Genomic DNA, 57,671 nt, shown 5'->3' with positions numbered 1-57,671 from the left:
ATGACGTTGATGCTGGTGATCGCCGCGTACGCGACCGGGCTGTACAGACTCGGCAGCGCCAGCACCGCGGCGCACACCACGGACAGCAGCACCGCCTTGCGCGGGGTGCCGGTACGACGATCCACCTGCCGCCACAGTTGAGATCCTGGGAGCGCTCCGTCCCGAGAGAAAGCGAACACCATCCGGCTGGCGGCCGCGGTCTCCGCGTTGCCGCAGAACAGCTGGGCGACGATCACGACCAGGAGCAGCGCCTTCGCCCCCGCCATGCCCAGGGCGTCGAGGAAGATCTGTGCCGGCGGCACCCCGGTTGCCGTGCCCACGGTGCCCGCGTAGTCCTGGATCGCGAAGGTGAGTCCGGCCAGCAGCACGAACCCGGCCAGCCATGACCAGCCGATCGAGTGGATGATCCCCCGGGAGGCGGACACCTGGGCGTCCGTGGTCTCCTCTGACAGGTGCGCGGAGGCGTCGTAGCCGCAGAAGGTGTACTGGGCCAGCAGCAGGCCGAGCACCGCCACGTACAAGGGGCTGGACCAGCCGGTGTTGTTGACGAACTCGCCGAACACGAAATCCGTCGACTGGTGGTGGGAGGGCACAATCGCCAGCGCGCCGACGATCACTGTGACGCCGGCCAGGTGCCACCAGACGCTAATGCTGTTGAGGATGCTGACCAGCCGGACTCCGAACAGGTTCAGCGTGAGGTGCAGGGCGAGGATGCACAGGAAGATCACCATGATCTTGCCGGGGGTCGGCGCGAAGCCCCACTGCAGGTTGAGGAAGGCGCCCGTGAACAGCGCGGCCCCGTAGTCGATGCCGGCGATCGCACCGAGCAGGCCCAGCAAGTTGAGCCAGCCCGTGTACCAGCCCCACTTCCGGCCGCCGAGCTGCTCCGCCTGGTAATACAAGGCCCCGGAGGTCGGATAGGCGGAAGTCACTTCGGCCAGTCCGGCACCGATGAACATCACCATGGCACCTACGACGACCCAGCCCCACAGCATCACGGACGGGCCGCCGGTGTTCAGGCCGAACCCGTACAGGGTCATGCAGCCGGACAGGACGCTGATGACGGAGAAGCTGATCGCGAAGTTTCCGAACGGCCCCATGCGCCGGGTCAGCACTGGCTCGTAGCCGAGCTCCCGCAAGTACGCGTCGTCGGGCTTCCGGGCTGTTGCGCGATGGCCAGGACTCAAGTGAGACATGGGGATCCTCCAAGGTTCGAGATGCAAGTGGGCAGGATCATGCCAACCGGTTATGGATGGGGTCGGGTACGGGGGCGATGTGTGCGGGCGAAGGACAGGGACTCTGCACGCGCTCTCAGGAGCAGAGCGGAACCGGGGTCTGGCCCCGGGGCCCCGTCATGCACCGAGGCCCATGGCTCGCGAGCCGCGTATGGGCCCATTGCCTCGAAGACCTCGGCGGCTTCCATATATTGGTGGCCCGCCCACAGCGCGTAGGCGAGAAGATTCAGATCGGCCACCGACCGCTCCCGAGCGGGTGCCTTGCGGAACCAGTCGTAAAAGGCATTGAGCGTGTAGTCGAGCGTCGACTCTTGCGCCCACTGCCGCCGCCACAAAGGATCAGCGTGCGACCGTCGCCGCTGCTCGACCTGGGCGTACGCCGGCAGCAACAACAACGGCGACCCAACGGGCCGCTGTGACGCCACCCATCGCCCGAAGTCGAAGATGCTGGCCAGAGACGCGCCTTGCGGTCCGTCCAGGGCGAGCATGAACTGCAGCACGCGGTGATAAGCCTCGCGGTTGTACGGATCACGCTGGTTGACCTCGTACAGCAACCCCCACGGACCGCTCGGCAGCATCGGCTCGGAGGGCACCGCACGGTGCTCATGACGCAGCTGCCGGGTGTCAATCTGTGCCAACGCCACGAGGCACACCCACGGCACCGGATCCTGCGGCACGCGACGAGCCGCGAGCAACGCCTCCCGCCGGGCCCTGAACTCCAACTCCAAGGTGCCAGAATGTTGTTGACGGTGCGCACGCAGGGCCCGCTCGACGGCTACGCGAACCCCCATCACCTGTGCGTCGTAACTGCCGGGCTCCTCGTCGAGCCACACACCGACCACATCCGACCGAGCTGCCGCCACGGCCAACACCTGAGTGCGCGACGTCCGCAGCGCCCAGTGCGTGCCGGTGTCCCAAAGCAGCTTCGCGGCCGTTCTCCATCGCCCCGCCGCCAACTCGACGAGAGCCACGCGCAACTCTTCGTCGTGGCCGGCTGGGTGGTACACAAGTCGCATTACGCATCCTCGAACCGGCGCGAAAGATGTTCCGAAGGGGGAAGCGAGCTGCTTGCCTGAGGAACACGAACAGTTCGACACGGCGTGTCTTCCCGGTGGGCGGTGAGTGTCATCGAGAGCCTCAGGGGGATTTGGGTTTGGGCCGCAGAGTGGAAGTCGTGAATCGCTCCATGCGGCGCGAAGCGGTTCGCCAAGGTGAGCAGGTCGCCCTAAAAGCGAATCTGGCCAATCATGTCCGCAACGCCGGTAACAAACCGACTGATGCTCGGGGCCATTGACGTACTCGCCAGGAAGAATCCGAAGAGACTGCATACGATTGCGTGCATGGCATTCAGCCCGCTCTTCTTGACGAAGACGAAAACGAGAATGCCCAGGAGCACGACGGCGGAGATGCTAATGGCCACCGAACACCACCCAGTGGCTGTGTGCTCCTGCCGGGTGAGGCGACTGTGATGGACCGCTGGGGGACAGGAGCGGGCTGCAGGCCAACCTTGTTCGTCTGGGGGGTGACAACGTGGACTCCGGACAGAGGGAATCATCGGCAGGTTCGTGTTTCCGTGGCGCGACGAGCGACAGGAGGGACCGATTGATGACGCTCTCGGTCGGTTCATCACGGCGCCGTGCTGTGGGAGCTCCAACACTGGCGGCAAAGCGCCCCGTGCACACATTCCGGGGGTGATATCACTTGTGTGATTCCCGCCCTGCCAGGAGTAAGTGAGGTGGCGTAGGCTCACTCACGGGGAGGTATGACCTATCCAGCAGCCGCTGCGACGCTCGACCGGTAGGCGGCCAACTGAGCAGCTACAACACGGCCATCCTATGCTTCGCCTGCGCTCGCTCCCGCGGCCTGGATCAGCTAGTGCCGGAACACGTTTGGTCCGACCCAGACGTTGGCGGCCGGATGGGCCCGGTCGGAGCCTGGGTATCAGTTCGTGTTGGCGAGGGTGCTGCGGGCTGCGAGGCGGAAGTCCTTGACTGCTTGGTAGAGGATCCGTTCTCTTTCGGCGGCCAGGGCAATGTCTTCGGCACTACGGGTGGCGTCTCCCGCATGGGCGTTCTCGGCCATCCGCCGCATGACGAGTGAGAGATCGTTGGAGGCGTGGGTGACTCGTGAGGCGACTTCCACGAGGGGAGCCGGCCCTTCGAGGATGACAACTTCGACTGCGCGGTGGACCTCGCGGGCCAGGGTGGTGAAGTGGCGTATCTTTTCGTCGACGTCGGGTAGATCGGGGTCGTCTGAACGCAGTGCGTCGAGGATGGCGTCCATGGCGATGTCGCGGTCATGGAGGGCGCTGAGGTAGTTGGCGTATGCGTCACGGCGGTGCTGACGGCGCCACTGGTCGTGTTGTGATCGTGCCTGTGCCCGGCCGTTCACGATCGCGGCACCGAGGGTGGCAAGGGAGCCGACGGCGGCACCAAGCAGAGCGGCGAGTCCTGCGTCCATGGGCCCAGTCTGCTGGTCTCGTTGCTCATCCAGTACGTCGGGGCTTTCCCTTCCTGTGGTGGGTGGGGCGGGCGTATGACTCGCCGGGGGCGAGGACGCCTCAACCTGGTTGCCCACAACACGTACGCTCAAGACGTACTGGAGCGATGCAGAAAAAAGGTGGCAACAAGGAGCCGAACTTGACCGAGGCGCGGCAGATCCTCGTGCTGTGGGACATCGACCGCACGCTGCTGTACGTCGGCGACATCGACCGACAGGTCTACCGCGAAACCTTCGCCGAGATCGTTGGACGCCCCGCGGAGCACCTGCCGGTACCGGGAACCGGCGTCACCATGCCCCTCGCCATCCGGTCACTGCTTCTGGACAATGGCGTCCCGGAATCTGATGTTCCCCACCTGGTGGCACGCATGGTGGAACTCCTACCACACCACCTCGCCGCACACTCGAAGGACCTGCGCGAGCAGGGCATCCTTATGCCGGGTGTCCTCGCGACCCTGAAGGCGGTCCACTCGCAACTGCACCTCCTGCCCACCGTCGTCACGGGGAACCTCCGGCCCAACGCGCTGCTGAAGCTCGAAGCCTTCGACCTCCACGGATTCCTCGATACAGAGATCGGCGGGTACTCCTCGGACGACGAACACCGCCCCGCCCTCGTCGCCGTCGCGCAGAAGCGCGCCCAGGCCAAGTACGGGACAGCCTTCACCCGCTCCAGCACCGTCATCGTCGGAGACTCCCTGGAAGACGTCCGTACTGGACTTGAAGGCGGCGCTCCTGTGATTGGAGTCGCAACCGGCAAGACGACCGCCGGCGAACTTGCCGCGGCCGGAGCCGACGTCGTTCTCGACAGCCTGGAAGACGTGCCACGACTCCTGAACGCGATCACCACAACAACCCAGGGTCGCTGCTGATGGCGACTGCCCAGAGAGCGCCTCAACTGCGCGTATTACATAAGTGATACCGGCACGGCGTACCCACACCTACGCTGTCTGACGCAGACGAGGAACGGGGGTGCGATGCCCAGGCACGCTCGCGTATGCGCTGGCTGCGGATGCCGATTGAGCCAGTACAACGCTGAAGACTGGTGTGCCGCGTGCACACGCGACAGGCGCCTCGACATCCACCTCCAACGCCGCGTCCCGGACCAGGTCTGGCGCGATGTGGAAGTCCAAACTGCCATCGCTACATGGGACTTTGGCCATGCAAGCCGCCTCATCCGCGAGCGGGCGAACCTCCGCCAGGGCGACATGGCTTACATGACCGGACTGAGTCAAGGCTTCCTGTCCATGCTCGAAGCAGGAACCCGCCGCTTAACGAACCTCGACAAGGTCGCCAAGTTCCTCAGGGGCATCGAAACACCCGATATGTTGCTCCCCCCACCGTTCCGTGAGCACCATCTGGGTCCGACGCCCTTTCCCCTCCCAGGACCATCCTCCGTCGACCTCCAGGCTGCAGCCAGGCAGCAGGCAGCGGATCTGCTCGAACTCGCGGCACAAGCTGCGGCTCAGTCGCTCCAGTTCACGGAAGAGATCACGAGGAGCAACGTAAGCGACGTCGAACTTGAGGGGCTAGAGACTAAGATCGTCAGGATTGCGACGGACTACGTTCACACTCCTCTGCACCCGATCTTCCGAGATCTCCTCACGACGAGAGACCGACTCTTCGCGCTGTTGCGCGGTCACCAGCCCCCCGGCCAAACCCGGGAGCTGTTTCTCCTCGCCGGCACGAGTTGCCTCCTCCTCGCACACGCGTCACAGAACCTGGGCGACCAAGACTCGGCGCTCGCCCAACTCCAAACAGCCTGGACCTTCGCCGGACAGGCCGACCACGACGACCTTCGGGCATGGGTCAAGGGCACAGCTGCACTGATCGCAGAGTGGTCAACTCACCGGCATACAGCTCTTGAGTATGCACAACAAGCGATCCAGCTTGCCCCTGGCGGCGAGACTCGGATCAGGACCGCAGCAATCCAGGCCAGGGCCGCGGCACGCATCGGAAACCGGAGCACGGCCGAGGCCGCGCTCAAGGAACTCGAGCGTGCCCGCGAGCAGCGCACGGACCCCGACGGGCTCACCCGATTTGGAGGGCTGCTCACTTTCCCTGAAGCCAAGCAGGAGTACTACATCGGTGGGACGTACGCTCTTCTTGGTGAATACCAGCGGGCCGAACAGCACGCCGCCGCAGCGATCGATCTGTACGAGATGGGCCCACAGGAGCAGCGATCGTACGGCGACGAGGCGCTGGCGCGCCTCGACATCGCCACAGCACGCATCGCAGCTGGGGAAATCGAGGGGGCCGGCGAGCAGCTCCAACCTATCCTCGAACTACCAGTGGACCGTCGTATCCGACAGCTCGGGGACGCCGTGCAAGGAGTAACCAGGCTTCTCGAAGACCGGCGGTTCGCCGGGAGCCGGGTTGCTCGCGAGCTGGCAGATGTCACCCGCGGATACCAGGCGATGGACACCAGAGCGAAGGCCCTCACCCCATGAAAATGACGGTCTCTCCCGAGTCCGCTGCACGCATGGCCTGCCGGGCATCAGGCCTGGCAGACCGCTCCCTCGCCTCGCTTCACCACCATGCCACTTCTGTGTTCCTTCTTGCCGCAGAAGGCGTTGTGGTGCGTGTCAGCCCCATCTCGCAGCAGCGCCGACTCGCAACGGCCGTCTCCGTCACGCGCTGGCTCGTCGCTAACAACTTTCCGGCGACTGAGCCCGCGGATGTTCCCCAGCCGCTGGCGTGCGAGCCATACGTTGTCACTTTCTGGCGGCACTACCCACAGTCCGGACACGGGGCCCCACCGTCCGGACGACTGGGTGATTTGCTCAGAAATCTGCACTCCCTTCCGTCTCCGCCGATGACACTGCCGCGGTACCAACCGCTTGCCTCGCTCAAGGCTGCTGTGGAATCTAGCAGCTACCTGGCACCGAACCAGCGTGCGTGGCTCCAGGAGCGCAGGCAGGAACTCCTGAATTCCTACGGAGAGCTGGATTTTCCCTTGGAGCATGGGCATATCCACGGAGACGCCTACCCAGGCAACACACTCTGGGACGCCCAGGGCATCAGGCTTGGAGACTGGGACGAAGCCGCTTTCGGTCCGCGAGAGATCGACTTGGCCAACACCTTCCAAGGAGTGCGATTCGGACGTACTTCTGCGGAACTGGATGACTTCAGTCTCCGCTACGGATACGACATCAGGCAGTGGCCAGGGCTCTCCGTCCTGGTCGGAATCCGAGAACTACATACCCTCGGCTCCTTCATCCGACGAGCGGATTACGGTGACATGAATGCCGCCAAGCAGCTTTCGTATCGCATCGAAACTCTGAAAAACGGGGAAAAGCAAGCCCAATGGGGTGCGGCCTGAAGGCAACCGGGACGATGCTGCCGCTACGACAAGAGAGCCTACACTTTCCAAGATACCGTCACCACGGCGGCGATTACGTTTGGCTCGTCCGCGATCCGCTGGATCTACCTAGAAGTCGTACACCGCGAAGTCCGTCACCGGGCGATAACCAATGCGCTGGTACAGGCCGTTGCTGGTGGGATTGGCCAGGTCCGTGAACAGCAGCACCTCCGCCGCGCCCGCCGCCAGCGCCGCCCGGCTGACCTCGACCGTGGCCGCGCCCGCGTAGCCGCAGCCGCGCAGGTGGGCCGGGGTGTAGACGGGGGCAATCCGGATTTGGCCGGCAACCATCGGGGTCACGCCCGCCATGGAGACAGGGGTGCCATCCGGGGTCTCCCAGAACGTGACGCGTCCGTTGGCGATGCGCGTGTCGGCCCAGGAGCCGGCGTCCGCGGAGGGGGCTGCTCCGAGGGATGCGGCGAATTCGCGGTACCACAGCATGAGTTGATCGCGGTCCTGCTCGCCCGCGACCCGGCCCCGGCCCTCCGGACGCGGCTCCGGCGCGGTGAGCGTGCCGAGGCGGTATAGCCGCTGACGCTCGTGGAGCGTCGGCGTCGCGCCGGTGAGCCGTTGCCAGGCATCAGCGAAGGCGGCGGCAGTGTCGCGGTCCGCGCTGACGCCGGGGAGGGGGCGGCCGAGGCCGGCCAGGTGGGCGGCGAGGGCGTCAGACTCGTCGGGGGTGAGGGGGGTGAGGTTCAGGCGGCGGGGCGGGGTACGGAAGTAGGTCGCGCGGACTTCGCCTACCCTCTCCAGGACGCCGAAGACGGGGTCTTCGGCACCGTATGAGTGCGGTCCGCGCGTACGCAGCGCCTCGGTCACCGTCAGGGGGATGGTGTGCAGGGCGGGGCGCGAGTGCAGGAAGTCTGCTGCGCGGGCTAGGAAGCTGTCGACGTCATCGGTGAGGTACCAGTCGTCCGGGCGCATGCCTAATGATCCCGCGCGTTCACGGACTGCGCCCGTGGTTTTCCGACGGGGCGAGGCACCAGGACGCTGTCAGGCGCCGCCTCCTTCCGCCTACTCCGACTGTGGGTCCGAGGCCAGGCCCGGCCGTGCAGGTGCATGCCCCGGAACGCGTCGTCCCGACCGGTCCGAACATCGCACCCGCAAGGCCCCGAAGAAACCGGTCGAGGAAGATGCACTGGTACTGGCACCCTGGCGTGGTGCTGTTCAAACTCACCGGGTCCAGCTGCTCGGGGAAGACGACACTCGCCTATGCCGCGGCCGACAGGCTCCGGAAGATCGCCGTGCACGACTTCGATGAAATGAGCGTGCCGGAGGATGCCGACAGGCGCTGGCGCCAACGCATGACCGAGATGTGGTTGCATCGCGCGCTGGAGTACCAGGAGCGGGGCATCGATCTGCTCTTCACCGGACAGTCCCCGTTGGGTGAGGTACTGGCCGCGCCCTCCGCCCCATTGTTGGACGGCATCGCTGTGTGCCTGGTCGACGTCGCAGACGAGATCCGGCGCACTCGTCTCGCCAATCGTGACCCCGGGCGGTGGGACACCCAGGCCGTAGACGCCTTCCTTGGCTGGGCAGAGTGGCACCGCAAGCACGCTCTCGACCCCCGTCACCGGCCTCACGTCATCGTCGATGATGGCTGGCCCGAGATGGCCTGGCACCGCTGGACCGGATGGAATGCCGACGACCCCCGATGGTGCACTCAGTTGCTCGACACCACGCACCGGCCAGTCCCGGATTCCGTGGATCAGGTCGAGCAGTGGATCACTGAGCAGCGCCGAGTACACCGGGCTGGCCGACTCGCCTTGAGCCAGGGCTGGGCTTCGTGATTTTTCCTAACCACGCCAGCTGTCGGGATCGTGCATCCAATTCGGCATTCTGAGCATGGGGCCGGTGAGTTCCACCGGAATATTGAGCCCGTCAAGTAGCTCGACAATCTTGTCGATGTTTGTCAGTCTTCGTGCTCCTGACTCCAGCATGGATAAGAAGGCCTGACTGAGCCCGGTGAGGTCAGCCATGTCGCTCTGGCGTAAATCGCTTGCTATTCGCACGAGATGACATAGCCTGCCGAAGTCGCGGGTGAACAGGGCTCGCTGAACGTCGGCGCGTGCCCATACCTCGGTTGGCACGCAGGGCGCCGGCTGGGGCCTACTACGCGCACTGCGGGAGCAGCCACTGCAATATGGCTCCTCATTATATCGGCTAAGAACACAGTGGCAGAGTTGACACCGTCGGTCGCGTCGCCCTGACTCTGCTTCTGTACTGCGATCAGGTACAGGTGTGTGGCTCCAAGGCCCGGAGGTGCTTGTCGCAGTTCCTCCGGTCCTGTGTGTCCCACTGGCTGGCGTGTTAATAGAGAGGGCGGTCAAGTGGCCACCTCCAGCGTCAGATTGCATCGCAGGCACCAATCCGAGAGGGCACGTCTAACCGGATCTCGCCGTAGGCGCACTCCAATCAGGTGGTCACGACATAGGGTCCATGAGGGCGCGTCAGACAGCGGATGCCGCGGCCTGCCGGAAGGGCCTGCACTCGCGTTTTCACGGCCCATGCGTCGATTAGCGCAGCCGTCCGTGTGCTGCCGATCGATCCGGTCGGCAGGACCCCAGAGGGCCGGATATCCCGCAGCCCGCATGCTTGACAAGAGGCTGCTCCCAGTGAAGGCAGGATGCACAGGCTCTGGCGAAAGGCGGGACGGGCTCGAGGCACGGGGCATCAGGCGGAGGCTTCCTCTGCCGGTCCTCGCCGCTCCCTACGCGCCTTGCTCAGCGCGTGGAGAAGCGCATCGGCTGGAGTCAGCGATCGTGGCCCGCTGGGGAAGACGTGCCAGTGCAGTCCTGGAGGATGCGTGTTGTCGGCGGGCGGTACAACGACGTGACACGTCTGCCCAAGAGCGACGGTTCCCGGCTCCTTCCAGTGGGCCGCAGTGCCCGCGGGGACCAGGAAGTACAGCCGAGGCTCTGGCCCCTCGTGGTCCAGGATCACGGGGCCGACCGGCGTTTCACCCTGGTTGAGGATCTCGATGGCCCGTCGGCCTACGGCTTCCATGGCGCGGACGGCATCCCACCACACGCCTGCTGAGCACAGCTCGGTCTCTTCGCCGGTGGGCATCCAGCGAGGCGGTAGCGCGCGAGCTGCTGGATTGGCGTCGGACATGGAAATGGCCTCCTCACAACAACGTGTGAGGAGACCATTCCACTCAGCAAGCGGCCTGCGCGGACAGATTGTGCGGGGAAGTCTCTGTGCAGACGCTTGACAGCCTGTCAGATTGCGGCTAGACCTGCCCAACTGCCAAAGGCGGACAGCTCATTGGAAGGGTGAGCGTCCATCCGCAACAACGCAGCGGTCGTCTCTCGAACCGAGGGGTGGAACCGCGTGTGGTTCGGCGCGATCTTGCGCGCCCTGCGTAGGTCGCCAAAAGCCCCGGCCCGGTCGCCCATCGCGAGCTTCGCCGAAGCCACGTCAATGAAATGGTGACTCGACCGCTCGCCCACCGTGGTCGCGGGCGGCGCCCACTCCCCTCCAGGGGCGGGCGCCCATTCGGAGATCCGTGCAAGGGCTTGCTCCGTGTCACCCATGTCGATCATTGCGTGCACGTCATGGATCCGGATGTTCGTCGGGCCGAACGAAGTCTCGTAGGCCAGGGAGTCACGGTTCCCAGCCAGGCGAGCTACATCCTCGGCCTCTCGGAGGTACCCGTTCGCACGGTCCGGGTTGTTCTCTCGAGCCTCCAGCACCGCGAGCTTCAGCAGCAGCGCTCCGTCCACTGCGAGCGCGTCATCGGTGAAGGATCGTTCTGGCTGGAGCCGCTCCAGTTCTTCCCGCAAACCCAGGAGCTTGCGACGTGCCGATGTGTAGGCTCCCTGGCGCAGCATGGCGCCGGCCACGAGGTACCCGGATGTGACCTGCATCAGTGGATCGCCGGACTTCCTTGCGGCCCAAGCTACGCGGTCCAGCGCGGTGTTCGACAAGTCGTGGTGGCCCATTTTGTGGGCGAGCGAATTCACGGCCCTGTAGGCCCGAGCCAGGTGCCAGAAGGCCTTGCTCTGTTCCTCATTGCGCCCCCCGAGCGCCACGTGGGTCAGCTCTGTGATGATCGCGGGGAGCAAGGGGCCCATGGGGGCGTAGCGGGCATCCCTCCGAAGGGCCGAGATCTGATCGACTTCGGAGGCGAGCACAGGCAGGGGGCGCGGGGCGATCTCCAACTCGTCGGGAGTGTCAAAGCAGAGCAAGATGCGGCGCAGCTCGGGGACCACCGCGTGGACGCCGTCTTCAGCCTCCGGCTCCCCGTAGTAGGGCTGGCCGGTCAGCACCTCCGGCCCGAAGTGCAATGCCTTGGCGAGCGCCAAGAGCAGCGAAGGTGATGCTTTCCGCTTGCCGGACTCGAGCTTCTGAACGTAGCTAGGAGAGATTGCGACCTTTTGTGCCAGCTGGGCAGCGGACAGCTTCCGCGTTCGGCGGGCTATGCGGAGCCTGTCTCCCAGCATCAGGTTGTCACTCATGGGCGGATCGGTCCCTTCGCGATGCGGCACTCGGTTCAGCGTACGGATAATGCACAGTCCTGTGGAGTTGGCCACTAAGAGTTAACAGGGCCGACAGTGGCTGGCCGTCTGCCGTGAGTCGCCTGGTCTGCCCGACACCTTTAGCGGCGCCTCGCCAGCGACTCCACGACGGGCATCGCCAGGTGGACCAATCCGACATAATGTAAGAATCGGTCAGCGTTCAAGAGTGTCGTCCGCTGCCGCGTCAAGAGCCAGCTGTGATTTGCCTGCGGACAGTTTGTCCGCGTCCTTCACCCGCCGGCATCCCAACTCCAGCATGCCTGGGACCGGATGGGCCTTGCCTGTGCCCGCCCGAACCGGCGGTCAAGGAGGGCCATATCACTGGAGTGATGTCCTTGCGGTGGAACTCGCCCGTACGCTTGCGTGCCGGACGATGGGGGGATCGCTGTTTGTTCGTGTCTGCGCGGCGTCGACCGTGGGTTGCCCAGGTCTTGGTGCGACGACGATGGCAGTTCCACTGTCTGATTCGCAGGTCCTTCGGCCGGTGGATGCGCGTCCCTCTGGTCGGCTGAGAGATCATTGATGGGAGTCGCAGTTGTTGGATGCACGCCGCGCCGGGGCGGCGACGTTGGCGGTCGGCGGACTCGGCGCCGACAGCCACTCCGTCGGACTCGTCGTACTCAAACGCGCTCTGCTCGCAGCGAAGTTCGAGATCCATGACATGGGGATCCAGAACGACTTCGAGCGCTTCGCTGCCGCCGCAGCGCATTGTGACGCAGTGCTGGTGTCGAACATGGACGGTCACGCAGGGCACTACTTGCGTGATGTCGAGGGGCTGCCCGGATCCTGCCTCTGGTACCTGGGCGGTCACCCCACGATCGACGGGAACACCGAAGCCTTGGAAAGGCTCGGGTTCACCCGTGTGTATGCGGACTTCGTCGAGGCGGAGGAAGTCGTGGCCGCGCTGCGGCAGGACCTGGCCGGCCGGCCACTGAAGCGCCGAGGGGTCGTCTCCTTACCGAGCCGCCGTGCCGAACCGTTGATCCAAGGACGGGACGCGGTACTCGGCCAGTGGCCCACGGGCGAGGCGGCGCGGGACATCCAGGAGAACGCCGCTGTACTCGCGGACCGGCCATCACTTGCGGAGCTGCACGGTGCTGCTCCGCGCCCGCTGCTGCACCCGCGATCGGGGGTGGTCGGCCGCGGGAACCAGCAGCGCCTCTTCTCCGAACTGCACGCGGCTGGCGCCGATGTGCTGTCGTTCCAGGTCGATTCGCTGACCAGGGACGGGCGGTACGCGGCGGCGGAGCGCGCGATGACCGACCGGGGGGACCTCAACGGATTCCCCGTGGTGAACCATGGTGTCGAGACCCTGAGGCGGATCAGCGCCGAGTGCCCTGTGCCCCTGCAGACCCGCCACAGCGCGCGTGACCCCCGTCTGCTGGCCGAGTTGAGCTACGCCGGAGGAGTGACCGCCTTCGAGGGCGGGGCGATCTGCTACAACATCCCGTATTACGCGGAGCTTCCGCTCTCCGTGTCCATCGACCGGTGGAGGTACGTGGACCGGCTCACGGGTCGGTACGCCGAGCTCGGCGTGGTCCTCGACCGAGAATTCTTCGGCACGTTGACCGCGACCCTCCTACCCCCGTGCGTGGCCATCACCACCAATCTGCTGGAGGGCATGCTGGCGGTCGAAGCAGGCGTCCGTTCCGTGTCACTCGCCTATGCCGAACAAGGCTGCCGCGCCCAGGACATCGCTGCCGTACGTGTCATGGGAGTGCTGGGCCGGGAATTGCTCGGAGGCGGGGGGCAGGTCCGTGTCGCCACGGTGTTCCACCAGTACATGGGTGCCTTTCCTCGGCATCCAGACGATGCCGAGGAACTCATCCGGATGTCCGCCCAGACCGCTGCTCTGGCCAATGCGGACCGCATCGTCGTCAAGACGGCCTGCGAAGCAACACGGATCCCAGCCGTCGGCGACAACGCGCAGGCCCTGGCGCTAGCGGCCTGGGGCGTGGACCACGCTGATCGCTCCGCCTATGTCCCGGACGCGGCCGAGGCCGCCCGAATCGAGGCGTCGGTCCGCGCGTTGCTGCAAGCAGTGCTCTCCCTCTGCCCCGGAGACTTGGCGGCATGCGTCGAGCAGGCGTTCGCGCGAGGCTACCTGGACGTGCCCTTCTCCCCGAGCAGCTTCAACGCCGGCCGGATGGTCTCGGCGAGGGACCTCACCGGTGCTGTTCGCATCCTCGACCCGGGCGACATGCCCCTTCCGCCCGACGTCACGGCGTTCGAGACCGAAAGGTTGAACGAGCGCCTCGCCGTCGCTGGAGTGCGCCGGTCCGAGGCGTGGCGACTGGTCGCGGACGACGTGCTCCGCACCAACCGTCAGCGCACGGCATGGCCTCTCGACCTTCCCTCGTACGGACGGGCGGCAGGATGAACCCCGACATATGGCTGCCGGCCGCTCCGCCAACCGGCGCCGCGGCCACGAGGAGGCTGTTGATCCTCCCTCATGCGGGAAGCGGTACGGCGGCATGGTTCGGCTGGCGCTCTCTCCTGCCCGACGACGTGGACCTGCGGGTCGGGCGCCTGCCCGGGCGTGAGACTAGGCTGGCCGAGCAGCCGCTGACGTCCGCGGCGGATGCGATGCACGCTTTGTGCGCCGCGTACCGCGCCCTGCCGCCGCTGCCGACCGTGGTGTTCGGCCACAGCCTCGGAGCGCTGCTCGCCCGTGGGCTGTGCGCTGCCGCCCCGCACACGGTCCGCGCCCTGGTGGTCTCGGGGGAGGTTGCGCCGGGGTCCGGCTCGAGGTCGCACGGCGACGTTCTGGGGCTGCCGGACCACGAGTTCGCGATTGAGGTGCATAAGCGCTGGGGCGCGGTGCCGCCGCAGATCCTAGACGCTCCGGAATTTCTTTCCATTTTCCTGCCCCCACTTCGCGGAGATCTGGCGCTGGTCGACAGTTTTCCCGAAGAAATCGGTGAGTCGATCGACATGCCGCTCTTCGTTTTTGCCGGTGTCGAGGACGACCTCGACGAAGTCGGAATTCAGCGTTGGAAAAGTCACACCAATGGTGCGGTGAAGTTGTTTCGCCATCCCGGAGCGCACATGGCGGTCCTGGAAGATCCAGCCGTCACCGAACTGGTCATCAATGCATGCCTTGGGGGGCTTTTGTGACGTTTTTGAACAATGCTCTGGTGCACTTGGAAAGCTGTCCGGAGGCGCCTGCCGTAACGTTTGTCACTGCTGATTCTGAACCGCGCACCCTTACAAGGGCCGAGTTGTTCCGTCGCGCGGGCAGTGTGGCGGCTCAGGTCCGACGGAAGACGGCTCCCGGCGACCGGGTTCTCGTGGCACTTCCCACGAGTCCGGATCTGGTCGCGGCCCTGGTGGGCGTGCTCATGGCCGGCCGTGTCGCGGTTCCCGCCCCGGCGAACCCGGGTCCGCGGAACGAGGCCCGCCTGGCACAGATCGCGAAGAACGCTGGCTGCACGCTCACTTTCAGCCGAAATTCGGTTGCCTCAGCGGTACTTCCCGATCTGGAGAGTGAGCCGGACCTGCGGATCGAAGTCGGTGACCTCGCTGTACTGCAGTACACGTCCGGTTCCACTTCCGAACCGAAGGGTGTACGGGTTCGGACGGCGAATATCGACGCAAACCTCGCGGCCATGGAGCGGGCGTTCGACCAGCATGAGACCGATGTGGTCGGCGGTTGGTTGCCGCTATTCCACGACATGGGCCTGGTGGGCAACCTCTTCCACCCCTTGCGCATGGGGCTGCATGTCGTCCTGATGTCCCCCGAGCACTTCGTCCGTGATCCGAGTGCGTGGCTGCGCGCGATCTCTGACTTCGGCGTTACCACAAGCGGGGGGCCCGACTTCGGGTACGCCTGGTGTGCGGACCGGATCGACCCGGCGCGCCTTGGGAACGTCGACCTCAGCCGTTGGCGTGTCGCATTCACGGGTTCGGAGCCGATCTCTGCTCGAACTCTAGAGCGATTCTCCAAGGCTTTCGCGCGTCATGGCTTCCGGCCGAGTGCGTTGACGCCCTGCTACGGCCTGGCCGAGTCGACGCTGCTTGTCTCCTGCCATGCCGTCGGCAAGGCCCCCCGTGTGACGGAGCATGGCGTGAGCTGCGGTCAGCCGGTCGAGGAAGTGGCCATCGTCGACGAGACGGGCACTCCGGCCGAAGGGACCGGAGAGATCTGGGTCCGCGGACCGAGCGTCGCCGACGGCTACCACGGTCCGTCGGGAAGCGACAACTGCGGTCTGCGGACGAGCGACGGCCGGGAGGGGTGGCTGCGCACCGGTGATCTCGGCATCCTCCGTGACGGAGAGCTCTACGTACGTGGCCGGTCCAAGGACTTGGTCATCCTGCGGGGCGAGAACCACCACCCGCACGACCTCGAAATGATCGCAAAAGAGGTCCAGGGCGTCCTGACTGCATGCGCCTTCTCGGTCCCCGGAGAGCCGGAGCGCCTCGTACTGGCCCTCGAAGCACGCGGCGCCGCCAACGAAGTGGTGGACCAGGTCCGTCGAGCCTTCCGGGCCGCGATCGCCTTCGAACCGGACGAAGTGGTGGTACTACGGGGCCGTGCGCTGCCGCGCACGACGAGTGGAAAGCTCCAGCGCGGTGCGTGCCGGTCGGCGTGGGAGGCCGGAGAGCTCCCCTCGGTCCACCGGTGGACCGAGGGCCGGGCCGGGAGGGCACCCTCGGGCCCGGAGGAGCAACTGCTCGCCGACCTGTGGCAGGAACTGCTCGGTGTGCGGGTCGAATCCGCGGAGGCGAGCTTCTTCGCTACGGGCGGCGCCAGCGTTTTGGCCGTCGAGCTCTCCGCTCGTGTCGCAGAGCGTCACGGTGTTCATGTGTCGCCCGTCGAACTGCTCGCTGCAGGCACGCTCGAGGCCCAGGCAGAACTCGTTGCCCGGGCACCCAAGGCCGGGGAGGCGTTTCCGGAGCCGGACGAGGCACCCCTCTCCCTTCAGCAGGAAGGACTGTGGCTGCTGTCGCAGTTGTCCCCCTCAGGGTTGCCTCCGGTCTCGGTGACCATTGGTGTGCCCCCAAGGGCCGATGTCGCGTCGGCAGTCGCCACGCTGGTCCACCGGCATCCCGCACTCGCCACGAGCGGCCCCAACACGCAGGGGCGCCAGCGGCGGGTGGCCTGGACACCCGTGGGGGGACGGCCCGACTTCACCTCGGGACGGCCCTTCACCATGCGCCGCGACGGGGACCGGCTGGAGCTCTCCTGGGACCATCGGGTGATCGACGGCTGGTCGGTGCGGATCCTCATCGAGGAGCTGGAGGCCCTTCTCGCGGGTCGGCCGCTTCCCCCTGCTCCGCCCTCGGGACTGGCCTGGGCAGCCGAGCAGCGCAAGGCGCTGGCCGCCGGCGACGATGCCGACGACCTGGCGTTCTGGCGTGCTCGTCCGTACCGTGGCAGCGTCGAACTGCCCTGGACCCGGCCCGGAGCCGAAGGCGCGGGGCTCACCTCGCGACGTATCGCTGACGCCGACGCGCTAAAGCAGCGGGCACGGGATCTCGACACCACGGTGGCCACGCTGGTGCTGGCGGCCCTGTCGGTCGTGCTGTGCCGCGTCAGTGGGCAAGGTGAGGTCGCCGTAGGGGTGCCCTTCGCCAACCGCACTCCGCCGTGGACGCGCACCGTCGGCTGCCTCGTCTCCGTACAGCGTGCCTTCGCACGCGTCTCGGACGAGACCACGGGCACCGAACTGGTGCGGCAGCTCACGCAGGAGCTCCAGCAACTGCGTGGGCACGCCTCGTTGCCGCTGGAGTCCCTGCAGTCCCGCCTCGGACTGCCGCGCGAGTCCGTTCACGTGGACGTGGTGCTCGACCACTTGGCCGTGCCGGCCAGGGTGGGCGCAATCACCATCGAGGGAACCTCCTTGGACGAGTGCCCACCCGAGGCCAAGATCCCCCTCACCATCACGGCCGTCGAAGACGAAGGTCTGCGCCTCGTCCTGCTCCGCCAGTGTTCGTTCATGGACGACGAGGCCGCGGAGGAGTTCGTCGACCAGGTCGAACTCGCCCTCGGCGAGCTTGTGCGTGCCCCAGGCAGCCAATGTCTGGGCTGGCCACTGCGCACCGCGCGGGCCGAGCTCCGATTCCCCATTCAGGCAGGTCCGCTGCCGACCCCGGAGATGGTGCTGATTCCCAGCGCCGTCATGGCCGTCGCAGCGGAGCGGGTCGCTCTGCAACGCGAGGGCACCACGTGGACCTACGGTGACCTTCAGAGGCGCGCCCTTCAGGTCGCGGGCACCCTCCAGGCCGCCGGGGCCCGTCCCGGCGATATCGTCGGAGTACTGGGCAGTGCCGGCTTCGACACGGTCGCGGCCGCTCTGGGCACGATGCTCGCTGGCGGAGCCGTGCTCCACCTGGACCGCCGGCTTCCGCCGGGTCGGCTCACGACCATGGTCCGAGAGGCGTCGGCCGCCGTCGTCGTACGAGCGGACGGTCATCACGAGCGGGACGCCGAGCTCGGCACGGTTGTGGAGATCGCCGAGGCTGTGGGTGAGATCGTCCCCGCCGACCCGGCCGGGCCTGCCTATGTCGTGTTCAGCACCGGTTCGACGAGCACGCCCAAGGCGATCGTCGGTACCCACCGCGGCATCGCGCACTTCCTCGGCTGGCAGCGGCAGGAATTCGAAGTGGGTGACGAGGACCGCTTTGTCCTGCTGACCAATCTGGCCTTCGACATGTCGCTGCGCGACGTGTGGCTCCCACTCACCTCGGGCGGGGTCCTGCACCTCCTGCCCGATCCCGCCGAGGTGAGCGGTGAACACGTCATGCCCCTCCTGACAGGCCGGGAAGTGACCCGGCTCCACCTCGTCCCCACCCTCGCGAAGAGCTGGCTGGCAACCACGGAACCGACTCCTCTGCCCGCCCTGCGCAGTGTCTTCTTCGCCGGTGAGCCCCTGAGTGACACCCTCGTCGCCCGGTTCCGTGAGCACTTTCCCGGCGACTACGAAGTGCTGAACTTCTACGGTCCCTCGGAGACCACCCAGACCAAGATCTTCTTCCGGGTGCCGGAGCAGCCGGAGCCGGGCGTCCAGCCGATCGGCCGTCCGCTTCCGCAGACGGCCGTCATGCTCCTCAACGCCGCCGGAACCTCGTGCGGTGTCGGCGAGCCGGGCGAAATCCTCATCAGAACGCCCTTCGCCACTAACGGCTACGCCAACGAGCCCGTCGCACAGGCGCAGCGCTTCATCCCTGATCCCCTGGGCAGCGGCCAGATTTCCTATCGGTCCGGTGACCTCGGTCGCGTGCGCCCCGACGGTGTGATCGAGATCCTCGGCCGAGGCGACCGCCAGGTGAAGGTGCACGGCGTGGCCGTGGACCCCGCCGAGGTGGCCGACATGCTCTCCGGGCTCATCGGGGTGCGCCAGGCGGCAGTGCGTGCCGAGCCGTCCCCCGACGGTGATCACCGTCTCATCGCCTGGTTCGTCGCCGACCGTCCGTGGAGCTCGCTGCGGGACGAGCTCGCCGACCAGCTTCCCGCCGCACTCGTGCCCGAACGCGCCATGGCCTGTGACACGCTTCCCGTACACGCGAACGGCAAGGTCGACCTGCGGGCGCTGCCCGTCGTGGTGAACGACGTCCCCGTCGCCGCGGAACTCCCCGCCGACGCGCTGGAAGCAGCCGTCCTCGAGGCGTGGCGGACCACGCTCGGCGAACCCGAGCTGGACATGCACGCCGACTTCTTCGCCCACGGCGGTCACTCGCTGAAGGCGCTGGAGCTTGCGGCCGCGATCAGGCGGGCGCTGGGCCGGGACATTCCCCTCGCGGAGATTCTCCAGGCCAGGACGCCGCGCGAGCTGGTCCGGCGCGGGCTGTCCTCGTCGGGACAGGCCGCACGCAAGCTGCCGGATGTCGTTCATGCTCCGGACGATGCCTATGAACCGTTCCCCATGACCCCGGTGCAGGAGGCCTACTGGGTCGGCCGGCGCGACTTCCTGGAGCTCGGCGGTGCCGCTGCCCAGACCTATCGTGAACTGAGCTGTGATCCCGCATTGGATCTGCCGCGTCTGGAAAGGGCGTTCAGGAGTCTTGTCGACAGGCATCCCTCCCTTCGGACCGTGGCCACCGAGGACGGCCGCCAGCAGGTGCTGCGTGAGACCCCGCCGTTCCGGATCGTCGTCCAAGACCTGCGGGAGGCGTCCGACCCCGAAGCCGGCGTGCGTGCCTGGCGGCGGGAGATGGGCCACCGGGTCCGCCCGCTCGAACAGTGGCCGCTCATCGAGGTCCGGGCGAGCCTTCTGCGGGACGAAGTCCGTCTGCACGTCGGTCTCGACGCCTGGGTCTGCGACGCGTGGTCGCGCGTCCTTCTGCTCGATGAGCTCCGGGAGTTCTACGACGAGCCCTCGCGGGATGCCCCGCCGCTCGAGCTGACCTTCCGTGACTACGTCATGAGTACGGAGGGCGCGCCCGACGAGGCGGACATGGATTGGTGGCGCGCGGAACTCGACGAGCTTCCTGCTGCCCCTCGGCTTCCTCTCGCACGCCGTACCGGCACCGGGTTCACCCGGCGTCACGGGCTGCTCGAACCGGAAGCCTGGGCGGAGTTCCAGCGGCGGGCCGGCCGGAGTGGCGTCACCCCTTCCGCGTCACTGCTCGCCGCGTTCGGATGGGTGCTGGCCCGCTGGAGTACCGAGGACAAGCTGGCTCTGAATGTGACCGTCTTCCGGCGGCTTCCCGTTCACTCGGATGTGAACCAACTGCTGGGCGATTTCACCTCGGTGTTGCCGCACGCGATGCATGCCCAGTGGGAGACCTTCCAGCGACATGCGCGTGATGTGCAGGCGCGGCTGTGGCAGGAACTGGCACACGGTTCCGTTTCCGGTGTCCACCTGGCGCGCGAGTTGGCACGGCGGACGGGACGACTCGACGCGACCGGATTGCCCGTGGTTTTCACCAGCGCTCTCACCACGCCCGAACTCGGCCGCGAATTCGACTGGTCCTGGCTGGGCGAGCTGGTGCACGGCATCTCCCAGACTCCGCAGGTGTGGCTCGACCTCCAGGTCTACGAGCACCGCGGTGCCCTGCACTACAACTGGGACAGTGTCGAGGAGATGTTCGAGCCGGGTGTGCTCGACGCGCTCTTCGAGGCCTGGTCCGCTCTCTTGCGCACCTTGGTGGACAAGCCCTGGGACGGACCGGTGCCGGAGCTGCTTCCGGAGACGCAGAGGCTCCTCCAGGCCCGGACCAATGCCACCGAAGCACCGGTGGTGCGTGAGACGCTCGTCGACGGGGTTCTGGCGACGGCCGCGCGCACACCCGACGCACCCGCGGTGATCGACGGGGGACGCACGCTCACCTTCGCCGAGCTCGTCACGGAGGCTGAGAAGGTGGCGGCCGCGCTGCTCGGTGAGGGGGTCTCGCGCGGCGGTCTGGTGGCGATCGTCGCGCCCCACGGGTGGCGGCAGTCCGTCGCCGCGCTGGGCGTCCTGTTCGCGGGGGCCGCGTACGTGCCCGTCGACCCGTCCCAGCCGGCGGAGCGCGTCCGGCAGATCCTCGACGAGGCGGGGCCGGAGTGCGTGCTTCGGACCGGCGACTCGTGGGGTGAGGGCATCGCCCTCGAGGACTGCGGGCCTGCTCGGGCCCGCCGTCTGCCGGAGCCCGGAGACCTCGCGTACGTCATCTACACGTCCGGGTCCACGGGACGACCGAAGGGTGTCATGATCCGGCACGAGGCGGCGGTGAACACCCTCGTCGACATCTCCCGGCGGATGTCGTTCGGCGCGGATGACCGCGTGCTTGCCCTCTCGGCCCTCGCGTTCGACCTGTCGGTGTGGGACCTCTTCGGAAGCTGGAGGCTGGGAGCGGCGGTGGTCTATCCCGCCGATCGCAGCGATCCAGCGTCCTGGGCACGTGCCGCGAACGCCCACGGGGTCCGCGTGTGGAACTCCGTGCCAGCACTCGCCCAGATGCTCACCGACGCGCTGGAGGCGGATCCGGAGCTCGCGGTGCCCGATCTGCGGACCTTCATGCTCTCGGGTGACTGGATCCCGTTGAGGCTTCCGTCGCGTCTGCGTGCCATCGCCCCGGAAGCGGCCGTCTGGTCCCTCGGAGGCGCGACCGAGGCATCGATCTGGTCCATCGCCTACCGCGTCGACGAGGTCGACGAGGGCTGGGCGAGCATCCCTTACGGACGTCCGCTCGCCAATCAGACGGTGCAGGCGCTCGACGACCGGCTGCAGCCCTGTCCGGTGCATGTGGCGGGCCGGCTGTTCATCGGGGGGCGGGGTCTCGCTTCCGGGTACTGGCGGGACGAGGCACGTACCGAAGAGCGGTTCCTGAACCACAACGGCGTGCGGCTCTACGACACCGGTGACCTCGGGCGCTGGCTGCCCGACGGCACGATCGAGATCCTCGGACGCGTCGACAACCAGGTGAAGATCCGCGGCTACCGTGTCGAGTTGGGTGAGATCGAGCACGCGCTGGAGGCCCTGTCCGGCGTCGACCGTGCGGCGGTGCTCCTCACCGGCGACCCGCGCGGCGACCGACGGCTCGTGGGATTCGTCGTACCGCGCCCGGGCGCCGAGGCCTCGAAGGCGGAACTGTGCCGCGAACTCGCGCGGAAGCTGCCCGACCACATGGTTCCGCACGCGGTCGTGTTCCTGGACGCACTGCCCCTTTCCGCCAACGGGAAGGTGGACCGTGCCGCTCTGGCGGCCCAGGTGCCCGCGGCACCCGAGCTCACGTCCGTGCCGACCGACTCGGACGTCCTCGCCCAGGCATGGGGAGAGGTACTCGGCGCCCCGCCGGCCGGACCGGACACGAACTTCTTCGCCGCCGGCGGGGACTCCGTGAGCTGGCTCCGTGTCTGCGCCCTCGTGTCACGGACCGGGTGGCGTCTGCCCGCGGCCGCGATAGCGGAGGATGCGACGTTCCGGGCCCTCTCCACCCACCTGAGGCGACCGGAGGCGCCCGCGCCGGTTCCCGCCGGGCCCACGCCACCGGGGCCGATGCGGAACTGGCTCGAAGCGAAGGGGCTGCCCCGCCACTTCAATCAAGCGGTCGTGCTGCGGCTCGTTCGTGAGCTCGACCCCCGACTCCTCGACCGGGCTCTCACGGCGGTCATCGCCGCCCACCCAACGCTCGGCTCCACGCTGAACGGTGGTGACTCCGGCGGCCACGTGCTGGAGCACGGAGGGGACATCGGGACCGCCTGCCGGGGCTTCACGGACGACGGTCCGCTGCTGCGGGCCACGCTGCTGCCCGACGAACTCGTGCTGTGCGCACACCACACGGTGGTCGACGCACAGTCGTGGCGTGTGATAGTCGGAGACCTGGACATAGCGCTCGACGCGCTCGAAGCGGGCCGTGAACCAGAACTCCTGCCCGAGCCCACTGACTACGCGGCCTGGTGCCACGCCGTCGCGAACCTTCCGGCGCCGCAGGTCCCGGACTTCCCCGCCCTGGAACCAACCGGGGTGGAACGCGAGGGACACCTGACCACGCAGGTGCTCTCACCCGGACCCGATGCACTGCGGGCCGCCCTGGAGCATCTCCGTTGCACCGAGGAGGAACTCCTCGTGGCAGCAGCGGCCTGGGCCAACGGCAGCGTGACCGGACGTTGGGACGTCGAGCTGGAGCGTCACGGCCGCATGCTCGGCGAGTTCGACCTCAGCCGTACGACAGGCTGGCTGACCGCCCTGGTGCCCATGGCGCTCACCGCGGGGTCACCCACCGACGTCCTGGTCCAGGTGAAGAAGCACCTGCGTGAGCTGCCGGACGGGGGCATCGCACTGGCTGCGGCGTACGCCCGTTCCGGGCAGTCGGCCTCGTTGGTGGTCAACCCGCTCGGCGTACTGGGCGACGAGCGCTCGTCCCGCTTCGAACTGCTGCGGGACAACACGCTGCCCCTGCGCGACCCGGATCTGCCCAGAGCCAACGAGCGTCGCGTGACCTTCTACACCGCTTCCGGAAGCCTCCGCGCCGAACTGAACCACCGCGACGACTCCGACGGCTGGCTGTCCGCGCTGGAGACCGCACTGAGCAGCCTTCTCCAGGCGCCGCGCACCGCCACGGCGAGTGCGGTCGACTTCCCCCACAGCGGACTTCCCGACGACGAGCTTCGCGCACTACTCGCTGGTCTGGAGGCCACGAATGACTAAGGTCGAGGACATCCACGGCCTCACGCCCCTGCAGCAGGCCATGCTGGTGCGCGCGGTGCTGGAACCCGACTCCGCCGCCTACGTCGAGCAGCTGCGCATCGAGCTCGGCGCGTGCCCCGACCCGGCGGCCCTGCGGCAGGCGTGGCACGGCATGTGCGGCCGCCACCCGGCACTCCGGAGCACGTTCCACCACGCCGGACTGTCCGAACCGCAGCAGGTCGTGCACGGCGATTTCGTCCTGCCCTGGCGTGTGGAGGACTGGCGGCAGCGACCCGACGAGGATATCGACGCCCTCGCCCAGGCCGAGCGGGAGCAAGGCTTCGAACTCACCCGGCCGCCGCTCTTCCGCCTCGTGCTCGTCCTGCTGCCCGACCGGGCCGTCCTGATCTGGACCTTCCAACATCTGCTGCTCGACGGCTGGAGCCTTGGCAGGGTGCTCCTCGAAGTCGACGAGGGGTACCGGGCGGCGCTGTCCGGCGCCGTCGGCGACCGTCCGGCCGCACCGCCGTTCCGCGAATTCATCAAGTGGCTGCGTGCCACCGACCCGGTTCCCGGCCGGGAGCACTGGCGGTCCCGGCTGGCCGGCGCCTCGATCACTCGGCTCGGTGGAGAGACCGGCGGCGATGGTGGTGAGCACACGGTCCGGCTCGGAACGGTGGCGTCGGATCGGATCCGTGCCGCGTGCAAGGCCCGTGCGGTCACGCTCGGCACCCTTGCCACGGTCGGCTGGGCCGGGTGCCTTGCCGAACCGGACGCCGCACAGGACGTCACCTTTGCTTCGCTGTTCTCCGGCCGCCCAGCCGATCTTCCGGGCGTGGACGACATGATCGGCATGCTGGTCAACACCATGGCCACTCGGGTGCGCTTCGAGCCGGAGGAGACGGTCCACGCACTGCTCGCGCGCGTTCAGGAGGAACTGGTCACGGACCGCCGCCACGGCTGGACGCCGCTCGACGAAGTGGCGCGTGCCGAGGGTCTGTCCTCGCCGGACTCCGTGCTCGTGGTCGAGAACTACCCCGTGGACAGAGCGGTTCTCGACGGTTCCCCGCTGGCCGTGCGGTCCGTTTCGGTGGAGGAGCAGGCGGACGTGCCGCTGGTCGTGGCGATCGTCCCGGGCGAGGACATCGAACTGCGGCTGGCGACGCCCCCCGGCGGGTTCACCGACTCCGCACTGGAGGAACTCGGAGGACGGCTCGCGGCGCACCTGCTGACCTTGGCGGACGGCATGGACGAAAACGCTGCTGCCCTTCTCGGACGGCGTGAGGCCGAGCAGCAGAAGGTACTGCGCGGCCGTATCGGCAGGCCATTGGAGACAGCCGACGGTCTGGTGCAGTGCTTGCTGGCGGCCGGCCCCACCGTCGTCGACGGTGACGACCACTGGTCGGCGGAGCGGATTCTGGCCGAATCCGCGCGCTTCGCCCGCTTGGCCCACGGTATGCCTCCAGGCCCCGTCGCCATCGTGGCGGACACGAGCGCGCAGACCATCGCGCGGATGCTCGGTTGTCTGAGGGCGGGGCGGACGTACGTCCCCCTTGACCACTCGGACCCGCGCCACGCCGAGCGTGCCGAGCACGCAGCGGCGCGTCCGTTCCCGGACGCCCCGGATCCGGGTGGTGAGCTCCCCCCGTTGCCCGGGGCCGACGCCATTGCCTACCTGCTCTACACGTCCGGCACGACGGGAAGGCCGAAGGCCGTCGTACAGAGCCATTCCGGTGTCCTCGCGCACGCACGTCGCTTCGCATCGTCCATCGGACTGCGGCCGTCGGACCGCATCTGCATGACCGCGTCGTTCGCGTTCGATGCCGCGGTGATGGACATCTTCGCCGCGTCTGTCGTCGGGGCGACGATTGTGATCGGTTCGCCCAGGCGCCACGGGTTGCGGGCTCTGTGCGACGAGGTTCTCCCGCAGGCCACGGTTCTGCACACCACACCCAGCCTGTTCCGGCTGCTTGCCGCCGAAGGGCTGCCCCGACAGTTGCGCGCCGTGGTCTTGGGCGGGGAGTCCGTCCTGCCAGCCGACATGGAACTCTTCAACCGGGCTGCGCCCGAGAGCTGTGTCCTGGTCAACGGCTTCGGTCCCAGTGAGAGCACGACCGGACTCCAGTGGTTCACCGAGAAGGGCGCCGCCGTGTCGCGTGTGCCGGTGGGCCTGCCGGTGATGGACACCGACGTATGGCTGCGCGGCACCGATGGAGAACGCCTCGACGCCCCGTGGGCGGAGGGCGAGATCGTTATCGCGGGGGATGCCGTGGCACACGGCTACCACGGAGACCCTGATGCCGGGGGGCGCTTCGCACGGGACGGGGATCGCCGCGTGTACCGCACCGGCGACCGCGGCCGGCTCCGGCCGTCCGGATGCATCGAGATCACCGGCCGGGTCGACGACCAGGTGCAGATCGGGGGGGTCCGGGTCGAGCCCGACGAGGTCCGCGCCGTCCTCGCGGGCCTGCCGGGCGTGACGGCTGCCGAGGTGCTCGCGGTGCACGACGGGACGGACGTCCGCCTGCACGCCTTCGCCAGCCCCGCCACACTGGACGTTGAAGGGCTGATGCGCGCGCTCGGCACCAGGCTTCCGAGCACGTTCGTCCCCACCCGCATCCACCTTCTGGACCGGCTTCCGCTGCTCGAGAACGGCAAGGTGGACCGCGCGGCTCTGCGTGCCGTCACGACCGGGCCCGGGCCGGACTCTGTCACCGCTCCGGCCGCCGACACACCAGCCGACCCGGTTCTGGCGACGGTCGTCGCCACCTTCGCCGAGGTGGTCGGCAAGGCCGTCGACCCCGATCGCAGTCTGTTCGACCTCGGGGCGAACTCCCTCGACGCGTTGCGGGTCGCCGGGCGGCTGGAGAACCGGCTCTCCCAGCGGGTACCGCTCCAATTGCTCTTCGATCATCCCATCCCCCGAGCGCTGGTCGCGGCCCTGGCCGCCACGCCCGAGAAGCGTCCGGCAGCGGCCATCCCGCGGGCCGAGCGGCACTGGCAGACGCGTGGCGCGGCGCGCCCCGCGCCCTCGGACGGAGGCCCGGGGATCAGTCTGTTCTTCTTCTCCGGCCATGCCGACGACCCTTCGGAGAGCTACCGGCTCCTTGTGGAGGCGGCGGTCCGTGCGGACGAACTCGGCCTGGAAGCAGTCTGGACACCCGAACGCCACTTCGACGCGTTTGGCGGGATGTTCCCGAACCCGTCTCTCATCGCCGCACACCTTGCCGCCCGGACGCAGCGGCTGAGGCTCAGGGCCGGAAGCGTGGTCCTGCCCCTGCACGACCCGGTGCGCGTGGCGGAGGAGTGGGCGGTTGTGGACCAGCTCTCGGGCGGCCGTGTGGACCTGGCCATCGCCTCAGGATGGCATCGCCGCGACTTCGTGCTCGCGAAGGGCCCCTACGCGGAGCGCAAGAACGGTCTGCTCGGGCAGATCGACGTGCTGCGCCGGCTGTGGGAGGGCGACGCCGTCGAACTGGCGAACGTGGAGGGGGAGCACGTCTCGGTCCGGACCTGGCCAAGGCCGGTCCAGGAGCGTCTCCCGCTGTGGCTGACTTCGCAGGCCCCTGAGACGTTCGAACTCGCGGCCCAGCACGGGTTCAACGTCCTGACCAACCTCAACTACAAGTCGATCGGCGAGCTCTCCGAGCGAGTTGCCCGGTACCGTCGCGCACGCGGCGACCAGCCGGGCGGGCGCGTGACGGTGATGACGCACACGCTCGTCGGCAAGAACGACGCCGAAACGCGCGCGGCCGCAGTGGCGGCGTATGCCGATTACGCGCTGAACAACCTCGTCCTGCAACAGGCCCACGCGAGTGGGGCGGACAAGGCACTGCTCCCGTCCGACGGGGACGCCCGTGCCCTCGCCCTCAGGTCCGCCGAGCGCATGGTCGAGCACGGCGGCATGGTCGGCGACCTCGCCCGGTGTCGCGACCGGCTCGCCGAACTGCGTGCCGCCGGCGCCGACGAGGTGGCGTGCCTCATCGACTTCGGAGTTCCCGCGGACCAGGTGCTCCAGGGAGTGGAGCTGCTGGGCGAGCTCGTGGGGACCTCCACGCGCCGCGCCGCGCCGAAATCGGCGGTGCTGCCCGCGGCACCGCTCCAGGCCCAGCTCTGGGTTCTCGAGAATCTGTCCGACGCGCCGGGTACGTGGATGATCCCCACGCTGGTAAGGCTGGAAGGGTCGCTCGACAAGGACGAACTGCGCTGCAGGCTGGCGGCCCTGTGCGAGCGTCACGAGGCCCTGCGCACCTCCCTCGAAGAGCGCGACGGCCGGGTGGTGCAGTTGGTGTGGGACCGCCGCACCGTGGGCCTGGAGACACGGTCCGTGGCGAGTGAGGCGGACGCTCTGCGCCAGGCACGCGACGCCCTCGACGAAGGGCTCGATCTGCGGCAGGCGCCCTTGGTGCGCGCGGTGCTGTTCGAGGTCGCCCCCACGCACCACGTGTTCCTTCTGGCCTGCCATCACGCGATCGCCGACGGAAGTTCCACGGTCGCCCTGGCACGTGAGCTGTTCGACGGCGTGCAGGACGAACGGCCACTGCAGCTCGGCGACTGGGCCGCCTGGATGGAGCACCGCGTGCACCGCGGTGACCTCGAGGCCCAGGAGCGCTGGTGGGACGAAGTTCTGCGAGACCTGCCTGCACGCCTGAAGCTCGGGAGCGGTGTCGCCAACGGCCGGCGCGCCGTCCACCCTATCCCGCTGGAACCGGCCGTCGAGACCGCGTTGCGGTCCGCCTCCAGCACCTTGGGGGTGACCCGCTTCGAGATCGTCCTCACGGCCTTCGCTCAGGCACTGGGACGGCTGACCGGGCAGGGCGACCTCATCGTCGGGCTCCACCACGCGAATCGGGACCGCGAGGAACTCGAGGGCATGGTCGGTCCCCTGGTGAACCTGCTGCCGTTCCGCGTGCGCCTTCCCGCGCAGGACGTTCTCGTTGGCGTCCGTGACCAGGCGCGTGCGGCGCTCCAGCACCACGAGGTGCCCTACGCCCGGCTGGCCGCCCGGCACGCAACCGAGCACCGTGCGGGCACGGACCCGCTCGTGGACGCGGCCCTGCTCTACCAGAATCTGCCCGAGGTGGTCTCTGAGGGGCCCCTGAAGTGGAGTCGGCTGGAGCTCGAGGGTGGCCAGGCACGATTCCCCGCCACGCTTGTGGCGACGGAAGGCCGCGCCGGCCTCGCGCTCCAGCTCGACATCGACGAGGGCCTCTTCTCGGGCGATGAGCCCGCCCGCCTCGGCGCCGCGGTGAGGGACAGTCTGCGAAGCCTTCTGGGTGTGGCCGCACCGAGCCCGGCGCGCGTCGAACCGGAACCCGCCGTACGTTCGGCCGGTCCCCACCTGCTCGGGGCCTTCGTCGAGTACGCCGAGCAGCATCCCGCGGACACCGCTGTCGTCGACCCGGACAGCAGCCTCACCCGCGCCGAGCTGCTCGGGGCGGCGCGGCGACTGGCCGCCGCCGTGCGCGCGCGCGTGCCCGCCGGTTCCCGAATCGGCGTGCAGGTGCCACCCGGCTGCGCCATGCTCGTCGCGGTGTACGGCGTGTTGCTCGCGGACTGCACCGTGGTCCCGCTCGATTCCCGCAGCCCGGCCGGTCGGCGCCGCCTGGAGATGGATCTGGCTGACGTGGAACTGGCGGTCAGCGACGTCGACCTCGAACTACCGCGACTGGACCCCTTCCAGAGCGGCCCCGAGTGGACTGAGGAGCCTACGGGCGCGGAACTCGCCTACATCATCTTCACGTCGGGCTCGACTGGAGTACCCAAGCCGGTAGCGGTCGGACACGACAGCGTGCGCGCACTCATCGGCTGGGCCCGGACCGCCTTCTCCGAGGACGAGCTCACCGGGGCCCTGCTCACCGCCCCGATCCGATTCGACATGTCTGTGTTCGGGCTGTACGTCCCCCTGGCCGGTCCCGGCTCGGTCGTCGTCATCCGTGACGTGGCGGCGCTTGTCGAGGAGTCGCCTCCTACACCCGTCCGTCTCGTCTACTCCGTTCCGTCGGCGCTTCGGGAGGTGCTCGCGGCGGGATGCCTCCCGGAAACGGTGCGCACGGTGAACCTCGGCGGTGAGGCACTCCCGTCCGACCTGCTCGCGGACCTCCTGACGAAGGTGGAACGCGTCTGCAACCTCTACGGACCGACCGAGTCCACGTCAAACGCGTTCTTCGAGGACTACACCGAGCCGGTGGAACCAACCATCGGACGTCCGATCACCGGTACGGGGGCCTGGATCAGGCGCCTCTCCGACGGGACGTGCGCCGAGGTGGGGGAGAGCGGCGAACTGGTGCTTACTGGGGCCGGGCTGGCCCTGGGCTACCTCGGTCTCCCGGACCACCCGGCCTTCACCTCGGAGGGCTATCGCACGGGGGACCGCGCGCGGTTGCTGCCTGACGGGAGCTTCGCCTACCTCGGCCGGATCGACGACCAGGTGAAGGTGCGCGGGCACCGCGTACAGCTCCTGGAGATCGATGGCCGCCTCTCGGCCCTGAGCGACGTCGAAGTCGGAGCCTGCCGCCTCGACGGGGACAGCATCGAGGCTTGGATCGTCCCCACCGGCGGGTGCGATCGCGCCTTGCAGGCCGAGCCCCGCCACGCCGAGCGGTGGGCAGCCGAAATCGCGAAGGCACTGCCGCCCTATTTCCTGCCGTCGCGGTGGATCGTCGTCCCGCGCCTCCCGCTCAACACCAACGGCAAGCTGGACCGGAAGGCACTCGGCGCCATCGAGTGGACAGCGCTCGACGCGGCCACGCTGGAGAACCCGGCACAGGTCGCCCTGGCAGCCGTGTGGGAAGAGGTACTGGGCGTGCCGGTGCCGAGCGCCGACGCGGACTTCTTCGCGCTGGGCGGCCACTCGCTCCTCGCGATCACCCTGTGCCGACGGATCGAGGACCGGCTGAAGGTCCGTGTGCCGCTCCGTACCCTGTTCGACCACCCGTCGGTCGCGGCCCTCGAGGTGGCGCTGCGGAATGCCGAGCGGGCCCCAGACGAGGTTCCGATGCTCGTGGAGGATCCGTCGGCTGCCGAGGAGCCGTTCCCTCTCACCGAGCTCCAGCAGGCCTACTGGGTCGGCGGACGCGACGACATGACCCTGGGCAGTGTCGGTACGCAGGGATACGTGGAGTTCGACACGGACGTGCAGGCCGATCAGCTGGTCAGTGCCTTTCGGGTGCTGGTACGTCGTCACGACATGTTGCGTGCGGTGTTCGACCCTGACGGCCGTCAACGTGTTCTCGCCGACCCTGGGGAGTTCCCCGTGGTGGTGGAGGACCTGCGGGGAGCACCCGAGTCCGAGCTCCTTGCCCGCCGGGAGGAACGGTCCCACCATCGGCCGGATCCGGCCAGCTGGCCGCTGGTGCGCGTCTGGGTATCGCAACTGACAGACCGCACAAGGGTGCACATCAGCGTTCCGGCACTCATCGCCGACGCTCACAGCGTCTACCTTCTCGCCCGGGAGCTGGCCCAGCAGATCGAGGGGCGCGAGCTGCCACCCCCGGGACCGGCCTACCGGGATTTGGCCGTGGCCCTAGCGCAACGCGACCGCACCCGCGACGACGAGGAGTTCGCCTCCCGCGCGGCGTCGTTCCCGGCCGGTCCTCAGCTTCCCCTGGCGTCCGACCCGGAGCAGTTGGACTCAGTGCGCTTCGACCGAAGGGAGATACGACTCGACGCCACGACCTGGCGCTCGGTCCGCGAGGCCGGTGCGGCCCATGGGCTGACGCCGGCGGGCACGCTTCTCTCGGCGTACGCGTGGGTGCTCGGCGCCTGGGCGGAGGAACCTGATTTCGCTCTCGGTGTCACGTTCTTCGACCGGCCTCCGATCCACCCCGGCGTGGACAGGGTGGTGGGGGACTTCACCAGCGCTCGGCTCGTCCAGGTGAGCCCCGCCGAAGACCTGGGAACCTTCGCCACCACGCTGCAAGGACGTCTGTGGGAGGCGCTCGACAGCAATGCCTTCGACGCCGTCCGCTGTGTCCGGACGCTGCGCCGACTGGGCCGGGCCCATACCTTCCCCGTCGTGTTCACGAGCACGCTCGGACTCGACGCGCCCGGACGCGGCAGCCTCGGCGAGGTGGCCTACGCCCTGACCCAGACGTCGCAGGTCTGGCTCGACCACAAGGTCCGCGAGGAGGACGGCGGCCTCGTCAGCACATGGGACTTGGTGGCCGGCCTGTTCCGACCGGGGGTCGTCGAGGGCATGATGGAGCGCTTCGCGGCGACCTTGCACTGGGTCGCGCGGGGCGACTGGTCGTCCGCGGTCCCCGGCCTCCCCCTCGACCAGCAGCGGAAGCGGCACGCCTATGGCGACACCGCCTGGTCCGCCACGGGCCCGGCCCTGCTCCACCAGACGCTGCTCGCAGGTGGCGCGTCCGACGCGTCGGCCCTGGTCACTCCGGAGGGAGAGCACGTCACCCGCGGTGAACTGACGTCAGCCGCAGGAGCGGTGGCGCGCCGGCTGATGGACAGCGGACTGCAGGTCGGGGACGTCGTGGCCGTCGAATCGCGGCACGGTTGGCGACAGGCGGCCGCGGCTCTGGGGGTGATGGCGGCCGGCGGCGCGTTCGTTCCGATCGATCCCGCCTGGCCCCAGCGCAGGATCGAAGCGGTCCTCGACACCGCCGGTGTCCGTTGTGCGGTTGCGCCGGCGAGCTGGGCGTCGGGTCTGCCCCAGGTCGAGCTCGCGGATGCCGATCGCGAGGCGCCTCTGGTACCCCTGCCCGAGGTCGCCGGCCCGGAAGACTTGGCGTATGTCCTGTTCACCTCCGGATCGACCGGGAGTCCCAAGGGCGTCGAGATCCCCCACGCGGCGGCGATGAACACGCTCGCCGATGTCACCGACCGGTTCGGGCTGAACGGGGACCGGCTGCTCGGCCTGTCCGGGCTGCACTTCGATCTGTCCGTCTTCGACCTCTTCGGCAGCTGGCTTTCGGGTGGCACTGTCGTCCACCCAGAGGTGCTCCGGGACCCGGCCGCCTGGGTGGACCGCATGGAGGGCGAGGCCGTCAGCGTGTGGAACAGCGTCCCCGCCCTCGCGGAGATGCTCGTCGAACACCTCGAGGCAACCGGCCGGCGGCTTCCGGGGCTCAGGCTGGTCCTGATGTCCGGGGACTGGATTCCCGTCACACTGGCGGACCGGCTGCGAGCAGTGGCTCCGCAATGCCGGGTGATCAGTCTCGGCGGAGCAACCGAGGGCTCGATCTGGTCGATCGCGCACGAGATCTACAAGCACGACCCGGAGTGGCCGAGCGTGCCGTACGGGCGCCCGCTGCGGAACCAGGGCATGCACGTTCTCGACGGTCGGCGTAATCCGAGGCCGGACTGGGTCACCGGAGAGATTCACATCTCGGGCCGGGGCGTCGCCCGCGGTTACCGGGGGGACCCTGTTCGCACCGCGGCGGCGTTCTGGACCGATCCGCGGACGGGAGAGCCGTTCTACGCGACCGGGGACCTGGGGCGCTTCCGACCCGACGGGACGATCGAGTTCCTGGGCCGCCGGGACGGACAGGTGAAGATCCGCGGTCACCGGATCGAACTCGGTGAGATCGAGGCTGCAGTTCTCGAGCACCCCGATGTGCGACAGGTGGCCGTCACCGCGCCCCAGGCACGTTCGGGTCAGCGTCATCTGGTGGCTCATGTCGTGGGAACGACCGACGAGACGTCCGTACGCCGACACCTGGCGGAGCGCCTGCCCGAGGCTCATGTGCCGCGGCAGATCCACATGGTGGACGCGCTCGCCCTCACTGCCAACGGCAAGGTCGATCGGACGGCCTTGGAACCGCTGGCTGTCGCCCCTGTGGAGCCCGCCTCGGACAGCCTGCTGGCCTTGTTCCGCGAGGTCCTAGGACAGCCGGACGCCGGAGTGGACGACGACTTCTTCGCGCTGGGCGGCGACAGCGTGCTCGCCATCCGTCTGGTGTCGCTCGTGGAGAAGCAGCTGGGACAGCGACTGCCGGTCCGTGACATGTTCGCCAACCCCACGGTCCGGGGACTGTCGACCCTGCTGCGCGCCGACGGCGCAGCCGCCACAGCCGTGGTCTTGGATCCGGAGCTGCGTGATCAGGCGAAGCGACGTCAGGGGGACCGCGAACTTGTCGGCCCCGAACGGGCCCTGCCCGTGGCCGAGTCGTCGAAGAGCCTGCGCAGCCGCCGCAGCCATCGCGACTTCGTGGCTGCCCCCCTTCCCGCGAAGGGTGTCGAGCAGCTCCTGGCTCTGCTTGTGAACCGGGACGACCAGCGGCTGTACCCGTCCGCCGGCGGGGCGCACGGTGTCCAGGCCTACCTCCAGGTGGCCGAAGGACGAGTGGACGGCCTGGCAGGCAGCTGGTTCGTCGACGCCCTAGCCGGTCGGCTCATCCGGGTGAGTGAAACCCCTTGGGAGCCAGCCGCTGCCGATTCGGGACCGAACCACTCACTCGCACATGGTGCCGCGTTTGCGGTAATGCTGGTGGCCGACCTCGACACCCTAGAACCCCTGTATGGAGAAGCGGCCACACGTCTGGCGACCCTTGAAGCCGGGTACATGGGGCAGCTTCTCGCGGGCGAGGCGGCGGCGTTCGACCTCGGTCTCTGCCCGGTGGGAAGCGTCGACGAGGCCAGGCTCGACACCGCGCTGGAGCTGGGTCCTCGTCGCAAGGTGATCCATGCCCTCCTCGGCGGACGTCCCATTGCCTCGGAGATACGCGCCGACGCGGTCTGGTCCGGAACCCTGGACGCGCCCCGACCGGGGCCCGTCCTGCTGACCGGCGCGGCCGGCATGCTGGGCTCCGCCCTGCTCGCGGAACTTCTCGAGCAGGGCCACGAGGTGCACTGCCTGCTGCGCGGGGACGCCGAGTCCCGCCTCGCCGAGGTGCTTCGGGCGGAAGGTGCCGAGCATCATGCCGATCGGGCCTTCGCCTGGGCCGGGGACCTCGAGGCCGTGACTCCGGCACAGGCGCCCGCACGATTCGGCACGGTGGTCCACGCTGCGGCGGACGTGTCTTTCGTCAAGGACTACGCGACGCTCGCGCCCACGAACGTGGAGGGCACACGACGGATTCTCGACCTCTGTGCCGACGGCGCGGTTCTGCACTACATCTCCAGCCTCTCCGTTTTCAGTGACCACGGCGGTAATGTCCTGCCCGAGGAGACTCCACTGCCCGATAGTCCTCCGGTCCGGGGTGGCTACGCACAGAGCAAGTGGGCCTCGGAGAGCCTCGTGCGCTCGTTCGTGGCGCGCGGCGGACAGGCCCATGTCCATCGCCTGGCTCTGGTCGTGGACCGTCACTCCCGGTCGGACGACTACGTCACTGCCCTCCTGCGGGGATGCACGGCCACCGGCGCCTACCCAGACGTCGACCTCGACCTGCCGCTGGTCCGGCGGAGGGTGGCCGCGAAGGCCATAGTTGCGTCGATGGGCATGCCGCCTCGGACGTGGCACCTCCAGGAGCGGCCGGCGCCGACCCTCCGCCAGATCGCGGATGTTATCGGCACTCTGGAGCCGCTTCCTCCGGACCAGTGGCTTCGGCGGGTGGAGACGGCCGTCAAACGCGATCCGTCCCATCCCCTGGCCCCCTACCTCGAATTGCTTCGGGCGTCGCGCACCAACGGGGCGCTCGATCCGGCCGGACCGCGAGGTGGCCGACTGGACGGGCAGCACAGCTGGAGTCTCCTCGCGGAGGCCGGCATCGAGCCTGAGACACACCTTGAGGCACTACTTCAGGAACTCATATGACCTGGTTGTACGGATGGAATGAGGCGAGTGAGGCCTTCCGGGAGCTGGCGCAGCGCCACGGTGACCTCGAACGGATACCGCACGGCGGTGAAGGCCCCGGAGGCGAGCCGCTGACCGTCGACGTTGCCCTTTTCGGGCCTTCCCGCGCGGCACGCTGTGTCATCGTGTCGTCCGGCCTGCACGGTGTGGAGGGAGTGGCCGGCTCCGCGATACAGAGGAGCTGGCTGTCGCAGCTGACCGGCACGTCGACGCGGGTGGTGCTGATCCACATCCTGAATCCGTTCGGGTTCGCGTGGCAGCGCCGTGTGGACGGCGACAACATCGACCTCAACCGCAACTTCCTCCTCAGCGGTGAGAAGTTCGACGGTGCCCCTCCGGGCTGGCAGGACGTCGAGCCGTGGTTGGTGCCGCAACGCCAGGCGAGCCGCTGGGACGCCTTGCTGCCGAAGGCGCTGTACGCCGCGGCACGCAAGGGCCGTAAGGCGGTCTTCCAGGCCATCAGCGGCGGCCAGTACGAGTCGCCGCGGGGCCTCTTCTTCGGAGGCTCGGGACCGGCCACTCTCCAGGGCTTGCTGCGTGAGGGGCTCCCCCGTTGGACGCAGGGAGCCCGCGAGGTGCTCCACCTCGACATCCACACGGGGCTGGGCACCAGCGGGGAACTGCAGCTCCTCCTGCCGCGGCGCGAGGGCACACAGGAAGCCGACGCCCTTGTGCGACGCTTCGGTCCGGATGCCCGCCCCGCACTTGAGACGGTGCGGCACTACCGGGTACAGGGCGGGCTCGGCCCCTGGTGCGAAGAGCTCCTGCCGGACTGCGACTACACGCTGTGCGGGGCCGAGTTCGGCACCGTGTCCGCCCTCGAAGTCATCGCGGCACTTCATCAGGAGAACCGCGCCTGGTTCTGGGGCCGGCGTGACGATGCCCGTTCCGTCTGGGCGCGCAACCGCCTCGCCCACGCTTTCGCCCCCACCTCACCGACGTGGCGGCGACGAGTTCTCGACAGAGGCGTCCACCTGATCGATCAAGCAATGGAGCCACAGTGACCATCGACGCAATGATGCGCCGAACACAAGACCGGGTGGACCGGGACCAGCAGGGGATTCCGACGTACTACGACCGGCGGGTCCTGCGCCAGGCGAAGGAGCAGGACCCGGAATGGCGGGCCCGTCTGGCGCGCCACGACGCCGCGTTGGATGCCGGGCGATTCGTCCCGTGGCCCCAGCGGCAGTCCGTCGACCTGACGGGTCTCGATCCCCACCGCCGGAGCGAGATCCCCGACGACGTGTTGATCATGAGTCAGGGCACGGCACGCCCCACTCAGTGGCGTGGACACAACCTGTTCAAGAGTGCGTTCGACTTCGCCCTCGTGCCCATGCTCCTGGCGGAGCTCCGCCCGGCAGTGATTCTGGAGGTGGGCTCCGGAAACGGCGCGAGTGCTCTGTGGATGGCCGACCTCGCGGAACTCCACGGGTTCGCATGCCGGATCGTCTCGCTCGACGTGAACCCCGTCCCGGTGGTCCATCCCTCCGTCGAGTTCATCACCGGGGATGCCCGCCGGGTGGGCGAGATCCTGCCCGCCCATGTCCTAGCGCGGGGTCCCCGCCTAGTCGTCGAGGACGCCCACGTCGGGGTCCGCGGCGTGCTCGAGTTCGTGCACGAACAGCTTCAAGAGGGCGACTACATCATGGTGGAGGACAGCGTTGGCAAAGCCTCCGACCTGAGGGAATTCACCGCTGCCCACACTGGGGCCTACACCGTGGACACCCACTACACCGACTTCTTCGGCCGCAACGCGACGAGTTGCGTCGACTCGATTCTCAGGAGGATGGCATGAGCCTGCTGGACACCATCTTCCCGGACGGCCCGGCCCATCCGGGGGACAAGCCGCTGCGGATGTCGATTCCCGGACTCGAAGAACTTCTCACCTGGACGGATCTGGAACGCATCCTGACAACCTCGTGCTTCGAGGGGCCGGGAAGCGCCACCATCCAGAAGGACCTCTCGCTGCCTGACCCGGGCATGAGCCGCGTCTGCGTCCTCACAAACGGCGAGTCGATCTGGCGGGCTCCGCGCAGAACGTCCACCGCAGAACTCCGAGGACGCCTTGCCGGATCCACCCTCCGTGTGGAGGCCCTTGAAGAGGTCCATCCCCCGCTCGCCGAGCTCGCGGCGACGCTGTCGCGTCCCGGGGCCCCCGTCTACATCAACGCGTATGCGGCCTGGGGCAGCCAGAAGGGACTCGCCCTCCACTACGACTACACCGACAACCTCGTCCTACAGCTGGCGGGGCGCAAGTACTGGAAGATCTACCGCCCCACGCGCACCGCGGTACGCGGCCCGGAGTCGACCGCTTACAAAGAGGGGATCCAGGCCGCGGCCCGGGGAGAGGCCGACGGTACCCCGGACGAGTTGCAACGCGTGCGGGACGGGCTGTTCTGGGAAGGCGAACTGGCCGCCGGCGACGCGCTCTACGTGCCTCCCGGCTGGTTCCACGAAGTGACCCCGGTGGGCGTACCCACCCTCCATCTCGCCTGCGCCTTTGCCGCCGCGCCGGGCGAGGCTGCGGTCGTACCGCCGGGCATCCACCTGCCCGACGAGCTGCGGGCGCCTGCAGCACCGGCCCATTGAGAGGAGGCTGCCAGGCACGGTGCTTCCGGTGCCGGGCTGCCTCCCCCGGGCACGACCTCATGACCGAACTCAGTATTTTCGCCCCGCTTCTGCCCTCCTGCGTCAAGGTCGCGGAAATGGATCCGTGGGACAGCAGCATCGGCGCGCTCGCACCCGCTGAGCAGCGAGTGGTTGCCGGTGCGGTACCGCACCGGCAACGGGAATTCGCTGCGGGAAGACAGCTCGCGCATCGGCTGATGGAGGATTTCGGGTACGCGCGAACTCCCCTTCTTCCTCATCCGGACCGATCGCCCAGGTGGCCGGAGGGCCTCGTCGGATCGGTCACCCATTGCGAGAGCCGGGTCGCGGTGGCCGTCGGCCGGTCGAGCGATGTCATGGGCATCGGAATAGACATCGAGCCGTGCGCGCCGCTTCCCTCGGAACTCGATCCCTTGGTCCTGACCGCCGACGAACGCTGGAGAGCCGACGCCGGGAGCGCGGAGGAGCGAGGGCTGCGCACCCGTTGGGTCCTTTCCGCCAAAGAGGCGACGTACAAGGCGATGTACCCGCTCACACGGAAGGCCCTGGAGTTCTCCGACCTCGAAGTCCTCTGGGGTCCTCGGGGGTTCGTCTCCGTGCTCCGATGCCCTGCGCCGCCCTTCCCGGAGGGAACATCCTTCGCTGGACACAGCGCGGCGGCGGGTGGGTACATCGCCAACGCCGTCGCGCTCCGGCCCGCCTGGTGAGGCCGGAGCGGCCGCGCCGCGGGGAACAGCGAGTTCCTGCGGCGCGGCCCGTGAAAAGGGTTCAGACCCGGTCCACCCTGACCCGGACACGCCCGCCATCGGCAACCGTCTCGACGAGTGTGGGGTCCGCAACGTCCACGTAGGCCACGGACGACGCGAGCACCTCACCGGCCATGTGCGCCTCGTGCGCTCGGACGGCCTCGATCACCGTCTCGGCGGCGTCGAGGGTCAGCGCGATGCGCTCCGAGACGTCGAAACCGGCCTCACGGCGCGCTTTCTGGACCAGCCGGACCACGTCCTTGGCCAGACCCTCGGCCGTCAGCTCGGGTGTCAGCGCGGTGTCCAGCACCACCAGGCCGGTGTTACCCGGCAGTGCCGCGGTCTCGTCCGGGTCGACCGCGACGAGGCGCTCCGTGTACTCGCCGGGCAGCAACTCGATACCTCCGGCGGACACCCCGTTGGCATCCTGGACGTAGTCGCCTGCCTTCACGGCGCGGATCACCTTCTGCGTGTCTGGGCCGAGGCGCGGACCGCAGGCCGACGGGTTGATCGCGATCTCGAAACGCCCGTGCGCGGTGACGTCGTCGGTGAGTTCGACGTCCTTGACGTTGACCTCGTCACGCAGAATGTCGGCGAAGGGCGCGAGCGAAGCAGCGTCGGGGGCTGCGACGAGGAGCTTGGCCAGGGGCAGCCGGACCCGCAGTCCGCGGGCCTTGCGCAGCGACAGGGCTGCCGACGCCACCTGGCGCACGCGGTCCATGCCGGCGACGAGCTCGGCGTCGTGGGGCAGGTCCGCGGTCGAGGGCCAGTCGGTGAGGTGAACCGATCGGCCTCCGGTGAGGCCCTGCCAGATCCGCTCCGTGGTGAACGGCAGAAGGGGCGCGGCGACCCGCGTGGTCACCTCCAGGACGGTGTGCAGAGTGTCCAGAGCATCCACGTCTCCGTCCCAGAAGCGCTTCCGGGAGCGCCGGACGTACCAGTTGGTCAGCACCTCGGCGTGATCACGGATCCGCTCGCACGCCCCGGCGATGTCGAGGCTGTCCATGGCGGTCGTGACCGTGTCGATGAGCATGGCGGTCCGGGCGAGCACATACCGGTCCAGCACATGACAGCTGTCGGTGCGCCAGGTCCCGCGATGGCCGGCCGCACGTGCGTAGAGCGACTGGAAGTACCAGGTGTTCCACAGCGGGAGGATGGCCTGGCGGACCCCTTCCCGGATCGCCTGCTCGGTGACCACGAGGTTGCCACCGCGCAGGATGGGCGAAGAGAAGAGGAACCAGCGCATGGCGTCGGATCCGTCGCGCTCGAACACTTCTCGCACATCGGGGTAGTTGCGCCGGGACTTCGACATCTTCTGACCGTCGTCGCCGAGGACGATTCCGTGTACGAGCGCGGAGGCGAAGGCAGGCCGGTCGAAGAGTGCCGTAGCGAGCACGTGGAGGGTGTAGAACCAGCCACGCGTCTGGCCGTTGTATTCGACGATGAAGTCGCCGGGGTAGTGGTGGTCGAACCAGTCCGTGTTCTCGAACGGGTAGTGGACCTGGGCGAACGGCATCGAACCCGACTCGAACCAGCAGTCTAGGACTTCCGGCACACGGCGCATGGTCGACTGCCCCGTGGGGTCGTCCGGGTTGGGACGCGTCAGCTCGTCGACGTGGGGGCGGTGCAGGTCGGTCGGGCGCACACCGAAATCCCGCTCCATCTCGTCGAGAGAACCGTAGACGTCTACACGCGGATAGCGCGGGTCGTCGGACATCCACACCGGGATGGGAGAGCCCCAGTACCGGTTGCGCGAGATGTTCCAGTCCCGAGCGCCTTCCAACCACTTGCCGAACTGGCCGTCCCGGATGTTGGACGGGACCCAGTTGATGTCCTGGTTGAGCTCGACCATGCGGTCACGGATCGCGGTGACACGGACGAACCAGGAGTCGACCGCTCGCTGGATGAGCGGATTGCTGCAGCGCCAGCAGTGCGGATACGGGTGATCGTACGTTTCGTGGCGGAAGAGCACGCCCTGCACGTGAGGAGCCCGGTCGCGCAGGTCCCTGATGATGGCGCGGTTCGCCTCGAACACCTGGGTTCCCGCGTACGGGGGCACCGCGGTGGTGAACTCGCCCCGGCTGTCTACCGGGATCACAACCTCGATCCCGGCCGCGTCGGTGACGGCCTTGTCCTCCTCACCGAATGCCGGTGCGAGGTGCACGAGGCCAGTGCCGTCCTCGACGGTAACGTAGTCGGCGGCCAGGATCCGGTGCGCGTTCTTGTGGTCGGCGAAGAAATCGAACGGGGGCGTGTAGGACAGCCCGAGCAACTCGGAGCCCTTCAGCCGACGCAAAACCTTCGGTTCCTCGCCCAACTCCCGGGCGTAGTGCTGCATTCGCCCTTCGGCGATGACATACCGTTCGCCGCCGAGCTCGGCAGCGGTCTCCAGGAGTACGTAGTCGATCTCCGGGTGCACAGCCACGGCCAGGTTGGACGGCAGAGTCCAGGGAGTGGTCGTCCAGACAAGGGCGAGAGCACCGTCGAGATCTTCGCTCAGGGCGGCAGTCCCGGAGTCTACATCGTCGGACGCCTTCGACGCGGACAGACGCAGACCGACGGTGACTGCGGGGTCCTGCCGGTCGAGATAGACGTCGTCCATCTTCGTCTCGGTGCTGGACAACGGGGTCTCACAGCGCCAGCAGTACCACAGGACACGGAAACCCGAGTACACGAGGCCCTTGTCCCATAGCTGCTTGAAGGCCCAGATGACCGACTCCATGAACGAGAGGTCCAAGGTCATGTAGCCGTTGTCGAAGTCCACCCAGCGGGCCTGCCGAGTGACGTAGTCCTTCCACTCGGCCGTGTAACGGAGGACCGAGGCCCGACAGGCTTCGTTGAAGGCCTCGACGCCCATCTTCTCGATCTCGGACTTGTGTCCAATGCCGAGCTGTCGTTCGGCCTCAACCTCCGCGGGAAGCCCATGCGTGTCCCAGCCGAACCGACGCTCGACGCGCTTGCCCCGCATCGTGCGGTAGCGCGGAACGGCGTCCTTGACGTACCCGGTCAGCAGATGACCGTAGTGCGGAAGGCCGTTGGCGAAGGGCGGGCCGTCGTAGACGACGTACTCATTGCTGCCGTTCTCGCCGGCGGGGCGGCCGTCGACCGAGGCGATGAAGGTGTCGTCAGCCTCCCAGAAGTCCAGTACCTCGCTCTCGAGTTCGGGGAAGGACGGCTGGGAAGGGACATGCGGATAGGAGGCTGAATCGGGCTGCTGGTCAGCCATGCGGTGCTCCTCATGCGGCGGAATGGACTCCTGCACGCGGGGACGACGATCCCGTCCCCGGGACGCCGCGGTACCACCCCGCTTGCCGCCCACACACGGACGACCGCTCGTTGGAGGCTATGACGGGCCACTCCCGTCCGGTTCTACTCCGGACCGTGCCGGTGAGGGCGATCCGTTTCTTCCGGAGGCTCCCCGGTGATGGCCGGATCCACGCCTGTGGTCCGAGATTACCGCACCGGACTCCCGTGTGTACAAGCCGTTTCTGACGTGCTGGGTCGTGGCCCGGCACCGGAGTTGGGGCCTTCACGTGGGCGCCGGACCGGCACTCCAGAGGCCCGGGTCGACTACATCGCCGTTCTGATAGCCTACGCGTCGAGAGATTTCGAGGGCCTATAGCTCAGTTGGTTAGAGCGCTTCCCTGATAAGGAAGAGGTCAGTGGTTCAAATCCACTTAGGCCCACACATCATCTGCGATCCCGGTTCGGGACCCCAGTCGTCACCAGGTGCGGACTGCGCATCATGCGCATGTTGGGTAGTCGGCCCTTCCAGAGTTGCCGCTCGCCGGAGTCAACAAATCCGTGGCGTGCGTAGAAGCGGACGGCGCGCTCGTTGTAAGTGGTGACCCAGAGGAAAACCGGCTTTCCCCCCACCCACTCCAGGTATTCGTCCATGAGACGGCTTCCGATGCCGTGGCCGGTGAACTTTGCCAGCACGTACATGGGCCCCAGGGTCGTGACGTCGCCCCGGTGGCCGCACAGGAAGCCGACGGCCTGGTCCCCCGACCGTGCGATACGGCAGAAGTCCTGTTGCGGCCGAAGGGCGGCGGCCTCGATGCCCTCCCGCCACCGGGCGACACCCTCCGGGGCCACCACCCACCCGACGCTCTCCCGGATCCAGGCCACGTCGATCCCGTTGGCGGCGCTCGGGTACGTCTCGAGCCAGGCCGTCAGATGCACCCGGCTGAGCTCTTCAGCCTCGCGCAGGGACGGTGCGCACGTCACGAGGTGAGGGGTGTGCGTTTTCATTGATCCACCGGCCCTCTGCGCGTTGAGGGAGGTCCCGCGAGTGACTGCCGTGAAGTGGCAGGGTAGGCACTCAGGGTGCCGAATCGTATGCGTCTTGTATAATTTTTCCCTATTTCTGATGATTTTCCCTGTTCTGCTGTCTTCATTCAAATGGATCACTGCAGCACGGCAGGGGCGCAGGGTGTACACCCTTGCGCGGAAGGCAGTCGGCGTCGCCGTGTGCGGGATACCGGGGCCAACCCGGTCTGCGGGACTGCCGGGTCAGCAGCCGAACACGAGGGTTTGAGAGGCGTCCCGTATGACCATGAGCGATTCCCTGGTCCGCGAGTAGTAGAGCCTGTTCGTCAGCAGCACGGCCCACACTCCGGCGGTGCATCACATCGCCGTTCCGTGAGCCCGTAGCGCACCCAGCTGCGGTGTCCGTCGCCCGTAGCGCACGGTCAGTCCGTCCACCTGTTCGGCGAACGGCACCCGAAGGCACCTGGGTGCGTCGCAGAACAGACGGCGCACCGTCAGCTCGATGCACACCTGCCGGCCGCCGACCGTAGCGTCGCCGAGGCTGCGCACCGGTAATACCGACTCGGAGGTCGGCACTCGTCCACGCGACAACTGCGTGGCGCCGCAGAATGCGGTTCCCTCATCCTGGCGACATGCCCCACATCATCACCCCCCGCCTCCGGTACGACTCCACGGCGGTACGCCCACACTGGCAGAACCTCCCCCAGGACGTTCGCCAACTCATCGCACACCGCCTCGGGGGCGAGGCACAGGCCGGGCCCAGCACCGGGAGCGGATTCACCAGCGGCTTCGCCGCAGTACTCCGTGGCACGTCCGGACCTCAGTTCATCAAAGCGGTCAACAGCACGGACAATCCGGCGGTCGCCGACTGCTACCGCCGGGAAGCGTTGATCAACCAGGCGCTCCCTGCACCGATTCCGGCACCACGCCTGCGGTGGATTGAGGAGTACGACGGATGGGTCGTCCTCGGCATCGATGCTGTCGACGGCGGCCGCTTGCCGGCCACGCCATGGAAACCCGACGAGCTCACGGCCACCCTCGACGCCTACGCAGTCACTGCGGAAGCACTCACCACCCCACCCGCACGACTCCAGCACATCGGCCTCAAGCCAGTGGGTGCAGATGGTGACTTCGCCGACTGGCGCAACCTCGCCCGTGGCGCCACGCCCACGAACGTCCTCCCCTTCTGGATGCCACTCGACCTCCTGGACGTGCTGGCCGGCCTGGAGAGCGGATGGCGGGAGGCCGTCGCAGGAAATGCCGTCCTTCACCACGACCTGCGCCAGGACAACGTGCTGATCGACACACGCGGCGCCGCGTGGATCTGCGACTGGAACTGGCCATGCCTGGGGGCGAGCTGGTTCGATCTGGCCCTTCTCCTGGCCACCGCCTACGCCGACGGTCACGATGCCACGACCCTCTTCATCCAGCACCCCACCGCCCGTGGAGTCATCGACGAACAACTCGATGCAGCGCTGGCCGCACTCTCGGGTTTCTTCCTGACCTCCGGCGGACAGCCCCCAGCAGAGTGGTCCCCGCACATTCGTCAGCACCAGACGTGGTGCGGAGAGGTCACCCTGCGGTGGCTGGCCGACCGGCGTGGCTGGGCATTCTGACCCACGGGACATCCGTGCGGTGCTCGACGCACAGCCCGCTCAGCGTCAGGCCGGCACCGGTGCCGCCAGGACACCGCTCGGGATCCACTTCCGCAGGACGTCCGGGACCGGCACGGTGCCGTCGGCCTGCTGGTGCTGGTCCAGCAGCGCGGGCACCAGACGGCTGGTGGCCAGGCCCGAGGCGTTCAGCGTGTGCACGTACGCCGACTTGCCCTGCCGGGGCCGGTAGCGGATGTTGCCGCGCCTCGCCTGGTAGTCGCGGGCATTCGACACCGAGCTGACCTCGACGTACGCCTCGATGCTCGGCAGCCACACCTCGACGTCGTACGTCCTGGCCATCGCTGCGCTGGTGTCCCCAGCTGCCAGGCGCGTGATCCTGTAGTGCAGGCCCAGTTCCTTCACCAACTCCTCTGCCTTGCCGAGGAGTTCCTCGTGCGCGGCGTCCGAGGTGTCGGGGTGGGTGAACTGGAACAACTCGACCTTGTTGAACTGGTGCCCGCGCAGGGTCCCCCGCTCGGCCGTGCGGTAGCCGCCGGCCTCCTTGCGGTAGCACGGCGTGTACGCGACGTACCTCCGCGGCAGCTCCGCCTCGGGCAGCGTCTCGTCCCGGTGCAGATTGACCAGGGCCGTCTCCGCGGTCGGCAGCAGGAACCGATCCGGACCGTCGTCCCCCCGTTCCAGGGCGAAGACCTCGTCGGCGAACTTGGGGAACTGACCCGCCGTGTACCCAGCCGCGAAGGTCAGGATGTGCGGCGGCAGCACAAACTCGTAACCGTCCCGCACATGGGCCTCCAGGAAGTGATTCAGCAGCGCCCACTCCAGGAGCGCGCCGTTGCCCCGGTAGATCCAGAAGCCGCTGCCGCCGAGCTTCGTGCCCCGCTCGTAGTCGACCAGGCCCAGCGTGCGAGCGAGCTCCACGTGGTCCTTCGGTGTGAAACCGAACTCCGGTCGCTGGCCGGCTTCGCGGATGACCTCGTTGCTCTCCTTGCCCCCGGCCGGCACGTCCGCGTCGGGCAGGTTCGGCAGGGGATCGAGGAATGCCCGACGCGCCTGGTCCAGTTCGGTGAGCCGCGTCTCGGCGGCGGTCAGATGCTCGCCCACGGCCGTCGCATCGCCGTGCAGGCTTGCCACGTTCTCGCCGATCCGTTGTCCCTGTGCGATCTCGCCGGAGATCCTCTTGCGCTCCCCGCGCAGGCGCTCCACCTCGGCCCGCATCTGCCGGTAGTCGTCGTCCAGTCGAAGAAACTCGTCGAGGTCGACGTCGACCGCCCGCTTGGCCAGTGCCTGCTGGACATGGGCCGGATTCTGGCGAATCAGGGTGACATCGATCATCCTGCCGGTGCTCCGTTCGATCAGTCATCATGACGTGATCCCTTGGGAGCGCGGGCGAGAAGGGGTAACTCGCGGTGCCACCACGCCTTCACCACCAGGTGGTGGCCTCTTTCACGACCCGGTCACGGGGGTCAGCCGGCGGGGCATTGGACCTCCGGTGAGGCCGTTCCTCCCCGCACTCGGGAGGGGATTCACCCAGGGGCGCGAGTCTGCCTTCCCAGCAACCGGCAGCTCTCTCGGCTCGCGTGGACCCTGGCTACTTGTCTCCGTCATCGCGTTGGTGGAGAGGTTAGACCCAGAGCTTCCTCGGCAACACCGAATATCTCCGAAGCCGTCCCCCACATGGGTCGGCTACTCGTCTCGGCGCCCCTTGCGCGGAGAGGTACGGGTAGCGCTGGAAGCCGACCTGATCAAGGTGGGGTCAGACAGTCCGGTGAAGGGGATGGCGCGCAGGTCGCACATGGAAGCCCACCAAGCAGCGATGAGACCTATCCGCTCGTCAGGCTTCAGACGTGCCAACAACGTCATGGCACAACAACGGTTCTGAAAATTTGAATGTCTGTCGGCGGCCTGGACCGGAGCTCAAGCTGCTTGATGCTCGATTCCTGCATGCGTACTGGTTATCGATACGGGCTCCCCTGTAGCGGCATCAGCCTGCGAGGCGGGTACGGCTGCGGCGTCCTCTACGGAAGCGGGGACTGCCAGTTCGAACCAGGTGTTCTTTCCCGCCACGCAAGGCTGTGAGCCCCACGCGGTTGCCAATGCGGCAACGAGGAATAGGCCCCGCCCGTTTTCGTCCATTGCCTTGGCCCGGGAGGGACCTACCAAGGTGGGGTCACTGTCGGTGACTTCGACGCGCAGCCTATCTCCGGTCCACCGCACCGATACCACGCACGCAGCCTGTGTGTGCGTTACCGAGTTCGCGATGACTTCTCCGGTGAGCAACCGCAAGTCGTTGGTCAATTCCTCATCCAGAGCCAGCCCGAGTCGCTGTGCACGGTGGACAACGCGGGCTCGTGCTGCTGGCACTGCCTCGACTGAGGGCACAGTGAACGCGTAGGGCGAATTTCCGAGTGGGCGGGGCATAGCTATGACCTCTCGAGGGGCGGGAGCTATGGCGTCAGCGCGATCTCCCACAGGTGAATGGGTCGCTCGCCGACTGCACCGGGCGCGCGTCCACAGGTGACCCCATGGAACCGGCAGCAGCTCAGCAGGCGGCGGACGACCACCATGGACCGTATGTGTCCTGGCCACCTATCGCTGAGGTGATATCACCGCTGCAATGTCATCTGGGACTGAGGCAGCTGTGCACCGGCCGGATCATCACCTCAGGGTCGAGCGGTTCCACGCGTGCCTCCCTCTGCTGGCGCGTGGTCACGATTCACCGGATCTGACGATGCCGACGTACGCCTTGACCTTCTCGACGTCGATGATCCCGCCCCAGCCGCCGCTCTCCAGGCGCCGACGAAGGCTCCATCTGCGACGGTCAGCAGCCGGGAAGCGCTGCCGTGGTGGTGGTATGGCTGGCCAGGATCACCGGGGCCCGGCGCTGGCGTTGCGCACCGCCCGGTAGGCCGCTTCGCGTAGCCGCACCCTCATCCGGGCACGGGCCGATATCTGCCCCACCTCTTCGGCGATGAGAAGATCGAGGCGGTGTGACACGGCGGTTCAAAGGGAGGGTCGGGGAGTGGCTAAGGATTCCGCGTTGCGCGGCTATCTGCTGGAGGAGTTGCCCCCACCTGCTCGCCAGGCCGCGACCGCGGAGTGGGGCGCTATCCGCTTCTACGAACGCTATGGTTTCACGCCCCAGGTGAGCGAGAGCTCTGGAACGGCAAGCTGCCGAACATCCCCATGGCCCGCGACACCACGTGCCGGTGAACCTGTTGTCGCCGGGGCATGCTGCGGCTGCGCCCAAGCGATGCGCGACGGCAGCCCTGGGACGCAGCGCGGGCACTAGCCGGTCAGCACGTTCGCCAGCCGGCCTGGTACAACGATGATTCGCTTGACGTGATGGCCCTCGGTTTCCTGCCGCACGGCGGCGAGCCCCAGGGCCGCATGCCGGACGTCGTCGTCGGAAGCGTCCGCGGGCACGCTGATGCGGCCGCGGAACTTCGCGTTCACCTGGACGATCATCTCGACCGCCTCGATGCGCAGCAGTTCCTCCTCAGCGACCGGCCATGGCTCTTCCCACACGTGCTTGCCGGTGAGCCGGTGGTAGACCTCGCTGGCCACGTGCGGGGCGAAGGGCAGGAGGAGCGAGGCCAGAGTGCTCACAGCCTCGGTCACCACCTCCTTTGAGATGCCGTCCTGCAGGGCTTTGCTGCAGTCGTTGGACAGTGCCATGAGCGCGGCGATGGCGGTGTTGAACGCGAACCGCCCCGACATGTCCTCGGTGACCTTGCTGATGGCCCAGGCCGTCTTCCGGCGCAGCGCGAGGTTACGCTCGGGATCAGGGTTCTTGCCGATAATGGCAGCGGGGCTGTTGGTGATCTCCTCGGTGTATCGCCAGACCCTTTTGAAGAACCGGTACACGCCTTCGAGTCCCTCGTCGGACCAGTCGGCTCCCTGCTCCGGTGGCCCCATGAACAGCACGTAGCAGCGGGCTGTGTCGGCGCCGTACTTCTCGACGATGGTTCGGGGCGATACGACGTTGCCCTTCGACTTGGACATCTTCGCGCCGTCTCTGGTGATCATCCCCTGTGTGAAGAGCTTCCCGAAGGGCTCCTGGACGGGCAGGTGGCCGCGGTCGGCCAGCGCCTTGCACAGGAACCGCGAGTACAGCAGGTGCAGGATGGCGTGCTCGACCCCGCCGATGTACTGATCGACAGGCATCCAAGCGCGCATCGCTTCCTGGCTGAACGGAGCGGTGCTGTTGTCCGGGTCGCAGTAGCGCAGGTAGTACCAGGACGAGTCGACGAAAGTATCCATCGTGTCCGTCTCCCGACGGGCATCAGCTCCGCACCCGGGGCACGAGGTGCGTACCCACTCATCGGCCGTCGCGAGCGGTGACTTGCCCTTCGGGGCGTAGTCCTCCACGTCGGGCAGCGGCACGGGCAGCTGCTCCTCTGGCACCGGTACCGGTCCGCAGTCGTCGCAGTACACGATCGGGATAGGGCAGCCCCAATAGCGTTGCCGTGACAGCAGCCAGTCACGGAGCCGGAAGCTGACCACTCCCTCACCCTGCCCGGCGTCGGCGAGCTGCGCGGTGATGCGCGCCGCGGCGTCACTGCTGGAGGCTCCGTCGATCCCGGCGGAGTTGATGGCCACTCCCTCGCCGGCATAGGGCAGTTTGGGAATCGTGCCGTCCGGGAGGGCGATGACCGGCTGGATGGGCAGTCCGAGTACTCGGGCGAAGTCGAAGTCTCGGGCATCGTGGGCCGGCACGCCCATGATGGCGCCGGTGCCGTACTCCATGAGTACGTAGTCGGTCACCACGATGGGAATCTTGTTCCTGGTCAGGGGGTGGATGGCGTGCCGGCCGGTGATGACCCCGGTCTTGGGCCGCTCATCGTTCCCGCGGTCGCTGTGCCCGGCGCGTCGGGCGGCATTGGCGTACTCGCGGACCGCGGCTTCCTGCGGGGTACCTGAGGTGAGTGACTCCAGGTCAGGGTGCTCCGGCGACAGCGCGAGGAACGTGGCGCCGTACAGGGTGTCGGGCCGGGTGGTGAACACCTGGATCTCGTGGTCGACTTCGGCGCACCGGAAGGACACGCTGGCCCCGTCGGAGCGTCCGATCCAGGCACGCTGCATGGTCTTCACATGCTCGGGCCAGTCCAGGCCGTCCAGGTCGTTCAGCAGCCGCTCGGCATAGTTGGTGATGCGGAAGAACCACTGGTCGAGCTGCTTGAGCTCCACCAGGCTGGCGCACCGCTCGCAGCGCCCGTCCACCACCTGCTCGTTGGCGAGCACCGTCGCATCCTGCGGGCACCAGTTCACGGCGGAGCGTTTGCGGTACGCCAGGCCCGCCTTGAACAGTTGCAGGAAGATCCACTGCGTCCATTGGTAGTAGGACGGTTGGTGGGTGCTGATCTCCCGGGACCAGTCGATCGAGATACCCCACCGCTGGAACTGCTCCCGGAACGACGCGATCGACTCATCCGTCGAGATCCGAGGATGCTTCCCGGTGCGGATCGCATGGTTCTCCGCGGGCAGGCCGAAGGCGTCGAACCCCATCGGGTGCAGCACGTAGTAGTCCTGCCGGCGCAGGAAGTGCGCGACCGCATCGCCGACCGCGTAGTTCTTGAGGTGGCCCACATGCGGTTCACCGCTGGTGTACGGCAGCATCTCCAGCACGTACGCGTTCTTGTGCGGGACGGAGGTGTTCGTGACCTCCCACGTCCGTTTCTCCCGCCACAGGTGCTGCCAGCGCGCCTCGATGGCGTGTGGATCAAACTGCTGCGCTGGAATGGATTCAGCCATGGATTCCCTCGTTCGAGAAGTCCCCACGAACCGGGTTCCGTCGGAAAGGCCCGACGACCGGCCGGCAGGGGGCAGGTGACTGGACTGGTCGCGAACGGGCTCAGGAGGATCAGCAAGCTGTGCCGAATTGTGCCGCTGCCGCCTGGCCACGCCGCAAAGAGAAACGGGATCAACGGACGCTGCGGCACAGACTGCCGAACGTCTCCCGCACTCCTGGTCAGGCCGCTAGTCGGGGCAAGACCTGAGAGCTGAGGGGCAACGTGCCGGACACGAAAGGCACCGCCAACTGAAGACGGCGGGCATCCAGGTGGAGAAGCTCATGGAGGGCAAGGGAGGAGAGGGCGGCCTTCAGCAGCCCGTGGTGGCGCAGCCAACCGCGGACAGCGAAGGAATCACCTACCTGCACTGACGGCTCCCGGGGTACTCGTCTCCATCTGCGTGTTAACGACGCACAGTAGAGGGTCCAGGCTGCTGGCCACAACGAGATTGGCGCGCTACTGCTCCGTTTCAGGCACAGACGAGCACCAGGCTCGCATGCACCTCTCTCGGTTCAGGACGGCTGAACAGGCCCGCCGTGCCGAAGACGATGATCGAGCTCCCACAGCGCCGTCCGATTGGAGTCCCACTGCACCGCCCGCATCGCAGCCTCGAAGGCGAACCACCCGTACTCAGTGTGCTCGCCTGAGAGATCCAATTCTGGGGTGTCTACTCGGACCCCGAAGGCGAACTCGGGGATCACCAGCACATCCGGCCCCCACGTGAACTCACCGGTGACGTGCACCACTGGGATCGTCGCCCGCGCATCCAGCTCGAGAAACTCGACGTCGCCAACCAGACCTGCTTCCTCGGCTGCCTCTCGCCTGGCGGCCTGCAGCGGTTCTTCTCCCGCCTCGCCACCACCAGCCACCCCCTGCCAGTAGGCACCGTCCGAGCGACGGAACAAGGCGTAGACCAGCCCTGTGTCCGTCTGCCGGTACGGCAGCACCAATACCTGGAACGCAGCGCGACCACCCACAGCTTCAGTCATCGCTCCACGGTAGAGCCGCTGGGGCGCGCACGATGTCGCGTTCCCGCCCAGTCACGGAGTTCCACTGCGCCGATACCCGGCCCACAACCGTCCGCCAGCCCGAGCCAGGACATCGTCAACCACGCCGACAAGGGCTTCGGTCTGCCCATCCAATGCCGCACGGACAGCGTGGTGCAGCCGGGCATTGAGTCCAGGTGCTGCGTCCTCGAGGCGGCGTGCCAGCCACTTCCCGCCGCCACCCCATGCCCCGCCGAGGGCCAGCGCGAGTTCACCTGTCCGCCTCGCCAGCTCTGAGGCGATGAACAGCAGCTCACCCTGATCGGTGCTCCCCGCGAGATCGTCCAGGAGATCCGTGATCGCATAGCGGAAGTCCTCGATCTCCTCTGCTGGCATCGCAGGTGGACCCGCGAGAGCCAGTTTTCTGGCTTCGGCAGCCAGACGCTCGCCGAGCCCATCCACGTCGAAGAGCAGCTCCCCATCCGCACACATCCACAGAAGTGGGGAGCGGCGCTTGCGTGTTTCCCGGTCTACGAATGCGTGCCAGGTCTCTTCGGTGTGTACGAAGAGCTCTACGGGCCAGTCGCCGTACTGGAGGCTTTGTCTGTACGGAGCCGGCAGACCGTGCAACAGCACCACGATGTCCAGGTCGGACAAGGCCGTGCGGTGCTCCGTCAGCACGCTGCCTCCCAGAAATGCCGCTCGAGCGGCAGGATGACGTTCCTCTACGACGGCGCGGGCAACGACAACCGGATCCATGCAGCCACTATCGGCATCCAGAACGCGTCACGCATGTGGTTTCTTCAGTCACTCGGGCGAGCCGACGTGCGCCATGTCTTAGCCTTCGTACGCATCGGCTGGTCACTGAAACCGTCCACAGGCTGTGGATGTGCGCTGGCCTGCTCCATGGCCGACTACTCCCTGTAAGGGGGCGAGCTGTTGTCCGTTGCCTCCGGTGACCATTGAGCGCTCATTGATCGCGGCGAGACCGCTCGCGCAGGCGCGAATGGCACAAGGCGCTGCTTCGCTCACCGTGACAGTAGAGAGATCAACTGCGCACACTGCTTGCGCCACGCCATGCCTGCACCACGGCCTCAACCGAGGCGAACCGGTCAGCAGGATCGCTGGCAGTGGCACGCTCAATGATCTTCAGCTGTGGCGGCGAACCGCGCCATTCCTGCTCATCATCTCCTGCATCCAGCAGCAGACGCAGCATCCTGCCGAGCACGAACACGGTCGTTCGGATATCGATGGTCGAGCCCCTGGTGAACTCCTCAGGGGCCATGAAGCGCCTCGACCCCGGCAGTCGATCGGCCTCCAGAACGAACGGGCCCGGCCGATACTCGTCCAAGTCACACAGCGCCATGCGGTCGAATTCGAAGTCGTACAGCAGGCAGCCGTCGTAGAAATCGACGGCGACGAGCCCCGCTCGCTCGACGGCCAGGTGTGCATCGAGGATTTGTTCAAGAGCCCGGAGGATGCCCGGGACAGGGAGCCTGCGGAATCGGGCCATCGGACTGTCAGGAGCAGCACGGCCACCGTGGCAGGACACGGTCGGGTGGTACAGAACTTCGCCATCCACCCACGGATAGACGAGAGCCAGTCCACCAGCGACGTCGAAGGAGTGCTGGATGAGGCACGATCAGCGGATGCTCGACCGCAGCATGGACCTCCACAGCACGGCGCAGCGAAGCGGCAGCCTCCGGCACAGTCGCACCCTTCACGAACCACCGCTCGTCGCCAACAGCGACCCCGTAGGAAACACAGCCGGAGTCCTGCTCCCGGAAGATCCGGAAGACGGTACCCACCTCTTCCAGGTAGGTCTCCAGTACATCGACGGACTCAGCACTCAGCAGTGGGTGCGATGGCATAGCGCACCATCCTGCCAGCCCGGACGCACGCGCGCTCCCTCAACAAGACCGCGGCGACTACAGCGTCCAGCAACAGCATGACGATTCAGCCGCTTCCGGGTCACCGAGCGGACCGGTCTGCCCCTCTCCATCGGGATCTCCGCCGCGAACACCCACGACAGCCAGGGGCTGGAACCTCTCGTGCGGGGTATCCCGCCCATGCGTTCGCGGCGCGGGCCGCGTCGGCGTCGGCCCGCCAAGCTGCATGCCGACAAGGGATACGACTACGACCATCTGCGACGGTGGCTGCGTTCGCGGCACATCACACCACGCATTGCCCGCAAAGGCATCGAGACCCCCAGCGGGTGGGCCGGCATCGCTGGACCGTGGAACGCACGGTGGCTTGGCTGGCCGGGTGCCGCCGCCTGCACCGCCGCTACGAGCGTAAGGCCGCACACTTCCTGGCCTTCGCTGGCATCGCCGCCGCTCTGATCTGCTATCGCCGTCTTGGCCAGGTAGAGGGCCCACCGGGCCTTCTATATCCCGTTGCAGTGAGCCGTTCTACGGGACAATCATGACCGTCATGGAGCGGCCGAGGCAGATCGTCGAGTGCGGAGACTTCGCTCTGCGACGCTGGCAGGGACAGAGCGACTTCGATCCGGTGTTCAGGTTGATCGAGGAGTCTCTGGACCACCTGCGCCCGTGGATGCCGTGGGTCGCCCGCCACAGCGAGGAGAGCACCCGAGACTTCCTCGCGAAGTCCGACTCGAAGTGGGACAGCGGTGACGCGTACAACTACGCCATCGCCAGGGACGGCACGTTCATCGGCATGTGTTCGACCTACCGCGGGGCCGAACCTCAGGGCTGGAGCATGGGGTACTGGCTGCACCCTGCCGCCACCGGCCAGGGCATTGCCACGAGAGCGACGGCGGCCATGGTGACCGAGGCATTCGCCTTGCCGGACGTGCAGTACCTGGAAATCGCGCACGACCTGGCCAACATCTCCAGCGGCGCCATACCACGCCGTTTGGGCTTCACCGAAGCCCGGCGTGAACAAGTAACGCCGCCCGCAGCTCCCTCAGACAGTGGGATCGACGTGATCTGGCGGCTGAACCGCCCTACGTCGCCCGTTAACGGCACTCCCTCCCCCTGAAGATCTGAACCGGCCGAGCTCAACTCCTGTCGCTTCGGTACCAAAAGAGACGACCTCTAAGCGGTGCCCTCGCTGATCCGGGGGAACAGTGGGTTCGCGGGAGGAAGGATCCCGTTGATCGCCGCACACTGATCGGCGACGCGGGCGGCAGCACCGGGGATGAAGGGGTGCAACTCGTCTGCCAGCGCGCGGCATGCCCGAACAAGGACAGCGAGGACCGCATCGAGACATTCTCCTGCCTTGATGTCTCTGTCTCGTTCGGCCTTGGCCAACTCCCAGGGCCGGGTGTTGTCGATGCAGCGGTTTACTTCATCCACGATTGTCCACGCCGCGGTGGCTGCCCGGCGGAAGTCGAAGTCGGACAGTGCCGCATCGATCCGGCCCGGCGCGTTGTGGCAGGCAGTGACCAACTGGTCGGTGGCCGGCGTGCCAGCGCGCGGGATGGGCACGCTGCCGTTCCGGTAACGGTGGACCATGGTCACGACCCGGTTGACGAGGTTGCCCAAACCGCCCGCGAGGTCGGCATTGGCGCGAGCGGCGAGCCGCTCCCGTGTGAAGTCGGCGTCACCGACTCGGGGAACCTCCCGAAGCAGCCACCAGCGCACCGCATCCGTGCCGAACTCGGCAACGAGTTCCGCCGGGTCCACGGTCGTGCCGCTGGACTTGCTGATCTTGCGGCCGTCGACGGTGAGGTAGTCGTGGACCAGGATGTCGGTGGGCAGCGGCAGTCCCGCGGATAGCAGCATGGCCGGCCAGTAGACGGCGTGGAAGCGTACGACGCCCTTCCCGACCAGATGGGCGCGCTGCGCGCTGTTCACCCACCACCGGTCGTACGTGTCATCGGCCGTGCCGTACCCGAGGCTGGTGACGTAGTTGCCGAGCGCGTCCCACCAGACGTAGATGACCTGGCTGGGGTCGTCGGGGACGGGGATGCCCCAGCCTCGTGCGCGGGTGTGGGAACGGGAGATCGAGAAGTCGTGCAGCCCGCTGGCGATGAGGGCGAGGACTTCGTTGCGGCGGGCGGCCGGTTCGATCCGCAGGGTTCCCTCTGAGATCAGCTCGTGCAGGGTGTCGGCGTAGCGGGACAAGCGGAAGAACCAGTTGTCCTCGGCGACGAGTTGGGGCTTGATGCCGTGCTCGGGACAGTGGCCATCGTCGAGTTCGTCGGGCGTGTAGAACTGCTCGCAGCCGACGCAGTACAGACCCTCGTAGTGCTTGCGATACAGATCGCCGGACTCGGCGCACTGGCGCCACAGGCGTTCCACGCCGACGCGGTGCCGCGGGTCGCGGCTGGTGCGGATGAAGTCGTCGAAGGACAGGGCCAGGGGCTCACGCAGTGCGGCGAACGCTTCGGCGTTGCGGTCGACCAGGTCCTGGACGTCGATGCCCTCGGCTTCGGCGGCCAGGACGTTCTTGAGGGAGTTGTCGTCCGTTCCGCTGAGGAAGCGAACGTGATGGCCTCGGCGGCGGTGGTGGCGAGCGAGTACGTCCGCCTGGACCAGTTCAAGGGCGAAGCCCAGGTGCGGGCGGGCGTTGACGTACGGGATGGTCGTGGTGATGTAGTGGCGTGGTGCGGTCATCGGAACCTCCTGTCGAGAGGCGAGACTCCGATCCGCAAACACATCGAGGCCCCGTCTCGGGGCCTCGGAAACGTCGCGCGTCCGGTATCAGCAGCCCCGCTGGCGGGGCATCATCTGGGTTCGGGATACGGGCGCGATCATGGCTCGATGTTAGCAACAGACTGCGTGGCCTGGTGGGAATTTACCGGCGGGGCTCCTTGGCACCCGGGGGATCCGGTGCCAGTCGCGAGCCGGGCAATAGCCCCGCGCCGCCTCGTCGACGAACGAATCGACGCCGAGAGCGATGGAGCTCGGCCAGCGTCTCATTTTGGGTGAGCTGCGCCGGCGGGTCAGGTTGCCGTTTGGGCCGGTGCAGTCCAAGGAGTCACCATCTGCGCTGCTGACGTGGTTCCTCGGATGCGAATTGGATGGCGAACGCACTGCTGCGGGCTGCAAGATTGGGTCTATGCGGATCGCTGAGTGTCAGGAACACGAGGTTGCCCTGCTCGATCGGCACATTCCGTCTCCGGGCGTCGTGTCATCCCATGCTCGTCGACATGCCAGACAGCAAGCCGGGTCCAGTACGTTTCTCGTTGCCTGGCACGATGGACAGCCAGTCGGGAGCTGCGAGGTGAGGTGGGACGGGTGTACCGCTCCCGAAGTCCAGGCAGCTCACGGGGACTGCCCAGAGATCAACGGTCTGGGAGTGTGGCCGGAGTCCTTCCGCTCCCAAGGGATCGGAACAGCCCTGATCCGCGCGGCTGAGGAACTGGTGCGGAAGCGCGGCGGTAAGCGCATTGGGCTGGGAGTGGACGAGAATAACCCTCGGGCGGCGGCTCTTTACTCCCGACTGGGCTACCACCCTGCTGCTCCGTACCTCGACCGCTGGTCCTACCAGGACGTCGAAGGCGTGACGCATCAGGTTGCCGACGCCTGCACCTTCATGATCAAGAGGTTCCAGCCCGATGGCTCCTGAGCGGCAACGCTGTCTCACCAGGGAGTCACCGGTAGCGAGTGAGTGCGCATGCGATGCCGTTGAAGGCTCATCCGAGAGCGCCGAATCCCACGGTGTTGGACGCCGGGCGGGACGCAGGTCGAGTGACAGGACGGCCAGGAAAGCAAGGTCAATGGCACCGCGGGGTCCCCACTGATGACGTATCGGTAAATCATTGGCGGCGTACACAACAGCTGATCATGCTGCGTCTGTGACAACCTTCTACCTGGTGCAGCATGCCGAGAAGCAGCGGCAACTCGGCGATCCTGGCCTGACAACTCTAGGGCGAGAACAGGCCGCTACGACCGCACAGTGGCTGGCCCGCGCCAGGTTGAGCGCGGTGTACAGCAGTCCGTTGCGTCGAGCCCTTCAGACGGCACAGTTCATCGCGTCAGCGAGCGGGATACAAGTGCAGAGGGATGACCGCCTCCGGGAGCGGATGAACTGGGCGGATGGCCTGTCCATCGAGGAGTTCATGGCCGACTGGGCTGCATCGGTCCAGGACCGGGACTTTGTACCGCGGAACGGAGATTCCTCACGGCAGACCGGCGAGCGGGTCCGTGCGTGCCTGGAGGACCTGTCCGCGATACCGGGTGTGGGCGCTCACGGAATGTTCCCGGGGTCGGCTCATGTAATGGGACCGACCCCGGTCTGTTGAGTGGGTCTACTTCGTGGTGGCCGTCGCCTT

The 57,671-nt window shown here is 67.5% G+C and carries 33 protein-coding genes, 1 tRNA gene and 2 pseudogenes (1 of these 36 running past the window's edge); 19 read left to right on the top strand and 17 right to left on the bottom strand.

The features are described 5' to 3' along the window. From ABZ855_RS39710 to ABZ855_RS39695, 4 genes are all read right to left on the bottom strand, one after another. Positions 1–1,196: the 5' portion of an amino acid permease gene (locus tag ABZ855_RS39710; RefSeq protein ID WP_360815881.1), read on the bottom strand. The gene continues 337 nt to the left of window position 1, outside the view; 1,196 of the gene's 1,533 nt are visible here — the first part of the coding sequence; its start codon is at positions 1,194–1,196; the stop codon falls past the left edge of the window. Positions 1,197–1,246: 50 nt separating this feature from the next. Next, positions 1,247–2,206, bottom strand: a complete 960-nt coding sequence (locus ABZ855_RS39705; protein ID WP_360815878.1) for a hypothetical protein — start codon at positions 2,204–2,206, stop codon at positions 1,247–1,249. 254 nt (positions 2,207–2,460) lie between these two features. Beyond that, on the bottom strand, positions 2,461–2,655 hold the full coding sequence (locus tag ABZ855_RS39700) for a hypothetical protein (protein ID WP_360815875.1): 195 nt from the start codon (positions 2,653–2,655) through the stop codon (positions 2,461–2,463). A 521-nt stretch (positions 2,656–3,176) separates the two neighbouring features. Then, positions 3,177–3,695, bottom strand: a complete 519-nt coding sequence (locus ABZ855_RS39695) for a proline dehydrogenase (RefSeq protein ID WP_360815873.1) — start codon at positions 3,693–3,695, stop codon at positions 3,177–3,179. A gap of 179 nt (positions 3,696–3,874) precedes the next feature. Between ABZ855_RS39695 and ABZ855_RS39690 the strand changes: the two genes are divergently transcribed. The 3 genes from ABZ855_RS39690 (at position 3,875) to ABZ855_RS39680 (ending at position 7,053) form a co-directional block, all read left to right on the top strand. Beyond that, the gene (locus tag ABZ855_RS39690; RefSeq protein ID WP_360815871.1) at positions 3,875–4,603 is read left to right on the top strand and encodes an HAD family hydrolase; all 729 of its coding nucleotides are present in this window, start codon (positions 3,875–3,877) and stop codon (positions 4,601–4,603) included. A 147-nt stretch (positions 4,604–4,750) separates the two neighbouring features. Next, positions 4,751–6,181 (top strand): helix-turn-helix transcriptional regulator, encoded by a 1,431-nt coding sequence (locus ABZ855_RS39685; RefSeq protein WP_360815869.1) that lies wholly within the window; start codon positions 4,751–4,753, stop codon positions 6,179–6,181. Then, positions 6,178–7,053 carry an aminoglycoside phosphotransferase family protein gene (locus ABZ855_RS39680; protein WP_360815867.1) on the top strand — a complete coding sequence of 292 codons (876 nt, stop codon included), beginning with the start codon at positions 6,178–6,180 and terminating at the stop codon, positions 7,051–7,053. The genes ABZ855_RS39685 and ABZ855_RS39680 overlap by 4 nt, the downstream gene beginning before the upstream one ends. A gap of 108 nt (positions 7,054–7,161) precedes the next feature. Here the strand turns inward: ABZ855_RS39680 and ABZ855_RS39675 are convergent, their stop codons facing one another. Then, positions 7,162–8,016: a GNAT family N-acetyltransferase gene (locus ABZ855_RS39675; protein ID WP_360815865.1), complete on the bottom strand. Its 855-nt coding sequence runs from the start codon at positions 8,014–8,016 to the stop codon at positions 7,162–7,164. Positions 8,017–8,252: 236 nt separating this feature from the next. On the opposite strand from ABZ855_RS39675, the gene ABZ855_RS39670 reads away from it, so the two are divergent. Continuing rightward, complete coding sequence (locus ABZ855_RS39670) at positions 8,253–8,882, top strand: hypothetical protein (RefSeq protein ID WP_360815862.1); 630 nt, start codon at positions 8,253–8,255, stop codon at positions 8,880–8,882. Positions 8,883–8,888: 6 nt separating this feature from the next. Here ABZ855_RS39670 and ABZ855_RS39665 read toward each other — a convergent pair whose 3' ends face one another. Together ABZ855_RS39665 and ABZ855_RS39660 are read right to left on the bottom strand one after the other, a co-directional pair. Continuing rightward, positions 8,889–9,449: a helix-turn-helix transcriptional regulator gene (locus ABZ855_RS39665; protein ID WP_360815859.1), complete on the bottom strand. Its 561-nt coding sequence runs from the start codon at positions 9,447–9,449 to the stop codon at positions 8,889–8,891. 864 nt (positions 9,450–10,313) lie between these two features. Continuing rightward, positions 10,314–11,552: a helix-turn-helix transcriptional regulator gene (locus ABZ855_RS39660; protein WP_360815857.1), complete on the bottom strand. Its 1,239-nt coding sequence runs from the start codon at positions 11,550–11,552 to the stop codon at positions 10,314–10,316. Positions 11,553–12,147: 595 nt separating this feature from the next. Between ABZ855_RS39660 and ABZ855_RS39655 the strand changes: the two genes are divergently transcribed. The 9 genes and pseudogenes from ABZ855_RS39655 (at position 12,148) to ABZ855_RS39615 (ending at position 38,728) form a co-directional block, all read left to right on the top strand. Further along, positions 12,148–13,992 (top strand): hypothetical protein, encoded by a 1,845-nt coding sequence (locus tag ABZ855_RS39655; RefSeq protein ID WP_360815854.1) that lies wholly within the window; start codon positions 12,148–12,150, stop codon positions 13,990–13,992. Continuing rightward, positions 13,989–14,729, top strand: a complete 741-nt coding sequence (locus tag ABZ855_RS39650) for an alpha/beta fold hydrolase (RefSeq protein ID WP_360815851.1) — start codon at positions 13,989–13,991, stop codon at positions 14,727–14,729. Before ABZ855_RS39655 ends, ABZ855_RS39650 begins: the two co-directional genes overlap by 4 nt. Continuing rightward, positions 14,708–23,686, top strand: coding sequence for an amino acid adenylation domain-containing protein (locus ABZ855_RS39645; RefSeq protein ID WP_360815848.1), 8,979 nt, complete (start codon positions 14,708–14,710; stop codon positions 23,684–23,686). Before ABZ855_RS39650 ends, ABZ855_RS39645 begins: the two co-directional genes overlap by 22 nt. Beyond that, positions 23,679–35,375 (top strand): amino acid adenylation domain-containing protein, encoded by an 11,697-nt coding sequence (locus ABZ855_RS39640; RefSeq protein ID WP_360815845.1) that lies wholly within the window; start codon positions 23,679–23,681, stop codon positions 35,373–35,375. Before ABZ855_RS39645 ends, ABZ855_RS39640 begins: the two co-directional genes overlap by 8 nt. After that, entirely contained in the window at positions 35,372–36,418 is a 1,047-nt protein-coding gene (locus ABZ855_RS39635) for a M14 family metallopeptidase (RefSeq protein ID WP_360815842.1), read from the top strand. Before ABZ855_RS39640 ends, ABZ855_RS39635 begins: the two co-directional genes overlap by 4 nt. After that, positions 36,415–37,209 (top strand): CmcI family methyltransferase, encoded by a 795-nt coding sequence (locus ABZ855_RS39630; protein WP_360815840.1) that lies wholly within the window; start codon positions 36,415–36,417, stop codon positions 37,207–37,209. Before ABZ855_RS39635 ends, ABZ855_RS39630 begins: the two co-directional genes overlap by 4 nt. After that, positions 37,206–38,003, top strand: a complete 798-nt coding sequence (locus tag ABZ855_RS39625) for a cupin domain-containing protein (protein ID WP_360815837.1) — start codon at positions 37,206–37,208, stop codon at positions 38,001–38,003. Before ABZ855_RS39630 ends, ABZ855_RS39625 begins: the two co-directional genes overlap by 4 nt. 59 nt (positions 38,004–38,062) lie before the next feature. After that, a pseudogene (locus tag ABZ855_RS39620) lies at positions 38,063–38,347 on the top strand (hypothetical protein); the annotation flags it as partial. Positions 38,348–38,377: 30 nt separating this feature from the next. Then, positions 38,378–38,728, top strand: a complete 351-nt coding sequence (locus ABZ855_RS39615) for a 4'-phosphopantetheinyl transferase superfamily protein (protein WP_360815959.1) — start codon at positions 38,378–38,380, stop codon at positions 38,726–38,728. A 61-nt stretch (positions 38,729–38,789) separates the two neighbouring features. Here ABZ855_RS39615 and ileS read toward each other — a convergent pair whose 3' ends face one another. Then, entirely contained in the window at positions 38,790–41,993 is a 3,204-nt protein-coding gene (gene ileS, locus ABZ855_RS39610; protein WP_360815834.1) for an isoleucine--tRNA ligase, read from the bottom strand. A 386-nt stretch (positions 41,994–42,379) separates the two neighbouring features. Between ileS and ABZ855_RS39605 the strand changes: the two genes are divergently transcribed. Further along, positions 42,380–42,453, top strand: a tRNA-Ile gene (locus tag ABZ855_RS39605). A gap of 4 nt (positions 42,454–42,457) precedes the next feature. On the opposite strand, the gene ABZ855_RS39600 is transcribed toward ABZ855_RS39605, so the two are convergent. Both ABZ855_RS39600 and ABZ855_RS39595 read right to left on the bottom strand, forming a co-directional pair. Then, positions 42,458–42,994: a GNAT family N-acetyltransferase gene (locus ABZ855_RS39600; protein ID WP_360815831.1), complete on the bottom strand. Its 537-nt coding sequence runs from the start codon at positions 42,992–42,994 to the stop codon at positions 42,458–42,460. Between the two features lie 399 nt (positions 42,995–43,393). Then, complete coding sequence (locus ABZ855_RS39595) at positions 43,394–43,612, bottom strand: hypothetical protein (protein ID WP_360815828.1); 219 nt, start codon at positions 43,610–43,612, stop codon at positions 43,394–43,396. A gap of 56 nt (positions 43,613–43,668) precedes the next feature. On the opposite strand from ABZ855_RS39595, the gene ABZ855_RS39590 reads away from it, so the two are divergent. Continuing rightward, positions 43,669–44,652: a phosphotransferase gene (locus ABZ855_RS39590; RefSeq protein ID WP_360815825.1), complete on the top strand. Its 984-nt coding sequence runs from the start codon at positions 43,669–43,671 to the stop codon at positions 44,650–44,652. Between the two features lie 45 nt (positions 44,653–44,697). Here ABZ855_RS39590 and serS read toward each other — a convergent pair whose 3' ends face one another. The 6 genes from serS to ABZ855_RS39560 form a co-directional block, all read right to left on the bottom strand. Continuing rightward, the gene (gene serS, locus ABZ855_RS39585) at positions 44,698–45,984 is read right to left on the bottom strand and encodes a serine--tRNA ligase (RefSeq protein ID WP_360815822.1); all 1,287 of its coding nucleotides are present in this window, start codon (positions 45,982–45,984) and stop codon (positions 44,698–44,700) included. Between the two features lie 582 nt (positions 45,985–46,566). Continuing rightward, positions 46,567–47,070, bottom strand: coding sequence for an ATP-binding protein (locus ABZ855_RS39580; protein WP_360815820.1), 504 nt, complete (start codon positions 47,068–47,070; stop codon positions 46,567–46,569). 867 nt (positions 47,071–47,937) lie between these two features. Next, positions 47,938–50,403 carry a leucine--tRNA ligase gene (gene leuS / locus ABZ855_RS39575; protein WP_360815817.1) on the bottom strand — a complete coding sequence of 822 codons (2,466 nt, stop codon included), beginning with the start codon at positions 50,401–50,403 and terminating at the stop codon, positions 47,938–47,940. A gap of 550 nt (positions 50,404–50,953) precedes the next feature. Beyond that, positions 50,954–51,430, bottom strand: coding sequence for an NUDIX domain-containing protein (locus ABZ855_RS39570; protein ID WP_360815814.1), 477 nt, complete (start codon positions 51,428–51,430; stop codon positions 50,954–50,956). Positions 51,431–51,481: 51 nt separating this feature from the next. Next, positions 51,482–52,186: a nucleotidyltransferase domain-containing protein gene (locus ABZ855_RS39565; RefSeq protein ID WP_360815811.1), complete on the bottom strand. Its 705-nt coding sequence runs from the start codon at positions 52,184–52,186 to the stop codon at positions 51,482–51,484. A gap of 289 nt (positions 52,187–52,475) precedes the next feature. Further along, positions 52,476–52,940: a hypothetical protein gene (locus ABZ855_RS39560; RefSeq protein ID WP_360815809.1), complete on the bottom strand. Its 465-nt coding sequence runs from the start codon at positions 52,938–52,940 to the stop codon at positions 52,476–52,478. 472 nt (positions 52,941–53,412) lie between these two features. Between ABZ855_RS39560 and ABZ855_RS39555 the strand changes: the two are divergent. Both ABZ855_RS39555 and ABZ855_RS39550 read left to right on the top strand, forming a co-directional pair. Beyond that, positions 53,413–53,855 (top strand): annotated as a pseudogene (locus ABZ855_RS39555) (IS5 family transposase); the annotation flags it as partial. Then, positions 53,852–54,430: a GNAT family N-acetyltransferase gene (locus ABZ855_RS39550; RefSeq protein WP_360815806.1), complete on the top strand. Its 579-nt coding sequence runs from the start codon at positions 53,852–53,854 to the stop codon at positions 54,428–54,430. The pseudogene ABZ855_RS39555 and the gene ABZ855_RS39550, both read left to right, overlap by 4 nt. A gap of 56 nt (positions 54,431–54,486) precedes the next feature. Here ABZ855_RS39550 and metG read toward each other — a convergent pair whose 3' ends face one another. Further along, positions 54,487–56,010: a methionine--tRNA ligase gene (metG, locus tag ABZ855_RS39545; RefSeq protein WP_360815803.1), complete on the bottom strand. Its 1,524-nt coding sequence runs from the start codon at positions 56,008–56,010 to the stop codon at positions 54,487–54,489. A 283-nt stretch (positions 56,011–56,293) separates the two neighbouring features. Between metG and ABZ855_RS39540 the strand changes: the two genes are divergently transcribed. Continuing rightward, on the top strand, positions 56,294–56,965 hold the full coding sequence (locus ABZ855_RS39540) for a GNAT family N-acetyltransferase (RefSeq protein WP_360815800.1): 672 nt from the start codon (positions 56,294–56,296) through the stop codon (positions 56,963–56,965). Between the two features lie 229 nt (positions 56,966–57,194). Continuing rightward, positions 57,195–57,641, top strand: a complete 447-nt coding sequence (locus tag ABZ855_RS39535; RefSeq protein ID WP_360815797.1) for a histidine phosphatase family protein — start codon at positions 57,195–57,197, stop codon at positions 57,639–57,641. The last annotated feature ends 30 nt before the right edge of the window (positions 57,642–57,671 follow it).

It is taken from the genome of Streptomyces sp. NPDC047042 (genome assembly GCF_040644035.1).
Taxonomy (GTDB): Bacteria; Actinomycetota; Actinomycetes; order Streptomycetales; family Streptomycetaceae; genus Streptomyces.
This window is presented reverse-complemented; position numbering and strand designations above follow the sequence as displayed.

Excerpts from the sequence above, each read along its gene's own strand:
- ABZ855_RS39660 (WP_360815857.1), bottom strand. The coding sequence starts at position 11,552 with ATGAGTGACAACCTGATGCTGGGAGACAGGCTCCGCATAGCCCGCCGA.
- ABZ855_RS39615 (WP_360815959.1), top strand. The coding sequence starts at position 38,378 with ATGGGCATCGGAATAGACATCGAGCCGTGCGCGCCGCTTCCCTCGGAA.
- ileS (WP_360815834.1), bottom strand. The coding sequence starts at position 41,993 with ATGGCTGACCAGCAGCCCGATTCAGCCTCCTATCCGCATGTCCCTTCC.
- ABZ855_RS39590 (WP_360815825.1), top strand. The coding sequence starts at position 43,669 with ATGCCCCACATCATCACCCCCCGCCTCCGGTACGACTCCACGGCGGTA.
- ABZ855_RS39650 (WP_360815851.1), top strand. The coding sequence starts at position 13,989 with ATGAACCCCGACATATGGCTGCCGGCCGCTCCGCCAACCGGCGCCGCG.
- ABZ855_RS39560 (WP_360815809.1), bottom strand. The coding sequence starts at position 52,940 with ATGGCCCGATTCCGCAGGCTCCCTGTCCCGGGCATCCTCCGGGCTCTT.
- ABZ855_RS39550 (WP_360815806.1), top strand. The coding sequence starts at position 53,852 with ATGACCGTCATGGAGCGGCCGAGGCAGATCGTCGAGTGCGGAGACTTC.
- ABZ855_RS39580 (WP_360815820.1), bottom strand. The coding sequence starts at position 47,070 with ATGCCCCGCCCACTCGGAAATTCGCCCTACGCGTTCACTGTGCCCTCA.
- ABZ855_RS39645 (WP_360815848.1), top strand. The coding sequence starts at position 14,708 with ATGCCTTGGGGGGCTTTTGTGACGTTTTTGAACAATGCTCTGGTGCAC.
- ABZ855_RS39635 (WP_360815842.1), top strand. The coding sequence starts at position 35,372 with ATGACCTGGTTGTACGGATGGAATGAGGCGAGTGAGGCCTTCCGGGAG.
- ABZ855_RS39695 (WP_360815873.1), bottom strand. The coding sequence starts at position 3,695 with ATGGACGCAGGACTCGCCGCTCTGCTTGGTGCCGCCGTCGGCTCCCTT.
- ABZ855_RS39625 (WP_360815837.1), top strand. The coding sequence starts at position 37,206 with ATGAGCCTGCTGGACACCATCTTCCCGGACGGCCCGGCCCATCCGGGG.
- metG (WP_360815803.1), bottom strand. The coding sequence starts at position 56,010 with ATGACCGCACCACGCCACTACATCACCACGACCATCCCGTACGTCAAC.
- ABZ855_RS39675 (WP_360815865.1), bottom strand. The coding sequence starts at position 8,016 with ATGCGCCCGGACGACTGGTACCTCACCGATGACGTCGACAGCTTCCTA.
- ABZ855_RS39665 (WP_360815859.1), bottom strand. The coding sequence starts at position 9,449 with ATGCAATCTGACGCTGGAGGTGGCCACTTGACCGCCCTCTCTATTAAC.
- ABZ855_RS39565 (WP_360815811.1), bottom strand. The coding sequence starts at position 52,186 with ATGGATCCGGTTGTCGTTGCCCGCGCCGTCGTAGAGGAACGTCATCCT.
- serS (WP_360815822.1), bottom strand. The coding sequence starts at position 45,984 with ATGATCGATGTCACCCTGATTCGCCAGAATCCGGCCCATGTCCAGCAG.
- ABZ855_RS39680 (WP_360815867.1), top strand. The coding sequence starts at position 6,178 with ATGAAAATGACGGTCTCTCCCGAGTCCGCTGCACGCATGGCCTGCCGG.
- ABZ855_RS39540 (WP_360815800.1), top strand. The coding sequence starts at position 56,294 with ATGGAGCTCGGCCAGCGTCTCATTTTGGGTGAGCTGCGCCGGCGGGTC.
- ABZ855_RS39570 (WP_360815814.1), bottom strand. The coding sequence starts at position 51,430 with ATGACTGAAGCTGTGGGTGGTCGCGCTGCGTTCCAGGTATTGGTGCTG.
- ABZ855_RS39640 (WP_360815845.1), top strand. The coding sequence starts at position 23,679 with ATGACTAAGGTCGAGGACATCCACGGCCTCACGCCCCTGCAGCAGGCC.
- leuS (WP_360815817.1), bottom strand. The coding sequence starts at position 50,403 with ATGGCTGAATCCATTCCAGCGCAGCAGTTTGATCCACACGCCATCGAG.